Here is a 57,671-nt window from a genome sequence, read left to right on the forward strand (position 1 = left end):
TACGAAGATCATCCCGGCCGGGCCAAGTTCGGCGAGGAAGATTGCGTCGTGCCCTGCTCCGCTGACGATGTCCATGTGCGACAGGCCCAAGCCTTGGGCCGCGCCGCGTACCGCTTCGACGCAACCTTTGTCGAAGTACAGCGGCGGGAAGTCCGCAGTGGGTGTCAGTTCGAAGGTCAGGCCGTGTTCCTCGCAGGTGGTTTCGATGACTTCGCGGACTTCGGCAATCATTGAGTCCAGCCGTGCCGGTTCCAGATGACGGAAGTCCAGGGTCATGCGCACTTCGCCGGGGATGACGTTGCGTGAGCCGGGATAGGCTTGCAGGCAGCCGACGGTGCCGCAGGCGTGGGGTTGATGACTGAGGGCAGCGCGGTTGACCGCACCGACGATCACCGAGGCGCCGACCAGGGCGTCCTTGCGCAGGTGCATCGGCGTCGGGCCGGCGTGGGCTTCGACGCCGCGCAGTTTCAAGTCGAACCATTTCTGTCCGAGAGCGCCCATCACCACACCGATGGTTTTGCGTTCGTCTTCGAGGATCGGGCCTTGCTCGATATGGGCCTCGAAATAGGCGCCAACGGCGTGACCACTGACCTTGCGCTCGCCAGCATAGCCAATGGCGTTCAAGGCTTCACCAACGGTGACGCCCTCGGCATCGACCTTGGCCAGGGTTTCTTCGAGGGTGAATTTTTCTGCGAATACACCGGAGCCCATCATGCAGGGGGCGAAGCGTGAACCTTCCTCGTTGGTCCAGACGACAACTTCCAGCGGCGCTTCGGTTTCCACGCCCAGGTCATTGAGGGTGCGCAGCACTTCGACGCCGGCCAGTACGCCGAAGCAGCCGTCGAACTTGCCGCCGGTGGGTTGGGTGTCGATGTGGCTGCCGGTCATCACCGGTGGCAGGTTGGGGTTGCGGCCGGGGCGGCGGGCGAAGATGTTGCCGACGGCATCGATGCTGACGGTGCAACCGGCCTCCTCACACCAGTTGACGAAAATGTCCCGGGCCTGGCGGTCGAGATCGGTCAGGGCCAGGCGACAGACGCCGCCCTTGACCGTGGCGCCGAGCTTGGCCAGGTCCATGAGCGACTGCCACAAGCGGTCGCGATTGATGTGCTGATGGTTGGACTGCAGAACGTCTACGGCAGCGTTCATGATGATCTCCTCAGGCAGTTGTTGTAGGTTTCTTCAGGCATTTCTTGGGTGTCTTGGCGGCCGTCTTCGTCGGAACGCCGCCCGGAGCCGGCTCGCTCCCACATTTGGAATGCATTACCCCAGTGGGAGCGAGCCTGCTCGCGATGAGGCCATCCCTCACACTGGAGATTTCGCAACAGACGGGCTGGGGCGCATCGAGCACAACCCGTAATAAATCAGCCCGCCCAGTGCCGAGCCGGTGAACCAGCCATAGCTGTAGAACCAACTGAACGCATCGCTGCCGAGCGACAGCAGCGTCAGCATCACCGGCACACCAAATGCGATAAACCCAAACCAGTTCCACGCCGGGTAAACGTCGTCACGGTAAAGACCCGCCAGGTCCAGTTGCTGTTTCTTGATCAGGAAATAGTCCACCACCATGATCCCGGCGATCGGGCCCAACAGGCTCGAATAGCCCAGCAACCAGTTGGAATACACCGTCTCCAGGCTTAAATCCGAGACGATCAAACCGAGCTTCTTCAACAGCTCATGGGCCATCAGCGCCAAGCCGACCAGGCCGGTGAGCATCACCGCTGTGGTGCGGTTGATGTACTTGGGGGCGACGTTCTGGAAGTCGTTGGTCGGCGAAACGATATTGGCCGCGGTGTTGGTAGACAGCGTGGCGATGATGATCAGCGCCATGGCCAGTGCAACCCAGACCGGACTCTGGATATGGCCAATCAGGGTGACCGGATCGGAGACGGTGACGCCCACCAGTTTTACCGAGGCGGCCGTCATCACTACGCCAAGGGAAGCGAACAGGAACATGGTCAGGGGCAAGCCGATAATCTGCCCGACGATCTGATCCTTCTGGCTTTTCGCATAGCGGCTGAAATCCGGAATGTTCAGGGACAAGGTGGCCCAGAACCCGACCATGGCGGTCAGCCCGGCGGCAAAGTAACTGACCACGCTCGCGCCTTCCGGACGTTTGGCCGGGATCGCCAGCAACTCGGTCATCGACACGTTCGGCATCGCCCATGCCAACAGGCCCACACCCACCAATATCAACAACGGCGCCGAGAGGGTTTCCAGCCATTTGATCGAGTCCGCACCGCGAATCACCACCCACAGGTTCAAGGCCCAGAACACCATGAACCCGATCACTTCACCGGTACCGCCGAGGGATTTCCAACCGTCGAACACCGAGCCCAGAAACAGGTGAATGGCCAGTCCGCCGAACATCGTCTGAATGCCGAACCAGCCACACGCCACCAGCGCCCGGATCAGGCACGGAATGTTGGAGCCGAGGATGCCGAAGGACGAACGCAACAACACCGGAAACGGAATGCCGTACTTGGTGCCGGGAAAGGCGTTCAGGGTCAACGGGATCAGTACGATGATGTTGGCGAACAGAATCGCCAGTAGCGCTTCGCCGACGCTCAGGCCGAAATAAGCGGTGAGCACGCCGCCGAGGGTGTAGGTCGGCACGCAGATCGCCATGCCGACCCACAAGGCGGTGATGTGCCATTTGTTCCAGGTTCGTTCGTGCACCTTGGTCGGTGCCATGTCGTGGTTGTAACGGGGGCTGTCGAGGACGTCACTGCCGGCTTCGAGCTCAAACAAGCCGTCGCGCTCGGTCACTTGCGATCTGATCTGTTGCATGGCCGCTCCACTGTTCTTTGAATTATTTTTTTGCTCATCAGGGGCTGGCGGCATCAATAAGCGTGCCGGGCACCCGTCTGCGCATCGGGCAGTTCCACAAAAACATTGCAACTCACTGATGTTTATCAGTTTTTATATATCGCTCCGATCAGTCCCCGGTTACTTGCCTGTTCACTCAGGCCGAATGCCAGGCAAGTTGTCCGAACCGTCAGGACTCAATCTGGTGCATGGGTCTTTTTTTTCAAAGTTGCGCATCAACCATAGACCATCCTCAAGCAGCTGATTTCACATAAGAAATCTCGTTCATTTTGAGAACCTGTCAAGTGCGTCAAAATGGTTCGAGGCCACACCATTTTGGTGATTTTCAGTTTTAATCGTTATTTATCAATGTGTTAAAACAGTAATAAGCTTATAAAAAATATTCTTGCTCATTCCATAAACTCAGACTAGTTTCTATTCCTGACAGCGCTGACAGGAATACACCTGTTTGCGCCGGCTTCATATAAAACATTTAGAACCGGCACAAGTCGGTCATTGCCTGCGAGGAACTCGGAATGTCTCTGTTGATCCGTGGCGCCACCGTTATTACCCATGATGAAAGTTATCGCGCCGACGTCTATTGCGCCGACGGCGTGATCAAAGCCATCGGTGAAAATCTTGATGTTCCCGCCGATGCCGAAGTGCTCGACGGCAGCGGCCAATACCTGATGCCCGGCGGTATCGATCCGCACACGCACATGCAACTGCCCTTCATGGGCACGGTGGCCAGTGAAGACTTCTTCAGCGGCACCGCGGCGGGACTTGCCGGTGGCACGACGTCGATCATCGACTTTGTGATTCCCAATCCGCAGCAATCCTTGATGGAAGCCTTTCATCAGTGGCGCGGCTGGGCTGAGAAGTCGGCGTCGGATTACGGTTTCCATGTCGCGATCACCTGGTGGAGCGAACAGGTGCGCGAGGAAATGGCCGAGCTGGTCAGCCAGCACGGGGTCAACAGCTTCAAGCACTTCATGGCCTACAAGAACGCGATCATGGCCGCCGACGACACCCTGGTAGCGAGTTTCGAGCGTTGCCTGGAATTGGGCGCGGTGCCGACCGTGCATGCGGAAAACGGTGAGCTGGTCTATCACCTGCAACGCAAGTTGATGGCCCAGGGCATGACCGGCCCGGAAGCGCATCCGCTGTCGCGGCCGTCGCAAGTTGAAGGTGAAGCGGCCAGTCGGGCGATCCGCATCGCCGAAACCCTGGGCACGCCGCTGTACCTGGTGCATGTCTCGACCAAGGAAGCCCTCGACGAAATCACCTACGCCCGCAGCAAGGGTCAACAAGTCTACGGCGAAGTCCTGGCCGGGCATTTGCTGCTGGACGACAGCGTCTACCAACACCCGGACTGGCAGACCGCCGCCGGTTACGTGATGAGCCCGCCCTTCCGTCCGCGCGGCCATCAGGAGGCGCTTTGGCACGGTCTGCAATCGGGCAACCTGCACACCACCGCCACCGACCACTGCTGTTTCTGCGCCGAACAAAAAGCCGCCGGCCGTGACGATTTCAGCAAGATTCCCAATGGCACGGCCGGTATCGAAGACCGCATGGCGGTGCTCTGGGATGAAGGGGTGAACACCGGGCGTTTGTCGATGCAGCACTTCGTGGCACTCACCTCCACCAACACCGCGAAAATCTTCAACCTCTACCCGCGCAAAGGGGCGATTCGTGTGGGTGCGGACGCGGATCTGGTGCTGTGGGATCCGGAAGGTACTCGGACGATTTCGGCGAAGACTCACCATCAGCAAGTGGACTTCAACATCTTCGAAGGCAAGACCGTGCGCGGTGTTCCGAGCCACACCGTCAGCCAGGGCCGGGTGGTATGGGCCGATGGTGATTTGCGCGCCGAGCGTGGTGCCGGGCGGTATGTCGAACGGCCGGCGTATCCGGCGGTGTTTGATTTGCTGAGCAAGCGGGCTGAGTTGAACAAGCCGACAGCTGTGAAACGCTGAAAGCGGCCTTCGGCCTATCGCGAGCAGGCTCGCGAAGAGGCCGGCAGCGACAACACAAAACCAATGCCCATCAGAGGCAGTACCTCAATAACCGTGAGGCCAACACCGTGATCAAGACTCTGAACCACCTCCCGCATCCGCACGAGAATGCGGCCGCCCTCGCCGGCCATTTCACCGATCTGGCGCCACCGCTCAACGACCGCCAGGCCCATCTGGAAGCCTCGCGCTGTCTGTATTGCTACGACGCACCCTGCGTGAATGCCTGTCCGAGCGAGATCGACATTCCGTCATTCATCCGCAATATCCATCAGGAAAACGTACAGGGCGCCGCGCAGAAAATTCTCTCGGCAAACATCCTCGGCGGCAGTTGCGCCCGGGTGTGCCCGACGGAAGTGCTTTGCCAGCAAGCCTGCGTGCGCAACAACGACCATGAATGCGCACCGGTGCTGATCGGCCTGTTGCAGCGTTACGCCGTCGATAATGCACACTTCAGCGAACACCCCTTCACGCGTGCGGCATCAACCGGCAAGCGCATCGCCGTGGTTGGCGCCGGTCCGGCCGGTTTGTCCTGCGCTCACCGCAGTGCCATGCACGGTCATGATGTGGTGATTTTCGAGGCGCGGGAAAAGGCTGGTGGTCTCAACGAATACGGGATCGCCAAGTACAAACTGGTGGACGACTACGCGCAAAAGGAGCTGGATTTTCTGCTGCAGATTGGCGGCATCGAAATCCGCCACGGGCAGAAACTTGGAGAGAACCTGACCTTAAGCGAACTGCATCAGCAATTCGATGCGGTGTTCCTCGGCCTCGGTCTGGCCGCCAGCAAACAGCTGGGGCTTACTCATGAAGATGCACCCGGCCTGCTCGCCGCCACCGACTACATCCGCGAACTGCGCCAGGCCGATGACCTGACTCAACTGCCACTGGCTGATCATTGCATCGTGCTGGGCGCCGGCAACACCGCCATCGACATGGCCGTGCAAATGGCTCGCCTCGGGGCACGAGACGTCAATCTGGTGTACCGCCGCGGTGTCGAGGAAATGGGCGCGACAGGTCACGAACAGGACATCGCCAAGGCCAATCAGGTGCGACTGATGACCTGGGCACAACCTGAAGAAGTGCTACTCGATGATCAAGGCAACGTGCGCGGCATGCGCTTCGCCCGCACCCACTTGGTAGACGGTCGCCTGCAAACCACCGGCGAAACCTTCGAACTGGCCGCTGACGCGATCTTCAAAGCCATCGGCCAGGCCTTCGACGCCAGCGCCCTCGCCGATCCGCTGGCACGCGAGCTCAAGCGTCAGGGTGAGCGGATTCAAGTGGACGAAAACCTGCGCACCAGCATCCCCGGCGTGTACGCCGGCGGTGACTGCACCAGTCTCGATCAAGACCTCACCGTGCAGGCCGTGCAGCACGGCAAACGGGCCGCCGAGGCGATCAACGCCCAACTCATGCTCAACGTGGAGGCTGCGTAAATGGCCGATCTCTCGATTGTCTTCGCCGGCATCAAAGCCCCCAATCCGTTCTGGCTGGCCTCCGCGCCACCGACCGACAAGGCCTACAACGTGGTTCGCGCCTTCGAGGCCGGCTGGGGTGGCGTGGTCTGGAAAACCCTGGGTGAAGACCCGGCGGCGGTCAACGTGTCGTCGCGTTACTCGGCGCACTTTGGTGCCAACCGCGAAGTGGTGGGCTTCAACAACATCGAGCTGATCACTGATCGCTCACTGGAGATCAACCTGCGGGAAATCACCCAGGTCAAAAAGGACTGGCCGGATCGCGCGCTGATCGTGTCGCTGATGGTGCCCTGCGTTGAAGAATCCTGGAAATTCATCCTGCCGCTGGTGGAAGCCACCGGCGCCGACGGCATCGAGCTAAACTTCGGTTGCCCGCACGGGATGCCGGAGCGCGGCATGGGCGCGGCGGTCGGCCAAGTGCCGGAGTATGTCGAGCAGGTCACCCGTTGGTGCAAGACGTACTGCTCGCTGCCGGTGATCGTCAAACTCACGCCAAATATCACCGACATTCGCGTCGCCGCCCGTGCGGCCCATCGCGGCGGTGCCGATGCCGTGTCGCTGATCAACACGATCAACTCGATCACCAGCGTCAACCTGGAGCGCATGGTCGCCAATCCCGCCGTGGGCAGCCAAAGCACCCACGGTGGTTATTGCGGTTCGGCGGTCAAGCCGATTGCCCTGAACATGGTTGCCGAAATCGCCCGCGATCCACAGACCCAAGGCCTGCCGATCTCCGGCATTGGCGGCATTAGCAGCTGGCGCGACGCGGCGGAATTCATTGCCCTGGGCAGCGGCTCGGTGCAGGTGTGCACGGCGGCGATGCTGCATGGCTTCCGGATTGTCGAGGAAATGAAGGACGGTTTATCGCGCTGGATGGACAGTCAGGGCTACGCCAGCGTGTCAGAGTTTTCCGGGCGGGCGGTGGGCAACACCACGGACTGGAAGTACCTGGACATCAACTATCAAGTGATTGCCAGGATTGACCAGGAGGCCTGCATTGGTTGCGGTCGTTGCCACATTGCTTGCGAAGACACTTCGCACCAGGCGGTTGCCAGCCTTAAGCAGGCGGACGGCACGCATAAATATGAAGTGATTGACGATGAGTGCGTGGGGTGCAATCTGTGTCAGATCACGTGCCCGGTGCAGGATTGTATTGAGATGGTGCCGATGGAGAACGGGAAGCCGTTTCTGGATTGGAATCATGATCCGCGCAATCCCTACCATGTCGCTGTTTGATCGTTGAAGATCAAGGGATCGCAGCCTCGTTTCACTCGACAGTTCCTACGAGGGATTGTGTAACCCTGTAGGAGCTGTCGAGTGAAACGAGGCTGCGATCTTTTGACTCAAGGCTCCAACCCAATCCCCCGCAAGATCACACTCGTCACCGTCTGCACCGCCCGCTCAAACTGCATGTCCGACAACGGCTGATGATCATTCAGAATATTCACCTGATGATCAAAGTCGGCGTAGTGCTGGGTCGACGCCCAGATCATGTACAGCAGGCTCGAAGGTTCCACCGGCAGGATGCGTTTGTCATCCACCCACTGGCGAATTTTCGCTTCTTTCATCTTGGCCCAGTCGTACAGACTGACGTCCAGTTTCTCACCCAGCGTCGGCGCCCCATGGATGATTTCGTTGGCCCAGACTTTGGAGCCATAAGGCCGGCTGCGGGAGTGGTTCATCTTGGCGCGGATGTAGCTGCTGAGCACCACGCGCGGATCGTCGAACATCTCGAAGCACAGCGCGTCCTGTTTCCACACTTCCAGCAAACCCAACAGCACGGCGCTGTACAGCTCACTCTTGGTGCTGAAGTAGTAATGCAGGTTGGAGCGCGGCAGTTGCACCTCGGCGGCGATGTCGGCCATGGCGGTGCCGCCGAAACCTTTTTCGGCGAAAACCTTTTCGGCCCCCAACAGAATTTTCTCGACGTTACTGCGACGAATCTCGATCTTGTGATTGCCCATGAGGGCTCCCTGACAACAGCGTTGCTCAAGACTAGCATCCGCTCTACCTCGCGGCGACAAGGGAAAACGAAACTTCGTACACCCAGCTTCTCGCAGGTAAACTGACCGCCTTTTCGAACCCGCCTCAGAGGTATTCCACGATGCTGCTCAAGAAAACCCTGACCACCGTCGCCCTGCTCGGCTCGCTGTTCGCCGCTTCATCAGTGTTTGCCCATGCCCATCTAAAAGGCCAGACCCCGGCCGCCGACAGCACGGTGAGCGCGCCGTCGGTGCTGCGCCTGGTGTTTTCCGAAGGCGTTGAAGCGACCTTTTCCAAAGTCACGATCAGCAAGGACGGTAGCAACGTGCCGGTGAAGAGCCTCGCCACCGAAGGCAGCGACAAGAAAACCCTGATCGTCACCCCGGCCGCACCGTTGGCAGCGGGTGCCTACAAAGTCGAATGGCACGCGGTGTCGGTCGATACCCACAAAAGCGAAGGCGCCTATAGCTTCAAGGTTGGCCAGTAACTCATGACGAGCGCGATGGTGCTGTGCCGCTTTCTGCATTTCACTGTCGTGCTGATGCTGTTCGGGGCGTGGGTCTTCAAGCCTCTGCTGGTCAATGGCGACGCAGGAAATCTGGATCGGCGACTGATGAAAACAAGCCGCTGGCTGGCGGCGGTGGCGTTGGTCACTGGCGTTAGCTGGTTGCTGCTGATCACCGCCAGCATGGCCGGTTCGTGGGACGCGGCATTCGATCCTCCGACCTTGCGACTGGTGTTGGGCAATACATTTTTCGGCCAGGTCTGGCGCTGGCACTTGCTGCTCAATGCGTTGTTGGTCGCGCTGCTGATGACGCCCTTGCGTTCAAACCGGCCCCTGCGAATCGGCCTCGCCAGCCTGCTGCTGGCCACCCTCGCCCCGGTCGGCCACGGCGCCATGCTCGACGGCCTCAATGGCCAATTGCTGATCCTCAATCAAATCATTCACCTAACCTGCGTCGGCGCCTGGCTCGGCGGCTTGATGTTGTTGGTGATGATCCTGCGGCAGCCGACAGCGCATTCCATCAAAGCGACCTTGCAACGCTTCAGCGGCGTGGGTTACGTATTGGTGGCGGGGTTGGTGATGACCGGGCTGATCAACGTTCGTGTACTGACCGGGCAATTCTGGCCGACGCCGTTGCTGTCCGGGTTTGCGCTGATTCTGTTGATCAAGGTTGTGCTGGTCGCCGCGATGCTGGGTCTGGCGTTGTTCAATCGGCTGCGGATCAACGACTGCGAGCAGCGCCTGACTGCTCTGAAAAGCAGCGTCATCTTCGAATGGTTGCTGGGGATGGGAGCGGTGGCTGCCGTTTCACTTCTGGGCACCATGCCCCCGATGATCGTGAGCTAAAACACAAAACCCTGTGGGAGCGAGCTTGCTCGCGATGACGGTCTGACATTCACTGCAGTGGTGTCTGTTCTACCGTCATCGCGAGCAAGCTCGCTCCCACAGGGGTTCTTCGACATACTCCTGCCCCGTCAAGTCATCGTACAACTTCTGATTGACATTCCCCGTAACACTTGCAAATAATCCGCCCCGACGTTGTACGACGACGTATGACAAAAAACAAAAACAACAAGAAACACGGGAGCGTCACTGTGAGCAAGCTCGTCCGCAATTCCTCCGTCTGCACCCCTCGCCCAGCCTTCGCACTCCGTCACACCCTGAGCCTGATCGGTTGCAGCAGCCTGGCCCTCGCCCTGCCCATGACCAGTCATGCCGAAGGTTTCGTCGATGACGCCAAAGCCACGCTGAACCTGCGCAACTTCTACATCAACCGCAACTTCACGAACCCGGCCTACCCGCAGGGCAAGGCTGAAGAGTGGACCCAAAGCTTCATCCTCGATGCCAAATCCGGATTCACCCAGGGCCCCGTCGGTTTCGGCATGGATGTGCTGGGCCTGTACTCGGAAAAACTCGACGGTGGCAAAGGCACGGGTGGCACCTCGTTGCTGCCGATTCATGACGACGGCCGCCCGGCCGATAATTTCGGGCGCCTGGGTGTGGCGCTGAAAGGTAAAGTCTCGAAAACCGAATTGAAGGTCGGCGAATGGATGCCGGTGTTGCCGATCCTGCGCTCCGACGACGGCCGGTCCCTGCCGCAAACCTTCCGCGGTGGACAGGTGACGTCCACCGAGATCAGTGGCCTGACGCTCTACGGCGGCCAGTTCCGCGCCAACAGCCCGCGCAACGATGCGAGCATGGAAGACATGTTCATGAACGGCAAATCGGCGGCCTTCACCTCGGACCGTTTCAACTTTGGCGGCGGTGAATATGCGTTCAACGAGAAGCGCACCCTGGTCGGCGTCTGGTACGCGCAACTCAGCGACATTTATCAGCAGCAGTATTTCAACCTGAGCCACAGCCAGCCCATCGGCGACTGGACCCTCGGTGCCAACCTTGGCTACTTCATCGGCAAGGAAGACGGCAGCGCCCTCGCCGGCGACCTCGACAACAAAACCGCGTTCGCCATGCTCTCGGCCAAATACGGCGGCAGCACCTTCTTTGTCGGCCTGCAAAAACTCACCGGCGACGATGTCTGGATGCGGGTCAACGGCACCAGCGGCGGCACCCTGGCCAACGACAGCTACAACTCCAGCTACGACAACGCCAAGGAAAGATCCTGGCAGCTGCGCCACGACTACAATTTTGTGGCGCTCGGCATTCCCGGCCTGACAATGATGAACCGCTACATCAGCGGCGATAACGTGCACACCGGCACCATCACCGACGGCAAGGAATGGGGCCGCGAGTCAGAACTGGCTTACACCGTCCAGAGCGGCGCGCTGAAGAATCTCAACGTCAAATGGCGTAATGCGTCGATCCGCAAGGACTTCAGCACCAATGAATTCGACGAAAACCGCATTATCATCAACTACCCGATTTCGTTGTTGTAAGCCGAGGGCGGGGGGATCAACACGAGCCCTGTGGGAGCGAGCTTGCTCGCGATGGCGGCGTTACATTCAACATCAATGTATTTGACATAAAGCCATCGCGAGCAAGCTCGCTCCCACAAAGTGCTTCGCAGTGTCAGCTGATGCAGGAATGACCCTCCGTCAATTTCAACCGATGACGCGTTGACAACGACCTGAAACCCTAACGATACTTCGACCTAGTCGTACGACAACCTACAACAAATTCAATAACAATGACTGCTTGTTCAGGGACTCCCATGACCATCACTACTCAAGCCCGCGCTCCTTTCAATCGTCTCCTCCTGACCGGTGCCGCCGGTGGCCTCGGCAAAGTCCTGCGCGAAAGCCTGCGGCCCTACGCCAATGTGATTCGCCTGTCGGACATCGCTGACATCGCCCCGGCCATCGATGACCGTGAAGAAGTCGTGCCCTGCGACCTGGCAGACAAGCAAGCAGTCCATCAGTTGGTTGAAGGCGTGGACGCGATCCTGCACTTCGGTGGCGTCTCGACGGAGCACTCGTTCGAAGAGATCCTCGGCGCCAACATCTGTGGCGTATTCCACATCTACGAAGCCGCTCGCCGCCATGGTGTGAAGCGCGTGATTTTTGCCAGTTCCAACCACGTGATCGGCTTCTATAAGCAGGATGAAGTCATCGACGCCCACTCCCCTCGCCGCCCGGACAGCTACTACGGCTTGTCCAAGTCCTACGGCGAAGACATGGCCAGTTTCTACTTCGATCGCTACGGCATCGAGACCGTCAGCGTGCGCATCGGCTCCTCGTTCGCGGAGCCGCTGAACCGCCGAATGATGAGCACCTGGTTGAGCTTCGGCGACCTGACTCAATTGCTCGAATGCGCGCTGTACGCCCCTAATGTCGGCCACACCGTGGTCTACGGCATGTCCGACAACAAGAACGTCTGGTGGGACAACCGTTTCGCCACCTGCCTGGGTTATGAACCTCAGGACAGCTCCGAAGTGTTCCGCGAAAAAGTCGAAGCCCAACCGATGCCGGCCGCTGATGACCCGGCTCGGGTCTACCAGGGTGGTGCGTTTGTCGCGTCCGGCCCGTTCGGCGACTGAACCCGCGTACATCACTTGGTCCCAACAACAAAAACCCGAGGGGATGAGCTGTCATGCAAGCCGAATTGATTGTCGATGCCCGCAACGCAGTCGGTGAATGCCCGGTCTGGGTCCCCGAGGAAAACGCCCTGTATTGGGTTGATATTCCTGTCGGCGGACTTCAGCGCTGGAGCGCCGAAACCGGCCATGTCCATGCCTGGACAGCACCGGAGATGCTCGCCTGCATTGCACGTCACCGCGACGGCGGCTGGGTTGCCGGGATGGAAAGCGGTTTTTTTCATCTGCACCCGCACAACGACGGCAGCCTCGACAGCAACCTCCTGGCCCCGGTCGAACACGCCCGCACAGACATGCGCCTGAACGACGGTCGCTGCGATCGTCAGGGGCGTTTCTGGGCCGGCAGCATGGTGCTGAACATGGGCGCCAACGCTGCCGACGGCACGCTTTATCGCTACAGCGCCGGTCAACGCGGGCCACTCGAGGCGCAACTCAGCGGGTTTATCGTGCCCAACGGTTTGGGTTTCAGCCCCGACGGGCGAACGATGTACCTGTCTGATTCTCATCCTCTGGTCCAGCAAATCTGGGCCTTTGATTACGACATCGACAGCGGCACGCCGTCCAACCGACGGCTGTTTGTCGATATGAATCAGTTCCTTGGTCGTCCCGATGGCGCAGCGGTCGATGCCGAAGGCTGCTACTGGATTTGCGCCAATGACGCCGGGCTGATTCACCGTTTCACTCCCGACGGCCGACTGGACCGTTCACTCGCCGTACCGGTGAAAAAACCGAGCATGTGCGCCTTCGGCGGCAGTCGCCTGGACACCCTGTTCGTGACCTCGATCCGCCCCGGCGACGACCATGACGAACAGTCACTGGCCGGCGGTGTGTTCGCCCTCAATCCCGGTGTCAAAGGCTTGCCGGAGCCGTTGTTCAAGGGATGAACCCCGTGTAGCAGCTGCCGAAGGCTGCGTTCGGCTGCGAAGCAGTCGTCAATCCGGTGGATGCGATTTTCCTGATACACCGCGCCGTATGGTTTTACGACTGCTTCGCAGCCGAACGCAGGCTTCGCCAGCTGCTACATGGCTCAGCGGTGTTCTCACATCAGAGCTCAATTGAATGACGCCAATATTGCTGAACCTCGAAGACGAATTCACCCACCTCACCCTCGCCCCGCAACTCGGTGGCAGCATCGTCAACTGGAGCGTGCGCGACACGGGGCTGCCGCTGTTGCGCCACAGTGACGCACACGCGCTGAACACCGGTCTGCCCGGCAAGCTCGGCTGCTTTCCCTTGGCACCGTGGTCAAACCGAATTTCCGAAGGCGGCTTTGAATGCCCCGAGGGCTGGCTTGCCCTGACACCCAACAGCCTCACCGATCCCTTGCCGATTCACGGCAGCGCCTGGCAACAGCCGTGGCAGGTGGTTTCGCAGACGCACGATGAAGTCGTCCTGCAACTCGACAGCACCACGCCGTTCGCTTACCGCGCTCGGCAACGATTCCATCTGAGCGACGGCAAGCTGAGCATTGAATTAAAGGTCACCCATCTGGCCCAACGCCCTGCCTGGCACGGGCTCGGCTTGCATCCCTACTTTCCACGTACCACGGACACCCAGTTGCAGGCGCCAGCCCGGCACGTCTGGTTGTGTGACGGGACAAAACTGCCGACACAGCTCAGCGCGTTGCCGGCCGAATGGGATTTCCAGTCACTCAAGACGTTGCCCGACACATTGGTCGACAACGGCTTCTGCGAATGGGACGGCCACTGCCTGATCCGCCAGCCAGCGTTGGGCTATGAGCTGGAATGCCGGGCCACTGGCAGCGATTACTACCTGCTCTACTGCCCGGTGGGCCTGGATTTTTTCTGTATCGAACCGGTGAGCCACCCGGTCAACGCGCATCACCTGCCCGGTCGACCGGGGTTGCGACTGCTTGAGCAAGGCGAGTCAGCCGAGCTCGGTTTCAGCCTGCACTATCGCTACCCCAGCAACTGACTCAGCACCGCGCGCAACTTGCCGGGTTTCACCGGTTTGTTCAGCAGCGGTGCGTCGAGTCGCTGCAATGAGCGCCGACACTGGTCCGTGCGGTCGGCAGTGATGATGACCGCCGGAATTACCTGGTGGTAATGCTCACGCAAATGCCTGACCACATCACAGCCCACCACCCCGTGATCGAGGTGGTAGTCCGCCAGAATCAGTTCCGGCGGTCGCCCCTGCAAGGCGGCCAATGCGGAGAATTCATCAGTGGCCGTGACCACTTCGCAGCCCCACTGCCCGAGCAGCGCGCTCATGCTTTCGAGAATGCTCACTTCGTTGTCCAGCACCAGCAAACGCCGGCCCGGCAACGGGTTCCCCGTTCCTGGCTGTGGCGCCGCCAGACTGATCGGCAGCGGAACCTCATGGGAAATCGGCACGTCGATGCTGAACATCGAACCGCGCCCCGGCAACGAATGAACCCCGACTTTATAGCCGAGGATCTTGGCGATGCGCTCAACGATGGCCAGCCCCAAGCCCACACCCTTGCGGTCGGAGGCGCGGCCGACGTCCAGTTGATTGAACTCGAGGAAGATCGAATCCAGTCGGTCCGCCGCGATCCCGCGCCCGGTGTCCCAGACTTCCAGGCGCAGCATTTCACCCCGGCGTCTGGCCCCCAGCAGGATGCTGCCCTCGTCGGTGTAGCGGCAGGCGTTGCTGAGGAAGTTGCGCAAGATCCGCGTCATCAGGCGCAAGTCAGTGCTGATGGCGTAATCGCCCATGTGCACCCGCAGGTTCAACCCTTCGGCTTGGGCCACTGACTGGAATTCCGACACCAACGGCGCGAGCAATTCATCGAGACGGTACAGCGCAATGTCCGGTTTCACCGCCGCCTGATCAAGCCGGGAAATGTCCAGCAAGTCGGTGAGCAAATCCTCCGCCCCTTCCAGCGCTTGATGCGTACGCTCCACCAACACCTGTTCGACGTCGGGCAGTTTGCGCTCGCGCAGGGTCGAGATCAGCAAACGCGCGGCGTTGAGCGGTTGCAGCAGGTCATGGCTGGCGGCGGCGAGGTATTTGTCCTTGCTGCGATTGGCGGCCTCGGCGGCGTCCCGGGCGTCCCGCAAGGCTTGGGCGATCTGTTTACGCTGGGTGATCTGCTGTTGCAGGTTGCGGTTGGCTTCCAGCAACTCGTCGGTGCGCGCGGTGACGCGCTGCTCCAGTTCGTCGTTGAGTTGCTGCAGGCGCTGCTGGGCGAGTTTGCGTTCGGTGATGTCGGCGACAAAACCTTCCACCAGCCCTTCCTGATCGGGCTTGAGCAACAGGTTCATCAGCACATCGAGGCTGCTGCCGTCCTTGCGTCGCAACTGGGTTTCATAGCCGTGCAGGCTGCCCTGGTGCCTGAGGATTTCGCCGATATTCTCCAGCTCCTGTGCACCACCGATAAACAGGTTGCTCGCCAGATCCGCCAAGGAAAACAGCACCTCCTGGGGATTGTCGTAACCGAGCATCCGCGCCAGTGCCGGGTTGGCGGCACGCATGCCTTCCAGGAGGCTGGCCTGGAAGATCCCGTGGACCGCATTTTCGAACAGCCATTTGTAGCGATTGCGCTCGGCTTCCAGCTCGTCGAGGCGCGCAGCCAGTTCCGGGTAATGACTCTTGCGCGCCGAGTGGCTGCCTAATCCCAGTAACCCCGCCAGCGCCCGTTGCTGTTCGTCAGAGGGCTTCGCCATAGACGACCTCGACATCACGCTGACTGGACTCGCGCGGGTTGGTCAGGATGCACGGGTCGTGCATGGCGTGTTGCGACAGGAACGGAATGTCAGCCATGCTGACCCCGTGCAGTCCGAGGGTTTCGTGGAAGCCGATGGCGTGTTTCAACGCAATCAGATGTTCCACCAGACGCCCGCAAATCTGCCGGTGATTAAGGCCCCGGCAATCGATGCCAAAGGTCTCGGCGATCACCTTGAAGCGCTCAGGTGCGGAGCTGTAGTTGAACGCCACCACGTGCTCCACCAGCACCGCGTTGCACAGCCCATGAGGCAAGTCGAGAAAGCCACCGAGGCTGTGGGACATGGCGTGCACCGCGCCAAGGATCGCGTTGGAGAACGCCAGCCCGGCCTGCATGCTGCCGAGCATGATTTTCTCGCGCAGGGCAATGTCGTTCGGGTTGGCGATCATCTGCACCAGGTTGCCGTTGATCAGGCGCATCGCTTCGAGTGCGTGGGGATCGGTCAACGGCCCGTGCCCGGTGGAAACAAACGCTTCGATGGCATGCACCAACGCATCGATGCCGGTACAGGCCGACAGGAACGGGTCCATGCTCAACGTGGTTTCCGGGTCGATCAGCGACACGTCCGGCACCACCGCTTTACTGACGATGGAGAACTTCATGCGTTCTTGCTGGTTGGAGATGATCACGAATTGCGAGACATCGGCCGAGGTGCCGGCGGTGGTCGGAATCAGGATCAGCGGCGGGCTCGGGACGCGGATGGTGTCCACACCTTCGAATTCGAGGATGCTGCGCCCATGGGCGACAACAATGCCGATGCCTTTGCCGCAATCCATCGGGCTGCCGCCACCGACGGCCACGATCACATCGCAATGATTTTCCCGGTACAGATCGGCGCCGAGCATCACTTCTTCGACCCGCGGGTTGGGCGAGACTGCGCTGTACAGGAAATACTCAATGCCCTGGGCTTGAAGGCTGGCCTCGACATCGGCGACCCAGCCGGCAGCAATCACACCGGGATCGCTGACCAGCAGCACCTTACGGGCACCAAAGGTTTTGGCGCAATTGCCGACGTTGTGCCGGCAGCCCGCGCCAAAGATGATTTCAGGTGAAACGAATTTACGCAGCTGGCTGAGACTCTGGCTCATTGGAAAGCCTGTTTTTATTGTTTTGGAAGGTAACGTCCACACTAAAGCATCCGGCTGTGAATGCAATCAGACCAATGGGTAGCAGGCTGGTGTCCTCAAATCCTGTATCCACCGCAGATCCCCTGTGGGAGCGGGCTTGCTCGCGAAAGCGGTGGATCAGTCGACATCAATGTTGAATGTAATGCCGCCTTCGCGAGCAAGCCCGCTCCCACAGGGGATTTGTTCCGTTTGATTCATCCGCGGTAGATCAATCGCGAAGCCTTCTCGTTCCGCAGCGTCAGGTGTTCCATGCCCAGCCCCGGTGCGTCGGCTTCCTCGCGAGCCTTGAGAATCACACCGTGATGCGGTGACTTGCTGCACACCGGGTCAGCGTTGGCAGCGTCGCCGGTCAGCATGAATGCCTGGCAGCGGCAGCCGCCCAGATCGTTGTGCTTTTCATCGCAGGAGCGGCACGGTTCCTTCATCCAGTCATCGCCACGAAAGCGATTGAAACCGAAAGAATCAGTCCAGATGTGCTCGATACTGTGCTCGCGCACATTGGGAAACTGCACCGGCAACTGTCGGGCGCTGTGGCAAGGCAACGCTGTGCCGTCCGGGGTGATGTCGAGAAACAGATTGGCCCAGCCGTTCATGCAGGTCTTGGGGCGTTCTTCGTAGTAATCCGGGGTGACGAAGATCAGCTTGCACGGGTGGCCCTGCGCTTCAAGACGCTCGCGGTATTCGTTGGTGATGCGCTCGGCACGCTGCAATTGTTCGCGCGTGGGTAACAGGCCAACCCGGTTGAGCTCGGCCCAGCCGTAGAACTGGCACGTCGCCAATTCGACGAAATCCGCTTCCAGTTCCAGGCACAAGTCGATGATCTGCGCGATCTGGTCGATGTTGTGCCGATGGGTGACGAAGTTCAGCACCATCGGGTAGCCCTGGGCCTTTACCGCGCGGGCCATGGCGAGTTTCTGGGCGAAGGCCTTGCGCGAACCGGCGAGCATGTTGTTCACCGCTTCATCGGCAGCCTGGAAGCTGATCTGAATATGGTCCAGCCCCGCGACCTTGAAATCGCGTACTTTCCGCTCGGTCAGGCCGATGCCCGAGGTGATCAGGTTGGTGTAGTAACCCATGTCCCGGGCGGCTTTGATCAGTTCGGCCAGGTCTTGACGAACCAACGGTTCACCGCCGGAAAAACCCAGCTGCGCGGCGCCCATCTCCCGGGCTTCGCGGAACACCCGGATCCATTCTTCGGTGCTCAACTCTTCGCCTGATTGGGCAAAGTCCAGCGGGTTGGAGCAATACGGGCATTGCAGCGGGCAACGGTAGGTCAGCTCCGCCAACAGCCACAGCGGTGGCCCCGGACGCGAGTCATTCGATCCAGAATTGAGCATGGGCCACCTCCAGAAATGCCAGCACATCTTCGTCGATCCCCGGTACGCCGGGGAAATTCGCAGACAGTAAATCAATGATCGCCGCGACGCTGCGCTGGCCGTCCATCAGATCGAGGATCTGCCCGGCACTGGCATTGAGTTTGATCATGCCTTCGGGATACAGCAGCACGTGACAGTCTTGCCGAGGTTCCCATTGCAGGCGAAAACCCTGACGCAGCGACGGTGATTGCTCGCGGTTGATCAGGCTCACAGGGCAATCCCCCGGTGCCAGACGTTCGAGTGGGTGACGGTGTGATACGGCGGGCGCTCCAGCTCGTAGGCCATGCTCATGGCATCGAGCATGCTCCACAGCACGTCGAGCTTGAATTGCAGGATTTCCAGCATGCGTTGCTGGCCTTCGACCGTGACGTAGTGCGCCAGGGTGATGCGCAAGCCATGCTCGACATCCCGTCGCGCCTGACTCAGGCGAGTACGGAAATAGTCGTAACCGCCGACGTCGATCCACGGGTAATGGGCCGGCCAGGCATCGAGCCGGGATTGGTGGATCTGTGGCGCAAACAGCTCGGTCAGCGAACTGCTGGCGGCTTCCTGCCAACAGGCGCGACGGGCGAAATTGACGTAGGCGTCCACGGCGAAACGGACACCGGGCAGCACCAATTCCTGTGAAAGGATTTGCTCGCGATCCAGTCCCACCGCTTCGCCCAGACGCAGCCAGGCTTCGATCCCGCCTTCGCTGCCGGGTGCACCGTCGTGATCGAGAATTCGTTGCAACCATTCCCGGCGCACGTCGCGGTCCGGGCAGTTGGCGAGAATCGCCGCGTCTTTCAGGGGGATGTTCACCTGGTAATAGAAGCGATTGGCGACCCAGCCTTGAATCTGCTCGCGGGTTGATCGGCCGGCGTACATGGCTTGGTGGAATGGATGGTGGATGTGGTAATAGGCGCCTTTGGCGCGCAGGGCCGCTTCGAATTCGGTGGGGGTCATTGCTTTGTCAGTCATTGCGGTTCTCCGGGGAACAACCGTTGGATTCTGCGGTGTCTGGACTGGCCCCATCGCGAGCAGGCTCGCTCCCACATTGGGATTGTGGTGTACACAAAATCTGTGTTCACACCGATCAACTGTGGGAGCGAGCCTGCTCGCGATGAGGCCATCCGCTACAGCTCGATACTCATGCCGTCAAACGCCACTTCGATCCCGCGCCGCTCCAGCAGCGCCCGCTCGGCCGAGTCTTCATCGAGGATCGGGTTGGTGTTGTTAATGTGGATCAGCACCTTGCGCTGGCGGGTGAAGCCTTCAAGGATCTCGAGCATGCCGCCAGGGCCGCTTTGCGACAGGTGACCCATTTCACTGCCCAGGTTTTGGCCGACTTCGCAGACTCGCATCTCGTCGTCGCGCCACAAGGTGCCGTCCAGCAACAGGCAATCGGCGCGTTGCATCCAGCTCAAAACCTCGTCGTCGACCTGTCCCAGGCCAGGCGCGTAAAACAGCGAAGCACCGCTGCGCCGGTCTTCGATGAACAAACCGATGGTGTCGCCCGGCTGCGGATTGCCGCGATTGGGCGAATACGGTGGTGCGTTGCTGACCAAGGGGATCGCGCGAAATCGCAGATGTGCGCAAGCGGAGATGCTGAACGGCTCGCGATCGAGCCCGACCGGTTGCCACTGCAACCCACCGTTCCAGTGCTTGAGCATGGTGAACAACGGGAAGCCGCTGCTCAGGTCTTCATGGACCCGTTCGGTGCACCAGACCGAATGCGGGCAACCCTCGCGCAGACTCAGCAGGCCGGTGCAGTGGTCGATCTGGCTGTCCAGCAGGACGACGCCAGCGATCGCGGTATCACGCACCCGGCGCGCCGGTTGCAGCGGCGCGAAACTCTCGAGTTGCGCGCGAATGTCCGGTGAAGCATTGCACAGCACCCAATCCACACCGTTGTCGCTCAGGGCAATCGAGGACTGGGTGCGCCGTTGGGCCCGCAGGCTGCCATTGCGCATCGCGGCGCACTGGCGGCAGTTGCAATTCCATTGCGGAAAACCACCGCCAGCGGCGGATCCGAGAACGCGAATGTGCATGGGCAATGCTCCAGAAGGCAGGCCCGGCCAACGCAACAGCTGGCCGGGTGAACAATCAGCGGTTGGCGAAATACATCGTCACTTCGAAGCCAATGCGCAGATCGGTAAACGCGGGTTTAGTCCACATGGGTCAATCCTCTTCTTATGCCGGACGATTCCGGTAAAGCCATTAATGCACGGGGGGCCAGGCACCCGAATGCTACTTTCGAACGAGGTGGCGGCGTGCATTGGTAGGGGGTGTTGCGGGGTTTTTTAGTACACACAAAACCAATGTGGGAGCGAGCCTGCTCGCGAAGGCGGCCTGACAGTCAACATCAATGTTGAATGTGCTGGCCTCTTCGCGAGCAGGCTCGCTCCCACAGGGGGTGTGTGGTGCTTGCTAGATTAGAAGAACCCCATCGGATTGATGTCGTAGCTCACCAGCAGGTTTTTGGTCTGCTGATAATGGTCGAGCATCATCTTGTGGTTTTCACGGCCGACACCGGATTTCTTGTAGCCCCCGAACGCGGCGTGGGCCGGGTACAGGTGGTAGCAGTTGGTCCAGACACGCCCGGCCTTGATCGCCCGGCCCATGCGGTAGGCACGGTTGATGTCGCGGGTCCATAGACCGGCGCCGAGGCCGAACTCGCTGTCGTTGGCAATCGCCAGGGCTTCGGCTTCGTCCTTGAAGGTGGTGATACCCACCACCGGGCCGAAGATTTCTTCCTGGAACACGCGCATTTTGTTGTGTCCCTTGAGCAGGGTCGGCTGGATGTAATAACCCGTCGACAAATCGCCCTCAAGACGCTCGGCCGCGCCGCCGGTGAGCAGCTCGGCGCCCTCCTCCTGAGCAATTTTCAGGTACGAGAGAATCTTGTCGTATTGCTGCTCGGACGCCTGGGCGCCGACCATGGTTTCAGTGTCCAGCGGGTTGCCGCGCTTGATCTTGACGATCTTCTGCATCACCACTTTCATGAAGTCGTCGTAGATCGACTCCTGCACCAGCGCTCGCGATGGACAGGTGCAGACTTCGCCCTGGTTGAAGAACGCCAGCACCAAACCTTCGGCGGCCTTTTCGATGAACTGTGGCTCGGCTTGCATGATGTCTTCGAAGAAGATGTTCGGCGACTTGCCGCCCAGTTCGACCGTGCTCGGAATGATGTTCTCGGCCGCGCATTTCATGATGTGCGCGCCAATCGGGGTGGAACCGGTGAAGGCGATCTTGGCGATGCGCTTGCTGGTGGCCAGCGCCTCACCCGCTTCGCGACCGAAGCCCTGGACGATGTTCAGCACACCGGCCGGCAGCAAATCGGCGATCAGCTCGGCGAAGACCATGATCGACAGCGGCGTCTGCTCGGCGGGTTTAAGTACCACGCAGTTACCGGCGGCCAGGGCCGGGGCGAGTTTCCAGGCGGCCATCAGCAGCGGGAAGTTCCACGGAATGATCTGCCCGACCACGCCCAATGGCTCGTGGAAGTGATAGGCGGTGGTCAGCTCGTTGATCTCGGCGGCACCGCCCTCTTGAGCGCGGATGCAACCGGCGAAGTAACGGAAATGGTCGGCGGCCAGTGGCACGTCGGCATTCAGGGTTTCGCGCACGGCTTTGCCGTTGTCCCAGGTTTCGGTGACGGCGAGGATTTCCAGGTTCTGTTCGATACGGTCGGCAATTTTCAGCAGCACCAGCGAGCGGTCCTGCGCCGAGGTTTTGCCCCAGGCGTCAGCCGCGGCATGCGCTGCGTCGAGAGCTTTTTCGATGTCGGCGGCGCTGGAGCGCGGGAATTCGGCGATCACTTCACCGGTGACCGGCGAAGAATTGGTGAAGTACTCACCATTGACCGGCGGGACGAACTCGCCGCCGATGAAATTGCCGTAGCGCGGTTTAAACGTAACGACGGCGCCAGGTGTACCAGGTTGTGCGTAGATCATGGTGGGCCTCTGTCTGGGTCGATGCCTGTCGGGCAAACAGGCGATGAACCGATAGTAGAGAGCCCCACGCGTCAGACGAATGCGCCGTTGGCAGGAGGACTCTCGTTATTTGGTAGTAGATTCGCGCCAATCCCACTGTGGGAGCGAGCCTGCTCGCGATGGGGCCATTACATTCAACATAGATGTTGGCTGATGGACCGCTATCGCGAGCAGGCTCACTCCCACAGGGGTTATGCGGTGGATTTGAAGTTAGTGCTTGGCGACCAGGTCTTTCGGCAACTTGAAGGTCCAGAGCATGCCGCCCTGGTTGAAGTCCTTGATGCGCTTGGCCACTTCGCCGCCCCACAGCGGTACGGCGCCACCCCAACCGGAAAGGACCGAGACGTACTGTTCGCCGTCCATTTCCCAGGTCACAGGCGAGCCGAGTACGCCGGAGCCGGTCTGGAATTCCCAGACTTTCTCGCCGGTCTTGGCATTGAACGCCTGCAGGAAACCTTCCGGCGTACCGGTGAATACCAGGTTGCCCTTGGTGGTCAGCACCCCGCCCCACAGCGGCGCGTAGTTCTTGTGGCGCCACACTTCCTTGCCGGTTTTCGGGTCAATGGCGCGCAACACGCCGATGTAGTCTTCATTCAATGGCTTGATGGTGAAACCGGCACCCAGGAACGCCGCGCCTTTCTTGTAGGCGATGCCTTCGTTCCAGATGTCCATGCCCCATTCGTTGGACGGCACGTAGAACAGCCCGGTGTCCTTGTTGTAGGCCATCGGCATCCAGTTTTTCGCGCCGAGGAACGCTGGGGCTACGAATACCGAACTGCCTTTGGCTTCGGTGCCGGGCGCGCCTGGACGGCTGGCTTCGTTGTAGATCGGCCGACCGTCTTTATCCAGGCCGGTCGCCCAGGTGATCTTGTCCACGAACGGGAAGCCGCGAATGAATTTGCCGTTGGTGCGATCCAGCACGTAGAAGAAGCCGTTACGGTCAGCGGTCGCCGCGGCTTTGATCTCTTTGCCGCCTTCGGTGTAGTTGAACGAGACCAGCTCGTTTACGCCGTCATAGTCCCAGCCGTCGTGAGGCGTGCTCTGGAAGTGCCACTTGATGGTGCCGTCGTCCGGGTTGAGCGCCAGACGCGACGACGAGTAGAGGTTGTCGCCAGGACGCAGGTGCGAGTTCCACGGCGCCGGGTTGCCGGTGCCGAACAGCAGCAGATTGGTTTCCGGGTCGTAGTAACCGCCGAGCCAAGGGGCAGCGCCACCGGTTTTCCACAGATCGCCGGGCCAGGTCTTGCCGGCTTCACCGCCGGAGATGCCGTTCTCTACCGCTTTGCCGTCCTTGTAGACGTAGCCCATGTGGCCTTCAACGGTGGGACGGGTCCACAGCAGGTCGCCGTTTTTTGGGTCGTAGGCTTCGATTTTGCCAACCACCCCGAACTCGCCACCGGCGACACCGGTGATCAGTTTGCCGTTGATCACCAACGGCGCGGCGCTGATGGAATAGCCTTCCTTGTGGTCGGCGACTTTCTTGCTCCAGACGACTTTGCCGGTGTCCTTGTTCAAGGCCACAAGCTTGGCGTCGAGGGTGCCGAAGATCACCAAATCGCCGTACAGCGCGACACCACGGTTGATCACGTCGCAGCAAGGGCGGATGTCATCGGGCAGGCGCGCATCGTATTGCCAGAGCTTCTTGCCGGTGCGCGCGTCCACCGCAAACACCCGCGAGTAGGAGCCGGTCATGTACATCACGCCGTCCTTGATCATCGGCTGTGCTTGCTGACCGCGTTGTTTTTCACCGCCGAAGGAGAACGCCCAGACCGGACGCAAGTCCTTCACGTTGTTGACGTTGAGCGTATCCAGTGGGCTGTAGCGCTGACCCTGGACGCCCAGACCGTTGGTGACGATCTGCTCCGGGTTCTTGGGGTCCTGGAGAATGTCTTGATCGGTGACGCCGGCCAGTGCAGTGCCAGACAACAGCATGGCACTGAGCAGCACGCTCAAGACGAAGGGTTGGCGACGTGCGGGTTGGGTCATGACGGCTACCTCTGCAGTTTTTTGTTATACCCGGGAAATTTTCCCGGTCTGGTGCAGATTCTTGGGCGCCGCCGCCCTTGGGACAATTGCCCGCAGTGCTGAGATTGCTAGTTCCTTAGTACCGGGTCGGATGAGATGAACACCTATAGATCGACACTAGTCCCCTGTGGGAGCGAGCCTGCTCGCGACGAGGCCCTCACATTCAGCATTGATGTCGGCTGATACACCGCCATCGCGAGCAGGCTCGCTCCCACAGGGGTTTTGTGTTGATCATTTGTGCGCGGCGGAATCGACACGGGTCATCTGCCCGCGCTCGTAACGCGGATACAAATGGCTGACGCTACGGATCAGCTCGTAACGACTCAGGCTGATCCCGGCAAACCGTTCGGGAATGGGGCTGCGGATCATCTCGGCCATGTCGCTACCATTGGCGGCGCCATCGCGCATGAGCTGGTCGAGCCAGGTCAGGTAGTCGCGCATTTGCACGAAGGGCTGTTGATCGCTGGCCACCGGGCCGTGGCCGGGAACGATCAGCGTCCACGGCAAGCCTTGAAGGGTGGCGATGTCCGCCAGCCACACCACCAGCCCCGGACTGTTGGGCGTGGTCAGCGCCCGTTGGTAAAACACCAGGTCCCCGGCAAACAGCACGCCGGTTTTCTGGTCGAGAATAGCCAGATCCGCGCCCGTGTGCCCACCCAGGCCCAGCAGACGCAGATTGTGATTCCCAAAACTTCGCACACCGGGGGTCAGCGTCCGGGTCGGCAACACCACCTCGGTGCCGCGCATCCAGTCGCCCACCAGGCGATACATGTTCTCGGCCATGGCATCGCCCTGCTGGTGCAGCAGCTCAGTAGTGCCGGCCAGCGCACCAATCGGCACGTCACTGAAGGCCTGGTTGCCGAGCACATGATCAGGATGATGATGGGTCAGCAGCACCTCGATCACCGGTTTGTCGGTGGTCGCAGCAATCGCCTTGCGCATCGCTTCGCCGTAGCGTTTCGACGGCCCGGTGTCGATCACCACCACACCCTGCTCAGTAACGATGAACGCGGTGTTGACGATGTTGCCGCCATTGGCCTTGGCGAAATTGTCGGTGCTGCCTTCCAGCAGCCAGGTGTCTTCGGCGATCTGTCGGGGCTTGAGAGTGTATTCAAGATCGGCCAAGGCCGGCAGGCTCAAACCGATGAACAACAGCAGCATCCAGCGCATCGCGCGCTCCTTTGGGTCAGGGTATGGCCGCATCGAATTGGTTGCCGCTGTTGTCGCGCAGCATCAGGCGCGTCTGGCCCGCCCCTTCGATGTCGAAGGCCAGGTTGGGGTTTTCGCTGACAGCAGGAAACAGCTCAAGACGGGCCAGCAGTTGATCGTTCTGATCCCGCAGTTCGGCATGGTTGATGAAGAACTCCGGGATGCCGCTGACCATGCCGTTGTCCATCGGGTGCGCCACCTGCAAGCGCACACGGCTGAATTCACCACGGGGATAACGACCGCCCAGCACTTCGCCGATGTGGTCCTCCCAACCTGGCTGGGTACGCACCACACTCGGCGCCGTGCAGCCGCCGCCGGCCGCGTCGATCAGCGTCGAGCCGACATGCCACAACCCGTCACGGGTCAGCACCGCCGCGCGCAACGGCGTGGCCTGTTCGATACGGATGCGGATCGACAGCCAGGGCAGCACCCGGTCCAGCGGCTGGAAATCGACAATTTTCGGCAAAGGGTTGAGTTCTGCCCAGGCGAGGATTTTCACCACTTCGCCTTTGAACGCGCGCGCGTCGATTTCCAGTGGCACTTGCCGGGCGTCTTCGGCGAACGGAGGCGCCAGCAGCTTGACCCGCTCGTCGAACACGAACGGCGCATCGCCGAGCATTTGCTTGTGATAGAAGGCCCACATCACCGAGGGCACCGGGTCTTTGCCCGGGTCGATGTCCACGGCGTGCGCGGCGAGGGGTAACCAACAGGCCAACAGACAACCCACTCGCCAGTTCACTATTGATACATCTCGGGCACGTCATAGCGCAGACCGTAATGGCCATAAATGGTCTTGACCGAGCCCTCGCGGATCAAGGCTTCCAGTGCCTCTTCCACGGCATAGGCCAGTTGACGGTTGCTTTCATGCACCGCCATGCCGATCTCCCAAAGCTGCTTGCCCATGTTCGGGTAGGCGTTTTCCGCCAGCGCTACTTGCGGGTCCGCCGCTTCATGCACTTGCCAGTCGATCTCGCCGCGCATGGCCATGACCGCGTCGACTTCACCGGCCTTCATGGCCGCGAAAGCCTGGGGCACGCCGGGATAGTGGTGGGTTTTGCCGGCAAGCATGCCGTTGAACACCGAGGTCAGGTAGAACGACGGTACGCTGTCGACTTCGACGCCGATCGGGTGGTGCTCGAACACGGCGACGCTACCGACTTTGTCCAGCCGGCGGCGGTCATAGGCAACCTGCCATTGTTCGTTCTGGTACGGCCCGAACATCACCACATGGCCGTTTTCCAGTTCGCCCAGTTCATTGCGTTTCTGCGCGTAGTCGCGGTCGTACGGCACGCGCATCATCAGGTCGGCCAATTGCAGGTCGTGCAACTGACTGGCACGCCAGATGTAATCGCGCAGGTCGTCATCGAGCTTCTCGCCGGCCGGCGCCCAAATCAAAGTGAGCCGCACGCCGAGGGCCTTGGCCAATGCCTCGGCGAGTTCGACATCCACGCCACGAACCTGGCCGGCGTCTTCAAAACTGTAGGGGGCGAAGTCCTTGTAGACCGCCACTTTCAGCTCCCGGGCGGCGATCATTTCGTCATAGGTACGGACCTGCGCCTGCACTGCCTGGCAGCACAGCAACACAGCGCTGATCAACACAGCGAGCAGGCGCATGGGTTACTCCTCGACGTGAACGCTGTCCAGATAAGTACGCACCGCCCACAAGGCTTCCTGGCTCAGGTAGTCGGCCATCTTCGGCATGTACACCCGGCCGTCACGCACAGCGCCGTGGCGCACCCGTTCGACGAACCATTCATCACCGGCATCAGCGACATCGAGCAAGCGCAAATCGGGGGCGATGCCACCGGATTTGGCTTCCAGGCCATGACAGGCCGCACAGTTCTGGTTGTACGCCGAGGAGCCTATTTCCAGGGCCTTATCGTGTTCCGGGGAGGTGCGGTAAGGGTTCACCGATGCCCAACCATCGGCATCGACCGATACGCCGGCGTCCTTGATTGGGGTCAGGCCCGGAGTTTCCACCGCTTGCGGCACCACGTTGCCGTGAGCCCAGACGGAACCTGCGCTGATAAAGCCGGCCAGCAGACCGGCAACGAGTAAGGCGTTGCGTTTTGTTGTCATTGTTATGCCCTCTTGGTTGCACGCAAAACCTCTTCGAAGAGGCTATGGCCCCCATCTTAGGAAGGGCTTCGCGCAAGCCCCATGCTGCTTTGGTGGGCGCGGTCTAGTTCCTTGGTAGTAGGGCTTGTGGTGCATACCCGAATCAGGTGCCTGAGTGAATTCTTCCCGGCCGAAAGAAGCAGACAGATCAAAAGATCGCAGCCTTCGGCAGCTCCTACAGTTGATCGGTGTACACCCACCACTCAACAGGCCGAGCGTTAGCTCGCCTGCAGCTTTTGATGTTGACGCACCGCCCCCCTCGAGAGGCCGAGCGCAGGTTCTGCGCAGTGGCTGATTGACGACAGTCCCGCCACTGCAACAACCCAGAGCTTGATCCGCCACAGGGCTGACACGCCTAGCGCCCCGGTGTCATGGGCAAGACCAGCAACGGCGCGGGACGCGGGCCGTGAAGTTTGTCGACGCCGATCAGGGTCAGGATCAACAGCAACGGCAGGAGCAGCGCTTTGAGAATTCGCATGATCGATCGCCTCCAGAGTGATGGCCGTTGTTGTCCATGCTAAAACCGCGCCACCCCGGGCGAGTTACTACCTTGGTACTGGCTCACTGGTACTTTCTGCATATTTCCTTCTGCCTCACAGCGTTCCTATGCTGGCGCTACCTGTAATGGAGTGCCTTATGCGCCAGCTTGCCCCTTACGCCCTGATCTATCTGTTGGCGATTGCCTGCGCCGCCGGGTTGGCGACCCAGAGCCAGGCCGCCGACGCGCCGTTGCAGGTGCAGATCGGCTACCTGGGCTATCGCCCTGATCCGGGCCCGTTGCTGTCGAACGTCATTCCCGAGCCGACCGATGCCGGGTTGCATGGCGCCGAACTGGCGATCACTGACAGCAACAGCACCGGGCGTTTCCTGAACCAGAGTTACAACCTGGTCAGCGCCAACGTCGACAATCCGGATGCCTTGGTCGAAGCGGCCAAGGCTCAACATGAACAAGGTCTGCGCCTGTTTGTCGTCAACGCACCGGCCGCCAGCCTGCGCCAACTCAGCGCCGTGCTGCCCGACAGCTTGCTGTTCAACGCCGGCAGCCCAGACGACAGCCTGCGCACCACCGACTGCCTGCCGAACGTGCTGCACAGCCTGCCGAGCCGGGCGATGCTCGCCGATGCGCTGGCGCAATTTCTGGTGGTGCGCAAATGGCAACGGGCGCTGCTGATCGTCGGCCCGACCCCGGACGATCAAGCCTATGCGGCCGCCCTGCGCCGCGCCGCCAAACGCTTCGGCCTGAAACTGGTCGCGGAAAAAGCCTGGAGTTTCGACAACGATCAGCGCCGCAGCGCCCAGGCCGACATGCCGCTGTTCACCCAGACCGCCGAGTACGACGTGGTGCTGGTGGCGGATGAACGGGGCGATTTCGGCGAATACGTGCCCTACCAGACCTGGTACCCACGGCCGGTCGCCGGCACTCAGGGTCTGACCCCGGTGGGCTGGCATAAAACCGTGGAGACCTACGGCGCCGCCCAGTTGCAGAAACGTTTCGAAGCCCTGACCGGACGCTGGATGAATGACCGCGATTTTGCGGCCTGGATCGCCGTGCGCAGCATCGCCAGTGCCGTGAGCAAACTGCGTCAGGTCGATCCGGTGGCGATCCGTACGCTTGAGATCAGCTATCAATTGCCGCTGGACGGTTTCAAGGGTCGCAAGCTCAGCTATCGGCCGTGGAACGGCCAGTTGCGCCAACCCATTCCCATCGTGCAGCCCCGGGCGTTGGTCAGCACGTCGCCGCAAGACGGCTTCCTGCACCCCTTCAACGAAATGGACAGCCTCGGTTACGACAAGGCCGAAGTCACCTGCCGTTTTCCCTGACCCGATAATTAAAACAACAAGGAATCTGCCATGCGCCGCACCCTGCTTTCCTGCGCCCTGCTGCTCGCCGCCGGGCACGCCGCTGCCAGCACCGCCTGGGTCTCCAACGAAAAGGACAACAGCCTGAGCCTGATCGACCTGCAGACCCTGCAAGTCACCGACACCCTGCCCGTCGGCCAGCGCCCCCGCGGTCTGCTGTTGTCCCATGACAACAAGCTGTTGTACATCTGCGCCAGCGACTCGGACCGGGTCCAGGTGATGGACGTGGCCACACGCAAGATCATCAAGGAACTGCCCTCGGGCAAAGACCCGGAGCAGTTCGCCCTGCACCCCAACAATCGCTGGCTGTACGTTTCCAACGAAGACGATGCGCTGGTGACGGTGATCGACACCGAAACCTCCAAGGTGCTGAGCCAGATCAACGTCGGCGTCGAACCCGAAGGCATGGCCGTCAGCCCCGACGGCAAGTGGGCGGTGAACACCAGCGAAACCACGAACATGCTGCACTGGATCGACACCAGCACCCAGACCCTGGCCGATAGCACCCTGGTGGATCAGCGCCCGCGCTTCGTCGAGTTCACACCCGATGGCTCGAAGCTCTGGGCTTCGGCGGAAATCGGCGGCACGGTGACGATTCTCGACGTCGCCACCCGCAAGATCCTCAAGACCCTGACCTTCCAGATCAAGGGCGTGCACCCGGATAAGGTTCAACCGGTGGGCATCAAACTCAGCGCCGACGGCAAGTACGGTTTCGTCGCGCTCGGCCCGGCCAATCATGTGGCGGTGATCGACGCCAAGACCTTCGAAATTCTTGATTACCTGCTGGTCGGCCGGAGGGTCTGGCAGATGTCGTTTACCCCGGATCAAAAACAATTGCTGGCCACCAACGGCGTCAGCGGCGATGTGTCGGTGATCGACGTCGACAGCCTCAAGGTGACCAAGTCGATCAAGGTCGGGCGTTATCCGTGGGGCGTGGTGGTGACGCCATGAACGCACTGGAAGTCAGCGAGCTGAGTTTCGCTTATGGTGCGAAAGAGGCGTTGCGTCAGGTGAGTTTCAGCTTGGCGCCCGGCCGTTTCGCTGCATTGCTGGGGCCAAACGGCGCGGGCAAATCGACGCTGATTGCCCTGCTCACAAGGCTCTACGATGTGCAGCGCGGTGACATCCGCATCGGTGGTTGTTCACTGCGCAACGCAGCGCGCCCGGCGCTCAAGCAATTGGGCGTGGTGTTTCAACAAAGCACGCTGGACCTGGACCTCAGCGTCGAGCAAAACCTGCGTTATCACGCCGCGCTGCATGGAATATCCCGCCGCCAGACCGGCCTGCGGGTCGACGCCGAACTGGCCCGCCAAGCCTTGACCGAACGCCGTCGCGAGCGGGTCCGCGAACTCAATGGCGGCCACCGTCGCCGAGTGGAAATCGCCCGCGCCTTGTTGCATGAGCCACGCCTGCTGCTGCTCGACGAGGCCAGCGTCGGCCTCGACCCGGCCAGTCGGCTGGCGCTCAATCAACACATTCGCAGTTTGTGCCGCGAGCAAGGCATCAGCGTGCTTTGGACCACTCACTTACTCGATGAAGTACAGCCGAGCGACGACTTGTTGATCCTGCATCAGGGCCGACTGGTCGCCAGCGGACAAGCCGACGCCCTGAGCCAGGAGCACGGTGGTGACCTGGGTTCAGCCTTCACTCGACTGACGACCTCAGGAGCCGCGCAATGAATGCCTACTGGCAATGTTTCAGCGGCATCGTGCTGCGTGAATGGCTGCGCTTTGTGTTGCAGCGCACGCGGTTTCTCAGTGCGCTGGTGCGGCCGTTGCTGTGGCTGCTGGTGTTCGCCGCCGGTTTTCGTGCGGCCCTCGGGATCGCGATCATCGAGCCCTACGACACCTACATTCCCTATGAGGTCTACATCATTCCCGGGCTGGCCTGCATGATCCTGCTGTTCAACGGCATGCAAGGTTCGCTGTCGATGGTCTACGACCGGGAAATGGGCAGCATGCGCGTGCTGCTGACCAGCCCCCTGCCCCGAACCTTCTTGCTGTGCAGCAAGTTGTTGGCCACTTCGCTGATCTCGCTGTTGCAGGTGTATGCCTTTCTGGCAATTGCCTGGGTGTACGGCGTGCAGCCTCCGGCCATGGGGCTGTTGATCGCCTTGCCGGCGTTGCTGCTGGTGGCGTTGATGCTCAGCGCACTGGGCCTGTTGCTGTCCAACGCGATCCGTCAGCTGGAGAACTTTGCCGGGGTGATGAATTTCGTGATCTTCCCGCTGTTTTTCCTGTCGTCGGCGCTGTATCCGCTGTGGAAGATGCGCGAGTCCAGCGAGTGGTTGTACTGGTTGTGCGCCCTGAACCCGTTCACCCATGCGGTGGAACTGGTACGGTTTGCCTTGTATGAACACTTCAATCCGTTGGCGCTGGCGGTGTGCGTCGGGCTGACGCTGGTGTTCACGCTGCTCGCCGTACTCACCTTCAACCCGCAACACGCCGCCCTACGAAAATCCAACTGACAACACAGTTCCAATGTGGGAGCGAGCCTGCTCGCGAAAGCGGAGTGTCAGTCGACATCAATGCTGGATGTGATGGCCTCTTCGCGAGCAGGCTCGCTCCCACAGGGATTTGTGTTGAACAGTTCGAAATTACTACTTTAGTACTGGTTTCCCTGTCTATCGTCGCATTCCAATCGCACCGAGACTGGCATGTAATAGGTTCATAACTATAAGGATTGAACCCCATGCCGCGTGCCCGACGTCGTCTGCTACGCCCTTCTCTCGTTGCGCTGTCGCTGAGCCTGTTACTGGGCGCCGCGCAGGCCGAAACTCCGCTGTTCTCCACCGACGGCTATCGCATCGGCCTGTACCGCAGCCCGACCCCGAATCAAGTCCAGGGCGCCGGCATCATCGATACCGCGGCCCTGCAGGCCCTGCTGACCCAGACACCGCGTCCGGTGCTGATCGACGTCTACCGCCGCCAGTGGTTGCAAGGACGTTTCATCGAGGACCAGCCCCACGAAAACCTCCCCGGCAGCCATTGGCTGGCCAATACCGGCGACGGTGACCTGACGCCCGACTGGCAGGACTATTTTGCGCGTAAGCTGAACACATTGACCGCAGGCGATCTCGCGCAACCGCTGGTCTTCTACTGCCGCTCCGATTGCTGGCTGAGCTGGAACGCCGTGAAGCGCGCCGCCGCCATGGGCTATAAGACTCTGTATTGGTATCGCGACGGCCTGGACGCCTGGCAGGCCGCCAACCTGCCCGTATCGCCCGCCCAGCCTGAGCCCTTCCCCTGACCTTTATGCGTGCGAGTTGTTGCCACACCCTAATCAAAATAATGAGGTGAAAGGCTATGTACAAAATTCTGATTGCCGACGATCACCCGCTGTTTCGCGAAGCCATTCATAACGTCATCAGCGATGGCTTTCCGGGCAGCGAGGTGATGGAAACCGCCGACCTCGACAGCGCCCTGGTGCTGACACAGGAACACGACGACCTGGACCTGATCCTGCTCGACCTGAACATGCCCGGCATGCACGGCCTCAACGGCCTGATCAACCTGCGCAACGAGGCGCCGACCATTCCGGTGGTGATCGTCTCGGCCGAACAGGACAAACAAGTCGTGCTGCAAGCCATCACTTACGGCGCGGTGGGTTTCATCACCAAATCCTCGCCACGGGTGCAGATGACCGAAGCCATCCAGCAGATCCTCAACGGCAATGTCTACTTGCCGCCGGACATCATCCGCACGCAAAAATGCGGCTCAAGGCGCATGAACGATGCCCCGAGCTTCCCACCTGAACTGCTCCAGGCCTTGACCCGCAAGCAGTTGCTGGTGCTCGAACGCATGACCAAGGGCGAGTCGAACAAACAGATCGCCTACACCCTGGAAATCGCCGAAACCACGGTCAAGGCCCACGTCTCGGCGATCCTGCGCAAACTCAATGTGCACAACCGGGTGCAGGCGATCTTGAGTGCGGGCGACATTGATTTCGGGTCTTACTTACGCCGCTGAAACCGAGTCGCCCCTTTCGCGAGCAGGCTCGCTCCCACAATTGACCGAGTTCACTCAGATCCAATGTGGGAGCGAGCCTGCTCGCGAAGAGGCCAGCACAGACACGAGAAACCTCAAGGCCTGCCGAGCAAGTGACTCATTGCCGTCTTGAGCTTCATCGGCCGCACCGGTTTGTGCATCAGGGTGTGGCCCAGTTCGCGGATCTGCTGTTTGAGTTCGTTGCTGTAGTTGGCGGTGATCATCATTGCCGGAATGGCTGAGCCGCGTCGGGCGTTAATCCGGGCCACGGCATCGACGCCGTTCTGATCGTCATTCAGGTGATAGTCGGCGATCAGCAAATCGGCTTCTTCGTGATAGTTGTCCACTTGCCGCGCCAGGTCCTGCTCCGACAGTGCCGTGACCACCAGACACCCCCACCCTTCGAGCAACGTGCGCATGCCGGCGCAAATGGCCGCGTCGTTATCCAGCACCCACACCCGCGCCCCACGCAGACGCTCAAGCATCGGTTCACTCATCAGCAAACTCGGCAGCGCCTTGGGTGCGGTGGCGCTGAGCGGCACTTCAACCGAGAACATCGAGCCTTTGCCCGGCCATGAACGCACATGAATGCGGTGACCGAGAATCCCGGCAATCTTTTCCACGATCGCCAGGCCCAGACCTAACCCGCGATCCTGATCCGGACGCTGCACGTCACCGCGCTTGAACTCCTGAAAAATCTCTTCCAGACGGTTTTCCGCAATGCCCATGCCGCTGTCCCAGACCTCAATCGACAGGCGCTGGTGATGACGCCGGCAACCGAGCACCACACGACCGCTGTAGGTGTAGCGAATGGCGTTGCTCAACAGATTTCGAAGAATCCGCGCCAGCAACTGAATGTCGCTGCGCACCAGTGCCGAACAGGGGATGAAATGCAGCTCCAGGCCTTCGCTGCGAGCCACCTGGGTGTACTCGGCCGCGAGGTTTTCCAGCAGTTCGCTCAGGGCAAACGGCGCAATGTCGGCCTTGATCACCCCGGCATCCAGTTTGGAAATGTCCACCAGCGTACCCAGCAGGTTCTCCACGTCTTCCAGGGAGTTGCTGACATTGCGCACCAAAATGGCATTGGCCACCGGCTCCCGCCGTTCGAGCAACGCGCTGGTAAACAGCCGCGCAGCGTTGAGCGGTTGCAGCAGGTCATGACTGACGGCAGCGAGAAACTTGGTCTTCGACAGGTTGGCCTGTTCGGCTTCGAGTTTGGCTTCACGCAGGCGAGATTCCGCCCGCCGACGCTCATCGATCTCACGCAGCAACTGGTCATTGAGCGTGGTCAGTTCCGCCGTGCGTTCGCGCACCCGCAACTCAAGATTCTGATAGGCCTGGTGCAGCGCTTCGGCGGTGCGGCGGCGTTCGGTGATGTCGCGGATCAGCACGAAAATCCCCACCACTTCCCCGGTGGCCAGGCGATTGGGTACGTAGGAGCGCAGCATGTAGCGCTCCTGGTTGTTGATGTTGGTTTCAGCGACCTCGAACGTCACGCTCTCACCGGCCAGGGCCCGGGCCACGTAGGCTTCCAGGCGCTGGTAATGCTGTTCGCTGTGGACTTCGCGCAGGCTCTGCCCAAGCATCACGCCCCGAGGCCAGCAATACCATTCTTCATACACCTTGTTGGTGAACTCATAGACCAGATCGGCATTCAGGTAGGCAATCAGCGCCGGCACATGGTCGGTGATCAGGCGAATCCAGCGCTCGCTTTCGCTCAGCGCTTCGGCGTGTTGGTAGCGTTCGGTGATGTCGGTGAAAGTGTTGACGAAACCACCGGTGGGCAACGGATGGGTGCGGATTTCCAGCACCCGGCCATCGTAGAGGCGCTGCTCGCGTTCCTGCACAGGCCGCCCGTTTGCATCGCGACTGGCCGGGGTCAGCAGGTTCAACTCGCTGTCGGCGATCACTTCGGCAAACGGACGATGGGCCGCCACCGGGGCCAGGCCGCTGAGTTCGAGGAAACGCCGGTTCCACAACTCCAGAATGCCTTCGGCGTTGACCATGGCCACGCCTTGGGACAGGTTGTCGACCGCCCGTTGCAACAAATGGGATTTCTGCGCCACCGCCTGCTCGCGGCGCACGGTTTCGCTGAGTTTGACGTCGGTAATGTCGGTGAACAGGATCACCCGCCCGCCCTCTTGGGTCGGTCGTTCGCTGACTTGCAACCATCGGCCGTTCTGCAAGCGATAGAACAGGTTTTCGTCGGCGTGCCCGCGCGGCTCTTCAGTGAACAGCCCGGTGGCGGACATCAATCGCTTGACCTCGGCCAGGCGCATGCCGGCGTTGATCCGCACCCGGCTGTTGCCCCAGAACGCCTTGAAACGGCTGTTGAACAGCACGATCCGCTGGTCCGCATCGAACAGCACAAACGCATCGGAAATACTCTCGATGGCATCGATCAAGTGTTGGTGCGCAGTTTCCGCCCGCAGCCGCGCTTCGCTGAGCAAGTGGTTGCCTGACTTGAGTTCGGCCATGGCCTGGTTCAGGGCGTCGGTGCGTTCGCGCACCTGTTCGGCCAGCACCACCGAATGCTGGAACGCCGCGTACGGGTCATTGCCGCGGGTGATGCCGGACTCGATCCGCTCGATCAGCGCGCCATTGATGCGCTGCAATTTGTGGTTGTCGTGGCTCAGGCTGGCGATTTGTGCCTGAAGCTCAGCGATGTCCAGGGGACCGGCCTCGGGCAATGGCAACCCCGGTGAAGGTCTGGTTGATGTGCATGCCATTGAACTGTTCTCCGTAGGTGTTGAAACCCATCACCCGTTGGTCACGCAAAAACGTTCCGATCTGCTCCAGACTGCCGCCGTCTTCCAGTTCCAGACGCCTGAGAAAGCAGTCGCAGCCGATGGTCAGCAATAGATCGCCGAGGCGCTCCTGCAAGCCTTCGAACAGGGTTTGCAGATTCGGCAGCATCGGGCCTGGCGTCATGACGGTGAGGACGATGCCGTTTTCCACCGCGCAGTAAAAACTCAGGCTCAGGTCGGGATGAACCTGCTGGATCGCCCGCACGTAATACTGATCGTTGATCCGCACGGCCAAGGGGTGCGCGGCGAAGATCCGATGATCGAGCTCGGCCACCGGCACACCGATGTGCCGGGCGTACTCCTCGGCGGCCGGCTCGGCATTGAGTTCAAAGACTCGGCGCGAGGCGCTGTCGGCCCCGGTGACCACCAGTTTTTCCGCCCGAGGCAGGATGTGGTGAGTGGTGAAGACTTCGAAGTCGAGCCAGGTGTTGACCAGCACCACCACCGCCGCGCCGCTGTGGAACTCGCCATTAAAATAGACGTGGGTGTGGGTCAGCCGGTTGTCGTCACCAGCCGAGCCGCCGAAATGCGGGATATCGCCCAGTGCCGCGCTCAGGGCGGCAAGGACCATTTCTTCGCGACTGGAAAGGCCATCGAGCAAGGTCAGGGCAAAGCTGTTGCCCTTGATCGGCGCCAGGGTGTTGCTGCGACAGCCACTGACCAGGCGCTCGACCATTTGCTGGGCGTCGATCAGGCTGAAACGCTCCATCTCGCAGATCAGTTCGGCGTCGATGGAAAAATGCCGGTGGTCGAAGCCCACCGCAGTCACGCAATTGCGACCGTAGCCGAGGGGTGTGATTTCCCCGGCGCTGGTGCAGCCGACCAAACGAATACCGCCGAAGCTTTGTTGCAAGGCCTGACCCAGCGCCTGCAAGTCGTACTCGGCGGAACAGAAAAACAGCACGAAGCCCAAGTGCGGATGCAACAGTTGTCGCGCCAGCTCCTGAGCCACTTGCTGGGCATCGGTGGCCAGGGACATTGCACTGACCACACCTTCACTCTGGACCTGCTGCATTATCGCCTCCCGCAGGTGCGCCTGTATGAGGTTCGAGTGTACGAAGCCTGTGAGCTGCGACGTATGCTACTTGGGTAGCGGGTAGCCGCTTCGATGGGATGAGAGTCGGATAACCATTCAGGCGCGATCCACACTCCGTAGCAGCTGTCGAGCCTGCGAGGCTGCGTTCGGCTGCGCAGCAGTCGTGAAATCAGACAATGCGGTGTTTCAGGAAAACCTCGCACTCAGGTTTTGCGACTGCTGCGCAGCCGAACGCAGCCTCGCAGGCTCGACAGCTGCTACGGAGCCGAGCTTAGGCTTCAAAAGCGGCTACGAGCTCACTCAGCACGATGGGCTTACCAGGTCAGCACCGCCCCCACCGCAAAGGTGTCGGTGTCTTCGTCCTGGGCATTGGTGTCGTGGCCGTTGATTGCGAACTGGTTGTACTCGGCCACCAGCTTGAGGTTGTCGTTGACGTCATGGAACAGCGCAATGCCGCGGGTCTCGTAGTCCGCGCCGCTGCCGACCACGCCGTTGCCGTCGTCGTTGGTCTTGCCGTAAGACAACGCCAGGCGGTTCTTGCCCAGTTTGTAGGAGCCCTGCAGCAGGTAACCGTCACTGTCGACATTGCGCAGGACCGGCTCGCCGGCGTTGTTGGTAAAGAACGGGTTGATGCCCTTGGCCTGGAAGCCGGAGCCGGTCAGCGACAGCCCACCCATCTTCGCCTGCACGCCATAGCCGACGCCTTTGGAGGTGACGGACTGGACGGTGGAATCGGTATTGTCCGACGTCTGGTAGCTGCCGTTGACCCAGCTATAGATCTTTGCCCCGGCGAGGTCGAACTGATAGGTGATCTCGCTCTCGGTACGCGGGTTTTCCTGGTAAGCCTTGCCTGTCGGGCTGCTGTCGTTGGTGTCCACCGGGTCCATGATCCCCACGGCCACCCGCAATCCCTCCATCACCGGCGTGCGGTAGGTGATCTGTGAAGTCGGGAACGGATACGGATAGCCCGTGCCGATGTTGCCGAACGACACCCCGCCACCGTCCACCAGCCCCAGGGTATCGCTGACCTGGCCGTAACCGGCGAGCATTTCATCCAGCAGAATGTTGGAGCGGGCGAACAGGCCGAAGTCCTTGCCAATCAGCACCTCGCCCCACTCCGGGTTGGCCACGGTGCCGTAGAACTGCCGCACGTCGATGGCGGTGTCGGTGCCGTTGGTTTCGCTGTCGTTGATGGTCACCCAGAAGGAGGACCGGGCGCCGAGCTTGAGGTCATCGACCTGCTTGCTCATGTTGAAGCCCAGATAGTTGGGCAGAAAGCCCATCTTCACCCGCGCCTGTCGCCGGTCGAACTGGTCGCCGGCACGGTCCACTTTGCTGTTCACATAGAAGGCGTTGATGTAGCCGTCGGTGGAAAACGTGGTCTGATCCTTGTCGTACAGCACGATCTCGGCTTCGGCCATCGTGCTCAAACCGAGGGTCGAGAGGCTGGCGATGAAGGCAGGCAAGAAACGATGCTTGAAGTTCTTATTGTTGTGCATGACGCGCTCCGCAGCGGGGGACTGGATGTCGGAGGCGATTATCGAAAGCTGACCGGCGGCGTCATACGCTGCCTTGGAGGCGGATGTCAGGTGCTTTGGAGTGGCCGGTGATACGCGGCAAGTTGGGTGTAAGACCGTCCGTCGACGAGGCCCGGAACTTAGGGTGTACGCCTGTGGAACGGACTGGCGTCCACAGGAACCGGTACTCGTTAGACGCCCGCTCTAAACAGCATGTAAGCGGCGACCACAACACAGATGCTGGCGAAGCTGATTTGCAATCCTCGGGCCGGGACTCGCGCGCAAAGCTTTCTGCCAATGATCATGCCGACGATGCTCGCGACGATAAACGCCAGGCCCAAACCGTCGATTCGCACCCCGGCCTGAAACGCGCCGATCACACCGATGGCAGAAATCAGGCTGATCACCATCAAGGAAGTGGCGACGATTCCGCGCATCTGCACATCGGTCAGTTGCTTGAACGCGGGGACGATCAGGAAGCCGCCACCGACCCCGAGCAGCCCGGAGACCACACCGGTCACAGCGCCCAGAGCCGCGAGGGTCGCGGTGCACTTGGCGGTCCAGGAAAAGCGTCCGGTCTGCTGATCGAGCATGCAGTTCTTCTGGCCCCAGTTGGCGTGGCCGTGGTCGCTTGGACCTTCGTCCTGGCGCTCACGACGCAACATTCGCCAGGCCACCATGACCATCAGCAGGCTGAACAGGATCATCAGGATTTTTTCTGGCAACTGGTGGGCAACGTAGATGCCGACCGGTGAAAACACTGCGCCCAGCAACGCGATTAAAAGCGCCGCGCGGTAGCGCACCAGGCCATGGCGCAACCCGTCAATGGCGCCGACAGCCGCCGCACTGCCCACCGCGAACAGTGCGACCGGCGCGGCTTGCGTCATGGTCCAGCCCAACCCCAACACCAACGCCGGCACCGCAAGAATGCCGCCACCGGCTCCGGTCAAACCGAGTACCAACCCCATCACCACGCCAAAAAAACTCGCCAGCAACATAAAACACTCGTGATCTGCGAAAAAAGCCGGGAACGCCCGGTATCGATGACTGACAGGATAGAGCTCGCGCAGCTTTTTTCCTTCTTTGAATTGAATCGGGCTGGTCAGCGCAGGGAAAATGAAACTACCCTCATGACTTGTCCAGAAAGAAACGGCCACCATGTCCGCCTTGATTGAAGCTTTTTTAGACCCTGCCTCGTCGACCTTCAGCTATGTCATCTACGAGCACGATGGCGGGCACTGCGCCATCGTCGACCCGGTGCTCGACTACGACCCCGCTGCCGGGCGAACCGCCACCACCCAGGCCGACAAGATCATCGCCTTCGTTCGCCAACATCAGCTGCAGGTGCAATGGCTGCTGGAAACCCACGCCCATGCCGATCACCTGTCCGCCGCACCGTATCTGCGTCGGGAACTGGGCGGGAAGATTGCGATTGGTCAGTCGATCAGCAAGGTTCAGGGCGTGTTCAAGACCCTGTTCAACCTTGAGCCGGAATTTCGCAGTGACGGTTCGCAGTTCGACCATCTGTTCGCGCCGGACGAATCGTTCATGATCGGCAACCTCAAGGCCACGGCCCTGCATGTTCCCGGCCACACGCCAGCGGACATGGCCTATCTGATCGACAGCGATGTGATTCTGGTGGGCGATACGCTGTTCATGCCGGACGTGGGCACCGCGCGCTGCGACTTTCCCGGCGGCAACGCCAACCAGATGTTTGCTTCGATCCGCAAACTGCTGGCCTTCCCTGCCAGCGTTCGACTTTATGTCTGCCACGATTACCCGCCCGCAGACCGCAAACATCAGTGCATGAGCACGGTGGGTGAACAGCGCAAAAGCAACATTCACATCCATGACGGTATCGACGAAGCCGCATTCGTCGCCATGCGCACCGGGCGCGATGCGGGGTTGGGTATGCCGACGCTGTTGCTGCCGGCGATTCAAGTGAATGTGCGGGCGGGGAATTTGCCGCCGGCCGAGGGCAATGGCGTCAGCTATCTGAAGATCCCGCTAAACAAACTTTAAGATCAAAAGATCGCAGCCTGCGGCAGCTCCTACATTGACCGGGTACGACCGTGATCTTGCGGATGGTCTAAACCCTGTAGGAGCTGGCGAAGCCTGCGATCTTTTGATATTGCCGTCAGGCGAGGGTCAGGCCGTTGGCCGGCAACGGCAGCGCCGTTTTATAGCGCACCTGCTTGAGCGCAAAGCTCGAGCGGATGTTGGCGACGCCGGGGACTTTGGTGAGGAAGTCCATCATGAAGCGCTCCAGCGATTGAATGGTCGGCACCAACACCCGGATCAAATAGTCCGGATCGCCGGCCATCAAATAACATTCCATCACTTCCGGGCGATCCGAGATCGCTTCCTCGAAATGCTGCAACGCCTCCTCCACCTGTTTTTCCAGGCTGACGTGAATGAACACATTCACATGCAGCCCCAGCAGCTCGGCATCCAGCAGCGTCACTTGCTCACGAATCAGGCCCAATTCTTCCATCGCCTTGACCCGGTTGAAGCACGGGGTTGGCGACAGGTTGACCGAGCGTGCGAGGTCGGCGTTGGTGATGCGCGCGTTCTCCTGAAGGCTGTTCAAAATGCCGATATCGGTACGGTCCAGTTTGCGCATGAGACAAAACCACCTGTTTTTTATGTTTATGCAGATTTTTTATCCTCAAATGATCGCCAACGCAACGAAACAGAGAGAAATATTCTTCTTGGCGCGGCCTATGATTGTTGTAGGACAAGATTTCTTTCATCGAAGAATGACCGTCAGCTCACTACAAGAAATTCACAAGATCGAGCGTAGAAGCCATGAACCAAGCGTACGAACCGCTGCAACTGCACGTTCCCGAACCATCGGGCCGTCCTGGCTGCAAAACCGACTTCTCCTACCTGCGTCTGACCGACGCCGGCACGGTGCGCAAACCCCCAATTGACGTTGAACCGGCCGACACCGCTGATCTGGCCAAGGGCCTGATTCGCGTGCTCGATGACGAGGGCAATGCCCTCGGTCCATGGGCGGAAGGCGTGCCGGCCGAGATCCTGCGTAAAGGCATGCGCGCCATGCTCAAGACGCGGATCTATGACAACCGCATGGTGGTCGCCCAGCGTCAGAAAAAAATGTCGTTCTACATGCAGAGCCTTGGCGAAGAAGCCATCGGCAGCGGCCAGGCCCTGGCGCTGAACGTCGATGACATGTGCTTCCCGACGTACCGCCAGCAAAGCATCCTGATGGCGCGGGAAGTGCCGCTGGTGGACCTGATCTGCCAGCTGCTGTCCAACGAGCGTGATCCGCTCAAGGGACGTCAGCTGCCAATCATGTATTCGGTCAAAGACTTCGGCTTCTTCACTATTTCCGGCAACCTCGCCACCCAATTTGTACAAGGCGTGGGCTGGGGCATGGCCTCGGCGATCAAGGGCGACACCAAAATCGCCTCGGCCTGGATCGGCGACGGCGCTACCGCTGAATCCGACTTCCATACCGCCCTCACCTTCGCCCACGTTTACCGTGCGCCAGTGATCCTCAACGTGGTCAACAACCAGTGGGCAATCTCCACGTTCCAGGCGATTGCCGGTGGTGAAGCGACTACCTTTGCCGGTCGTGGCGTCGGTTGCGGCATTGCCTCCCTGCGGGTCGATGGCAACGATTTCGTCGCGGTCTATGCCGCCTCTGCCTGGGCCGCCGAACGCGCCCGCCGCAACCTCGGCCCGACCATGATCGAATGGGTCACCTACCGCGCCGGTCCGCACTCAACTTCTGATGATCCGTCCAAATACCGTCCTGCCGACGACTGGAGCTACTTCCCGTTGGGCGACCCGATTGCGCGCCTGAAGCAGCACCTGGTGAAAATCGGTCAGTGGTCCGAAGAGGAACACGTCGCCGTCAGCGCCGAACTGGAAGCCGAAGTGATTGCCGCGCAGAAAGAAGCCGAGCAGTACGGCACCCTCGCCGGCGGCCAGATTCCAAGCGCCGCGACCATGTTCGAAGACGTCTACAAAGAGATGCCGGAGCACTTGAAGCGCCAGCGTCAAGAGTTGGGGATCTGACATGAACGATCACAACAACAAAATCGAGTTGGAAACCGCCATGACCACGACCACCATGACCATGATCCAGGCCCTGCGCTCGGCCATGGATGTGATGCTTGAGCGTGACGACAACGTCGTGGTGTTCGGCCAGGACGTCGGCTACTTCGGTGGCGTGTTCCGTTGCACCGAAGGCCTGCAGACCAAGTACGGCACCTCCCGGGTGTTCGATGCGCCGATCTCCGAAAGCGGCATCGTCGGCGTCGCCGTCGGTATGGGCGCCTACGGTCTGCGCCCGGTGGCCGAGATCCAGTTCGCCGACTACGTTTACCCGGCGTCGGACCAGATCATTTCCGAAGCCGCCCGCCTGCGTTATCGCTCGGCCGGCGAGTTCACCGCGCCGATGACCTTACGCATGCCTTGCGGCGGCGGCATCTACGGCGGCCAGACCCATAGTCAAAGTATCGAGGCGATGTTTACCCAGGTATGCGGCTTGCGCACGGTTATGCCGTCCAACCCTTACGACGCCAAAGGCCTGCTGATCGCCTCCATCGAAAACGATGACCCGGTGATCTTCCTCGAGCCAAAACGCCTGTACAACGGCCCGTTCGACGGCCACCACGACCGCCCTGTAACGCCGTGGTCGAAACACCCGGCTGCGCAAGTGCCGGATGGTTACTACACCGTGCCGCTGGACGTCGCCGCCATTGCCCGTCCGGGCAAGGACGTGACCATCCTGACCTACGGCACCACCGTTTACGTGTCGCAAGTCGCTGCTGAAGAAACCGGTATCGACGCTGAAGTGATCGACCTGCGCAGCCTGTGGCCGCTGGATCTGGAGACCATCGTCAAGTCGGTGAAAAAAACCGGCCGTTGCGTGATTGTTCACGAAGCGACCCGTACCTGCGGCTTCGGCGCCGAACTGGTCGCCCTGGTGCAAGAGCACTGCTTCCATTACCTGGAAGCGCCTATCGAACGCGTCACCGGTTGGGACACTCCCTACCCGCACGCACAAGAGTGGGCGTATTTCCCTGGTCCGTCCCGAGTGGGCGCGGCTTTGCATCGGGTTATGGAGGTCTGAATGGGCACGCACGTTATTAAAATGCCGGACATTGGTGAAGGCATTGCAGAAGTTGAATTGTCGGTTTGGCACGTCAAAGTCGGCGACATGGTCGTCGAAGATCAGGTACTCGCCGATGTCATGACCGACAAGGCGATGGTCGACATTCCTTCGCCGGTGAACGGCAAAGTGATTGCGCTGGGCGGTGTGCCCGGCGAAGTCATGGCGGTTGGCAGCATCCTGATCAGCATTGAAGTCGAAGGCGCGGGCAACGTTAAAGAGTCGGCTCAGCCTGCACCTGTTAAAGAAGCACCGGTTGCGGCACCGAAAGTTGTACCCGCAGTTGAAAGCAAACCGGTTGCCGCTGCAGCGCCGCGAGCTGCCGTATGCCAGGGCCCAATGGTCGCTCGCGAAGCTGATGAACGTCCGCTGGCCTCACCGGCCGTGCGCAAACATGCGCTGGACCTCGGTATCCAGTTGCGCCTGGTGCGTGGCACCGGCCCTGCCGGTCGGGTGCTGCACGAAGACCTCGATGTCTATCTGGCCCAGGGTCAGCAGCCGCAATCCACCGCTGCCGCCGCTTACGCCCAGCGCAACGACGAAGAACAAATCCCGGTCATCGGCATGCGCCGCAAGATTGCCCAGCGCATGCAGGACGCCACTCAGCGCGCCGCTCACTTCAGTTACGTCGAAGAAATCGACGTCACCGCCGTGGAAGAACTGCGCGCTCATCTGAACGAAAAACACGGCGCGACCCGCGGCAAGCTGACCTTGCTGCCGTTCCTGGTCCGCGCGTTGGTCGTTGCCCTGCGCGACTTCCCGCAAATCAACGCCCGTTACGACGACGAAGCCCAGGTCATCACCCGCCTCGGCGCGGTGCACGTGGGCATCGCCACCCAAGCCGACATCGGTTTGATGGTGCCAGTGGTCCGTCACGCCGAAACCCGCAGCCTGTGGGACAGCGCTCAGGAAATTTCTCGCCTCGCTACCGCTGCCCGCAATGGCAAGGCCAGCCGCGATGAATTGTCCGGTTCGACCATCACCCTGACCAGCCTCGGCGCCTTGGGCGGTATCGTCAGCACCCCGGTGCTGAACTTGCCGGAAGTGGCGATCGTGGGCGTCAACAAAATCGTCGAACGCCCGATGGTCGTCAAAGGCCAGATCGTGATTCGCAAGATGATGAACCTCTCCAGCTCCTTCGATCACCGCGTGGTCGATGGCATGGACGCGGCGCAATTCATCCAGGCCATTCGCGGCTTGCTCGAACAACCCGCAACCTTGTTTGTGGACTAATTTTTAGTGGAGCAGGCATGCAAACTTTAAACACCACGCTGCTGATCATCGGTGGCGGCCCTGGCGGTTATGTGACGGCGATTCGTGCCGGTCAGCTGGGCATCTCGACCATTCTGGTCGAAGGCGAATCCCTGGGCGGTACGTGCCTGAACATCGGCTGCATTCCGTCCAAGGCGTTGATCCACGTCGCCGAACAGTTTCACCAGACGCAGCACCACAGCCAGCACTCGGCGCTGGGCATCAGCGTGTCGGCGCCGACGCTCGATATCAGCAAGAGTGTCGAGTGGAAGGACGGCATCGTTGATCGCCTGACCACGGGCGTTTCGGCGCTGCTGAAAAAGAACAAAATTCAGGTTATTCAAGGTTTTGCGAAAGTCATTGATGGTAAAACCGTAGAAGTCGGCGACACGCGCATTCAGTGCGAGCACCTGGTGCTGGCCACCGGTTCGAAAAGCGTGAATCTGCCGATGCTGCCGATTGGCGGCCCGATCATCTCTTCTACCGAAGCCCTGGTGCCGACGTCCGTGCCGAAACGGCTGATCGTGGTCGGTGGCGGTTACATCGGTCTGGAGCTGGGGATTGCCTATCGCAAGCTCGGCGCCGAGGTCAGCGTGGTCGAGGCTCAGGATCGCATCCTGCCGGCCTATGACGCCGAACTCACACAGCCTGTGCATGACGAACTGAAAAAGCTCGGCATAAAGCTTTACTTGAAGCACAGCGTCCAAGGCTTTGATTCTGCTAGTAATACACTGCAAGTTCTTGACCCGGATGGCGACACCCTGAACCTGGAAACCGATCAGGTACTGGTGGCCGTCGGCCGCAAACCGAACACCCAGGGCTGGAATCTCGAAGGTTTGAACCTGGACATGAACGGCTCGGCGATCAAGATCGACAACCGCTGCCAGACCAGCATGCGCAACGTGTATGCCATTGGCGACGTGAGCGGCGAACCGATGCTCGCGCACCGGGCCATGGCTCAGGGCGAGATGGTTGCCGAACTGATCAGCGGTAAATCCCGTGAGTTCAACCCGACTGCCATCGCCGCCGTGTGCTTTACCGACCCGGAACTGGTGGTGGTCGGCAAGACCCCGGACGACGTCAAGGCGGCGGGTCTGGACTGCATCGTTTCCAGCTTCCCGTTTGCGGCCAATGGTCGGGCGATGACGCTGGAATCGAAAAGCGGCTTCGTACGGGTCGTGGCGCGGCGTGACAATCATGTAATTGTTGGCTGGCAAGCAGTCGGTGTGGGTGTTTCGGAGTTGTCGACTGCTTTTGGCCAGAGCCTGGAAATGGGCGCCCGACTGGAAGACATTGCCGGCACCATCCACGCGCATCCGACGCTCGGCGAAGCGGTACAGGAAGCGGCGTTGCGGGCCTTGGGCCACGCGTTGCATCTGTAACGACGAACGCAAAACCCTGTAGCAGCTGTCGAGCACCGCGAGGCAGCGTTCGGCGACGAAGTCGTCGTAATTCGCCCCACGCGGTCTACATAAAAGAACGCGATGGCTGGTTTTGCGACGACTTCGTCGCCGAACGCTGCCTCGCGGTGCTCGACAGCTGCTACATCGGGTGCATCGATGGTCGCAGAGATCGAATTGCGGGCTGCGTAACAGGCCCGGAATGAAGTATTGTTGTCCCCATCCAGAAAAACGTCAGAAGCCTTGAACCGTTTCGGCGGTTGTTAAGTGATAGAGGGTGTCATGGGTAACGAAAGCATCAATTGGGACAAGTTGGGTTTTGACTACATCAAGACAGACAAGCGCTATCTGTCGCACTGGCGTAATGGCGAGTGGGACAAAGGCACCCTGACCGAAGACAATGTGCTGCACATCAGCGAAGGTTCCACTGCCCTTCACTATGGCCAGCAATGCTTCGAAGGGCTGAAGGCCTATCGTTGCAAGGACGGTTCGATCAACCTGTTCCGCCCGGACCAGAATGCCGCACGCATGCAACGCAGCTGCGCGCGCCTGCTGATGCCACAGGTGTCCACCGAACAGTTCGTCGAAGCCTGCAAGGAAGTGGTCCGCGCCAACGAGCGTTTCATCCCGCCTTACGGCACCGGCGGCGCGCTGTACCTGCGTCCGTTCGTCATCGGTGTGGGTGACAACATCGGCGTGCGTACCGCCCCCGAGTTCATCTTCTCGATCTTCGCCATCCCGGTCGGTGCCTACTTCAAGGGCGGCCTGACCCCGCACAACTTCCTGATCTCCAGCTACGACCGCGCCGCCCCACAAGGCACCGGTGCAGCCAAGGTCGGTGGTAACTACGCGGCCAGCCTGATGCCAGGTTCCCAGGCCAAGAAAGCCCACTTCGCCGACTGCATCTACCTGGACCCGATGACCCACACGAAAATCGAAGAAGTCGGCTCGGCCAACTTCTTCGGGATCACCCACGACAACAAGTTCGTGACCCCGAACTCGCCGTCGGTCCTGCCAGGCATCACCCGTCTGTCGTTGATCGAGCTGGCAAAATCGCGTCTGGGCCTGGAAGTGGTCGAAGGCGACGTGTTCATCGACAAGCTGTCCGACTTCAAGGAAGCCGGTGCTTGCGGTACTGCCGCAGTGATCACACCGATCGGCGGCATCAGCTACAACGACAAACTGCACGTGTTCCACAGCGAAACTGACGTCGGCCCGGTCACCCAGAGGCTCTACAAAGAGCTGACGGGCGTACAGACTGGCGACATCGAAGCGCCAGCGGGCTGGATCGTCAAGGTTTGATCTGACACCCCCGCTGCATCGAAGCCCTCCATTGCCCTGGCGATGGGGGGTTTTTTTAGGCTCTTCACGCAATCCCGGAAAATACAGAAACAAAAATGCCGATTGGACGGATGATTGCCAGGGCCTCGTAAGCCGGGTTCGCTGGCCGCTGCACACCGGTCAACTGGAAGAGATAAACAGATCGTTTGCTACAGTGAAATCAAACCCTGCGCTAACGCCACGCCTACCGCTTGCCGACGGCTGAAAGAGCCCAGTTTTCGACTGGCATTGGCGATATGAAAGTTGATGGTGCGTTCCGAACAGCCCAGGATGCAGCTCATTTCCCAAGTCGTTTTACCCACTCCAGACCATTTCAGCACTTCACACTCTCGCAGGGTCAGGCTGCAGAATTGCTCGCCTGGTTCTTTCAAGTGTTTCTGTGAGCCTTCCAAAAGGAACGGAATCAGCATGAATAGCCTCCCCAGGGCGGCATTCAGGTCATCGTCGAACTCGTCATTAGAATTCATACATTGAGCGACATTGAGTGACCCGAACTTTTCATTACACCGCAAAGGAATGCTAACCCCTTGTAAAAGGCCGTACCCCTCGCGTGCCTTCCAGAACTCATTAGACCTGCCCCGCGCCTGCCCCCGTGCTGCCCCCCAAAAGAGCGGCACAAAGTGGTGACGACAATGCCTGATTATCGGGTCCACTTGAATAAAGTTCTCATCCTTGTATTGCCTGAGCCAATCAGAAGGGTAAGACGTTATGATCCTATTAAAGGGGTCATTCGTTGTAGAGGAGCCCAGGCTCAGCAAGTAGCGGTCATAACCGATTCGACGCAGCACCTTGCGTAAATGGCTTTCCCAGTCACGCCGGTGCAAATCCTTGGCCAGAACGGAGAAATCATCCAATACCTCTTCGAAGTTAATCCTCAGGGGTTCTTTATTTCTATATCTATATAAGTCATCCACGATGAATCCCTGCACTCATAGAAGCTTTTTTTTCGATACTGCAACATTGAAAACACGGGTTGCGGTAGAAGCAACCCGTTCCCGCCGCTTATACCTCTGCTTTGCGACAGTGCTGTTCTATAAAACTTTTAAATATTCCAAGGCCATCCTCCGTCAAAATGCTCTCGGGATGAAACTGGACACCCTCTATCCGATGCTCAACATGCCGCACCCCCATGATGTATCCGTCATCACTTGAGTTGGATGTCACGGCCAACTCCTCGGGCAGGTCTTTGTTATCGATAATCAGCGAATGGTAGCGTGTCGCCTTGATCGACTTGCCGCTGGTATGGGCGTACACACCTTGGCCGTCGTTTTCTATCATGCTGACCTTTCCATGCATGACATGGGCAGCCCGAATGACCGAGCCACCGAAGGCCAGGCCGATTGCCTGATGCCCAAGGCATACACCCAATATAGGCAGACGCCCTTTAAAGTGCTGGATCACCTCGATATATCCGGCGTCCCGTGGATGACCGGGTCCAGGTCCCAGTACACAAAAGTCCGGGCCATACGCTTCAATCCTTTTAATCAGATCCGGAACATCATTGCGCTCTACGTGGGTTTCCAGACCTAACTGCTCAAGGTACTGACTGATAATAAATACAAAGCTGTCATACGCATCAATCAGAAAAACTTTCATTGCAGCATCTCCTTTCCGGTAACGGCGCGATAAACAGAACCCATTTTGTAGAATGTTTCAGTCCACTCTTTATCCGGAACCGAGTCTGCGACGACCCCTGCGGAAGCCCGCAAGTAATAAGTGCCGTCTTTATGAACTGCCGAACGAATACACAACGCCGTATTGACGCTGCCATCAAACCCGATAAGGCCGACTGCTCCGGCATATATTCCACGGCGGTTGTTTTCCATGCTTTCGATAATCTGCATCGCCCGAATCTTCGGCGCGCCTGTCATGGTTCCTGCCGGAAAAGACGCCTTGATAACATCAAAGGCATCAAACCCTTTTCGCAATAAACCGCGAACGTTTGACACCATGTGATAGAGATGAGAGTACTCCTCTACCAACATCAACTCGTCGACCTCAAGTGATCCTGGCTGGCAGACGCGACCGATATCGTTCCTGCACAAATCCACCAGCATCAAATGCTCCGCCCGCTCTTTTTCAGAGCGCGTCATGCTCAAGATCAACTCGCTGGAGGGTACACCGGGGGTTTTTCCGACGGTTCCGGCGATCGGTCTCATCTCGATCAGCTCATCCTTGATGCGGACAAACAATTCGGGACTGGCGCCGATCAAGTCGACCCCGCCCAAATTAGCCAGGTACATGTAAGGTGACGGGTTGTTTTTGCGCAATGCCCGATATACGTCAAAAGGCTTGATCGGCGTATCAACCTGAACTTCGTGGCCCAATTGAATTTGATAGATATCACCTTGGCGAATGTGCTCCAGCGCCGTGTCGACCCAACCAAGGAACTGCTCTTTTTCCACGGTATCGCGAGCAACCGTAACGGAAGGGTAAACAATCGGCGCGTCAGAAGCCGCCATGCCCCCAGCATCGGCCAACAGCGCGACATAGTCATCGGTGCTGCGGGACTTCCATAGAGAACAATTGTTAACCATGACGTCCACGGTTCCGTTGGCGTGGAAATACACCAGCGTCTGAAACACGGTCAAGGCAATAATCGGATAGTTATTGGTTCGCTCGGTCAGGTCCGGAATATTTTCGACAAACCTGACACTGTCATAGGAGAGGTAACCAAAAAAAGCGAGGCTGGGATTAGACTGGCGTGGTACATCAAAAGGTGTTTGTAACGTACGTAATAAATCCCATACGGCATCGTTCGAATCAATGCCAATATTTCCACTGCCGTCCAGAATAATTCCCCGCTCCGACAGTGAACTTCTTAAATGAGCTATGAGCCGCTCATTACCCTCAAGTGTCGCGTACCCCTCATAAATCTTAACTTCCAGTAATGGCTCCATCCCGATGATAGTCGCCTTACGATCGCGGCTGGGGCCAGACAGCGATTCGAGAATAAAGGTCTTATCGGGCCCTAACGCTTTTGCAGCCGCTTCATATACAGCAAGCGGATCGCACTTCAAGCGTTCAGTGTGTAACTGAACACTGATGGGGGTGGGTATCGTACTCATAAATCACTCCTTTATTATTGCCAAACGCTTACACAGATGAGAGTCGAACGCACAGGCCGACGCCTCAAACTGCCAAGCAGTTCAATCAGCTTAATTATTGATTTAGAGGATCCGTCAAACAGGCGGACGCACAGGGTCATGCAAAGAGGTGCCTCGGAAAAGAGACAGAACTTTACCGCACCCTTCGTGCAGTACGACTTTCGAAAGTACAACCACGAAAGATCGAACCACAGCGCTCGGCTATTTAATTAATCACTGTTTTTGGGTGTTTGACTGAAACAGACAGCAAGACACCGGCGGATGCTGAATTAGCGACGCCAGATATTGCTTTTGAAAACCGAAAGATGGGCAGTGTTGGACTCGGATGAGGATCCGAGGGAATTTTTCAGCACTGATAGTCGGTAATACATTTAAGACTTCCTGTGTCTTGAAAGGCATTGCAGGAGTTATCCCTGAATGCCCATCGGATACTACTCATAGGTTCAATACCGGTCAACCTACAATTACCCAGGCTTTACCAGGTGTTCCAAAAATCGCCGTCAGTCAAGAAACCGCTGGATAGCGTCCAGGGTCTGGTCGGCATATTCCAGATACGGAACATGCCCGGCACCCTCGATGATGCAGACACTTGCCTGCGGCAAGAGGCTGTTGACCTCGTCCAGACAGGAAACATCAAACACCCGATCATTGCTCCCCCACACAATCAAGGTCCGGGCCTGAACGTCAGCTAGCCGCCTTTGAAGCGGGTAGAGGCCTGCGCCCTTGAAGTCCCCCAATATTTTCCCGACCTTCGCATAGCGAAGCGCGCCCTTGATAGCCAGAGCCTTTGCCAGAAAGGCCGGGACCTTGGGGGCTCGAGTAAATACGATCGCCCAAAGCCCCTGCATTTCACTGACAGACCGATAACCAAACGGATGCTTGCCAGACTCAAAAAACTGGCTCATCGCTGGACTTGGCCTTACCGCCGGCAAGCCGGCGGGCGCCATTGCGATTAAACCGGACACCGCAGCCGGATAGGCGGCGGCATAAAGGCAGGCGATGCAGCCGCCAATGGAACTGCCGATCAATACGACGTCGTTGAGGGATTGCGCATCAAAAAACGCCTTCAGCCGCTCCACTTGAGCCGCGGGACCGTAGCTTTGCGTGCCGTCGAACGAGGACTCGCCTTCACCGGGAAGATCCAGAAAAATGCAATTGTAAGCCTGCACCAACGAATAAATCCGCGGCCCCCACTGATCCTTACTGGCCCCTAATCCATGAAGGAACACCAAGGTGGGCCCGGCCTCGCGGCCGCTCGAGTGCAAATAGGCGATATCGTAACCCTTTGCCTTCCAGCGGCGGATTTTGAGTCCGTAGCGAAACCGGTTTTGCCAACGCAAGGCGAACAACGCCAACTGTCCTGGCCACTTCATGAAAAATCACCTCCCAACGGGTTCGCCGATTAATCGGCCGGGTTGTTGCCTGCGCAAACCTGCCTGGGTTGCAGGCGAACCTGGCAAAGCCCGACACCGGCCAAAACCGCCACACCGCCGACGACGAGGCTCAGCGACAGGCCTTCTTTCAGGAGAAGCTGGCTGACTGCGACGGCAAACACCGGCACCAATAACAGAAACGGCGTCAACCGCTGGACAGGGTGTCTGCCCAACAGCCAATACCACAGGCCAAATCCGATCAGCCCACCACTGACCGCGGTATACAACACAGCGGCCCAGGCCGTCGGGCTGGCCGTGAGGACTGAACCCCACGCGTGCCCCTCAACCGCAGCCGAAACAATCAGCAACTCCGGCGCAGCGATCAATGCTGTCCACGCGCTGATCGCCACCGGGTTGAAAGGTCCCCATCGCTTGGTAAGCAGCGTTCCTACGGCGAAGACAAAAGCCGCAGCAATCACCAGCAATATGCCCGACAGCGCACCGCCCTTGCCGACGCCGCCCAGCACCGTCAGCACGCCTAGCAGCGCGATGACAATTCCCCCTACGACGGGCAATGCGATACGCTCCCCCAATACCGCAAAGGCCAGCAACAGAGTGAAAGGTGTCGCCAGTTGGTAAGCGATGGCAGACGTCGACGCATCCACTCGCGAGATGCCGCAGTACAGCAATCCGAAATGGAGCGCCCCTACCAGAGAAGCAATCCAGAACACTGGAAGCCATTCGCTGCGTTTGGGGATTCCGCAAAAAGGCATCAACACAGCGGCCATCAAGGCGAAGCGCATCGCGACCATCAGAATAGGCGGAAGCTCTTGCCCGCCAATTTTAACCGCCGTCACTTGTGCCCCCCACAAGAACGCCACCAGCACGGCTATCAAAGAATCTCGAATAGGCATTTATCCATCATCCCGTTTGAAATTGTACTTGTTTGAGTAGGCGCAAACGCTCGGCGCCGCGACGGGGTCGTTCGTTCAACTTGTGATAGTGCTCGACGAGGCGATCCAGGGTTTCGCGCAGTGCCTGCTCCGCTTCCGGGTCCTGAACGAGTTGCGTGTTGAACGTGGCCGGAAACCCCGAACCGACCAACACCATTTTGTTCAACAGTACGTTGAGTACCACCTGGCCAAATACCGCCGTGTGACCGTATCGACGCCCCACCACCGCCACCGCTGCAAGCTTGTCGCTTAACGGGCGCTCCCGGGGACGCATGAAGCCATAGCCCACGCGCTCCAGAAACGCCTGGAAACGGCTGTTGGTTCCATAGGCATGCATCACCGGCAGGTACAGGATGGCGTCCGCTTTGACCATTTCATCAACGATCTTGGCGACATCGTCCTGCAGGGAACAATCGATGAGTGAACAGGCGTTATCGGCATCGCAGTAGTCGATACGGTAATCGCGAAGCCAGAGATCTTCGACCGAGGCGCGTCCTTCCAGGTGGCGTCGAATCAACGACACCACCCGACTGCTGACCCCGTGTGCCCGGTTTGACCCGACAATGACGATCAGCTTCATCAGGTCAGGACGCCTTGGCCAATGTGGCGTGGGCGAGACGTTCATATTCCAGCAGCGACTCTTCCAGCAACTGGCCAGTGAGGTACAACGTCACCCTCGCCACTTCTTTGATCAGCGCGCGCTCTTCATCCGTCTTCACCGCGCGCTGCATCGCCAGGCGCACTTCTTCGGAATGCTTTTCATCGATAGTCGAATGAGCGACAAAGAACGTCATCTGCTCGTCTTTAAGCCCCAGGTCTACGCGGAACTTATTCAGGATGGGCTGGATGTGGTCATACACTTCTTCCGCCCAATAGCTGTACCCCAAACGGGCAATCGGCCCCAGGCGGATGGCCACATCGTTCAGATAAGCGATCAGTGCCTGAGTGGGAGGAAGCGGTGCAGGCATCGACGCAGGCAAGGCACCGATGGATTCCAAGTCACGAATGACCATTTTCTCGTGGCCCAGCTCTTCAAGCGCGTGCTTGTAAACGAACCGCAGCAGCGTTGTCTGGGACGGATCCGCGCTGAACGCACAAGCCGCCTGATTGATCGAGTTGAACCGGGTGTAATGATAAACCTGAAGCATTACCTGCTGATAAAGCTCGACCGTAATGGTCTGCTCAAGACTGTGATTCCAATAGCGACCTTTTTTGATTTTGGCCCATCCACTGTCGACAATGGCATCCAGTTCTTTAAAAAATTTATCCATGAGCTACTTTCCCTTTAATGGTGTTAAAGACGGTTTCCAGTTCCAGGTAAACCAAACTGTAATCACGTGATGATTGACGGTTCGTCCAAGTAATGTCGTCGGCCAGAACATGCCCTCCAATATCGACATACAAGGCAGCCAGGCGCCCCCGACACAATGCCGAGATGTATCGAAATTGCGTATTGGCCTTCAACCAAATGGCTGTTTGTAAAAGAAAGAACCTTAAGTGCAAACCGCCTCGGTACTTTTCATCCAGCACCAGCCGATTGGCATCAAAAGAATCCATTGGATGAGCAAAGTAATGCCCCACATTAACGACCCGCTCGACAAAGCTTATGCCATGCCCTAACGGGGTAATTCGAATGGCGCCGACAATCTCGTTTCCATCCAGATAAGCCATGTGGTACGAGTCGGTATCGCGTATTGCCTCGGTATCGGAAAAGCTTTCCTCGCTGGCGGGGTTGTCACCAATGTAGCGCGATCTTAAAGCGCGGACTTTCTGGAACAGTTCACTTTTCGCCGACACGATTTGCACGGACATGCTCATACAGGGCCCTCGACTATCGGCTGCGCTGGTCAACAATTCGCGCTTCTTTCCAGCTGAACCAACTGCCCAGATTCACGTGATCATCAAGGTCATCGACCATCATGATGGTCGCCTCCACCCCTAGGCGCTCACGCACACGCTCTCGAATCAGCAGCGTCAATTGGCTGCGATCACCTTGGTAAAACCTGGACATTTCCATTTTGGCGATCACCGTATCCCTGCTGTTCACGCAGTTGATAACGATTTGATACCCCAGGCATTGCTCGACACCTTCAAGTAGCGCCTGCTCGATCTGGCCCGCCGTGAAGGCTTTGCCGTTCAGGGTCATGGCGTCTTTGACACGCCCGACCACTTTCATCACTTGCGCGAGGGCGATCGGTTGTTTCGGGGCTTTTTGAATGGAGACCAGGTCGCCCGTACGGTAGCGAATCAAAGGTTTCACGCCGTCGATCAGCATGGTGACACACAGCTCACCCTCGCCGCTGTCACCCAGACTTTCGCCCGTTTGCGGGTTCAACACCTCAAAGATGTAATTGAGCCGATGAGGCATCAATTGGTCGCTGGTATTGGCAGCGGCAATGATCATTGCTTCCTGGGAGCCATATAGACTGTTGTACGCTTCACAGCCCCAGAGGCTGTACAAGTTGTTCTTCAGGGCTGGCGTACACAGTTCACCGCTCATCATGAACGCCCGCAAATGAAAGTCCTCGCGCGGGTTGAGGCCCAGCCGCTCGGCTTCCTTGGCCAGTGCCAGCAGCAGACCCGGGGCCGAAGCGACTACGCCGATACGCAAGTCTTTCATCAACTGGAGCGTCTTGGGATAGCCAATGACCGGGGAATGTGGCCAGATTTTGGCGTTACAAACACCCAGCTGATGACAGACATCACCCAAGGTGTCACCGAACGAATGCACCTCAGTCGGCCCCATGACGCCTACAACGGTTTTCTCCGTAGGGAAATGTTTCTCCAACACCGCCTGATAGGCCATCGCGAGTTGTTTGTTACTCGCGTAACTTTCTTTTTTATCTCGCGGGCAAGGCGTCGCCGGGCCGGTCGTGCCGGTGGTTTCATAATAATAAATGCTGCCTTCCAGCGTGCCAGACAAAATGTCCAGCATGGACCCTCTCAAATCGTCCTTGGTGGTAAAAGGCAGTGAAGAAAGATTTGCCAGCGTGACGCCTTCGACATCGATATCTTTAAAGTGCTTGCCGTAGAAAACGGATTTGCTCTTGACGTGTCGGAGCACAGTGTTAAGCCGTTCTTCGTGCCAATGCTTAAGGTCGTCTTCACTTAATGTATTGGTCCAGTACGCCCGATGAATATCGTCATACTTTATGGTGAATTCATCAAACCCCTTTCTTGCACCCATCACTTGCTCCCTCATCGACATTTATGTTCTTCGCCATTAAGGCTGCCCTCTCTGGGTGCAGACATTAACAAGCCACGAAAAACCATATACCTGTCTACTGAAGCAGTTGTTGGCGCGAAAACTATATGCTAGTGCCGACCTCTCAAGTGGGGAGGCTTGTCTGAGTACATGAGAATTATTGGATTCCATGGCCATATGGCCCTGCGCCGATGACCTGTTAGGAAGGTGGCCGAGGAGTATCCATAGATAGCGGATTTACCCTTAGACCGATAAGAGTAAGTCGTTTAGAGCCCTGGGTTCGTCAGATGCCTTGAAGCCCATCCTGAGCAATCCGGGCAAACAACCACTCCACAAACACCCGGGTCTGCGCCGTCACATCCGGCGCGACACCGTAGTAATAACGCGGCAACGGCATTCGCAACTCGGGCAACGGGCAGATCAGGCGACCGCTCGAGAGGTGGGAGCCCAGCAAAGAGGTCGGGCACAAGGCAATGCCCTGTCCTTCTACGGCGGCCTCAAGCACCAGGTGCATGTGGTCAAACTGCCGGGTGACCTGAGTGGCGGACTGGCCTTGACCAAAATGCAGGGCCCAGTTGTGCCAATCTTCGCGACGCGCCTTGGCGGTCAGTAACGTGTGCCGGCTAAGGGACGCGAGGTCTTCAAGGGCCAGGCGCTGGATCAGCGAAGGCGCCGCGACCAACAACAATTCGTCTTCGAAGAGGGCTCGCGCCTCAATCGCCGGCGCCCAGTCGTCACGACCACGGCGAATGACGATGTCGAACCCGTCGCGTGCATGATCGGGCGCCTGGGTCTGGGTGATTACCTGCGGTTTGATGTCC

Annotated in this window: 53 protein-coding genes (2 of these 53 cut by a window edge); 21 read left to right on the forward strand and 32 right to left on the reverse strand. The window is 59.3% G+C overall.

The window, feature by feature from the left end; genetic code table 11:
* Both EAH74_RS13750 and EAH74_RS13755 read right to left on the reverse strand, forming a co-directional pair.
* Positions 1–1,149, reverse strand: the 5' portion of a protein-coding gene (locus EAH74_RS13750; protein ID WP_140679147.1) for a Zn-dependent hydrolase. The gene continues 135 nt to the left of window position 1, outside the view; the window shows 1,149 of its 1,284 coding nt (coding positions 1–1,149); the start codon lies at positions 1,147–1,149; its stop codon lies off the left edge, out of view.
* Between the two features lie 156 nt (positions 1,150–1,305).
* Complete coding sequence (locus EAH74_RS13755) at positions 1,306–2,790, reverse strand: NCS1 family nucleobase:cation symporter-1 (protein WP_140679149.1); 1,485 nt, start codon at positions 2,788–2,790, stop codon at positions 1,306–1,308.
* A 554-nt stretch (positions 2,791–3,344) separates the two neighbouring features.
* On the opposite strand from EAH74_RS13755, the gene hydA reads away from it, so the two are divergent.
* From hydA to preA, 3 genes are all read left to right on the forward strand, one after another.
* A complete protein-coding gene (gene hydA / locus EAH74_RS13760) occupies positions 3,345–4,784 on the forward strand; it encodes a dihydropyrimidinase (RefSeq protein WP_140679151.1) in 1,440 nt (479 codons plus the stop codon).
* Between the two features lie 107 nt (positions 4,785–4,891).
* The gene (locus EAH74_RS13765; protein WP_140679153.1) at positions 4,892–6,259 is read left to right on the forward strand and encodes an NAD(P)-dependent oxidoreductase; all 1,368 of its coding nucleotides are present in this window, start codon (positions 4,892–4,894) and stop codon (positions 6,257–6,259) included.
* Complete coding sequence (preA, locus tag EAH74_RS13770) at positions 6,260–7,534, forward strand: NAD-dependent dihydropyrimidine dehydrogenase subunit PreA (RefSeq protein WP_140679155.1); 1,275 nt, start codon at positions 6,260–6,262, stop codon at positions 7,532–7,534.
* A gap of 107 nt (positions 7,535–7,641) precedes the next feature.
* Here the strand turns inward: preA and EAH74_RS13775 are convergent, their stop codons facing one another.
* Positions 7,642–8,262, reverse strand: a complete 621-nt coding sequence (locus EAH74_RS13775) for a TetR/AcrR family transcriptional regulator (RefSeq protein ID WP_008149783.1) — start codon at positions 8,260–8,262, stop codon at positions 7,642–7,644.
* A 140-nt stretch (positions 8,263–8,402) separates the two neighbouring features.
* On the opposite strand from EAH74_RS13775, the gene copC reads away from it, so the two are divergent.
* From copC to EAH74_RS13805, 6 genes are all read left to right on the forward strand, one after another.
* Entirely contained in the window at positions 8,403–8,768 is a 366-nt protein-coding gene (gene copC / locus EAH74_RS13780) for a copper homeostasis periplasmic binding protein CopC (protein ID WP_140679157.1), read from the forward strand.
* Between the two features lie 3 nt (positions 8,769–8,771).
* Positions 8,772–9,632: a copper homeostasis membrane protein CopD gene (copD, locus tag EAH74_RS13785; protein WP_140679159.1), complete on the forward strand. Its 861-nt coding sequence runs from the start codon at positions 8,772–8,774 to the stop codon at positions 9,630–9,632.
* A 248-nt stretch (positions 9,633–9,880) separates the two neighbouring features.
* On the forward strand, positions 9,881–11,179 hold the full coding sequence (locus EAH74_RS13790; protein WP_140679161.1) for an OprD family porin: 1,299 nt from the start codon (positions 9,881–9,883) through the stop codon (positions 11,177–11,179).
* 275 nt (positions 11,180–11,454) lie between these two features.
* Positions 11,455–12,279 carry an NAD-dependent epimerase/dehydratase family protein gene (locus EAH74_RS13795; RefSeq protein ID WP_140679162.1) on the forward strand — a complete coding sequence of 275 codons (825 nt, stop codon included), beginning with the start codon at positions 11,455–11,457 and terminating at the stop codon, positions 12,277–12,279.
* Positions 12,280–12,332: 53 nt separating this feature from the next.
* Positions 12,333–13,220 (forward strand): SMP-30/gluconolactonase/LRE family protein, encoded by an 888-nt coding sequence (locus tag EAH74_RS13800; RefSeq protein WP_140679164.1) that lies wholly within the window; start codon positions 12,333–12,335, stop codon positions 13,218–13,220.
* Between the two features lie 175 nt (positions 13,221–13,395).
* Positions 13,396–14,271, forward strand: a complete 876-nt coding sequence (locus tag EAH74_RS13805; RefSeq protein ID WP_140679165.1) for an aldose 1-epimerase — start codon at positions 13,396–13,398, stop codon at positions 14,269–14,271.
* On the opposite strand, the gene EAH74_RS13810 is transcribed toward EAH74_RS13805, so the two are convergent.
* The 14 genes from EAH74_RS13810 to EAH74_RS33610 form a co-directional block, all read right to left on the reverse strand.
* The gene (locus EAH74_RS13810) at positions 14,256–15,983 is read right to left on the reverse strand and encodes a hybrid sensor histidine kinase/response regulator (RefSeq protein ID WP_140679167.1); all 1,728 of its coding nucleotides are present in this window, start codon (positions 15,981–15,983) and stop codon (positions 14,256–14,258) included. The two genes, EAH74_RS13805 and EAH74_RS13810, sit on opposite strands and share 16 nt — an antisense overlap.
* Positions 15,967–17,130 (reverse strand): alcohol dehydrogenase-like regulatory protein ErcA, encoded by a 1,164-nt coding sequence (ercA, locus tag EAH74_RS13815; RefSeq protein ID WP_140679169.1) that lies wholly within the window; start codon positions 17,128–17,130, stop codon positions 15,967–15,969. Before ercA ends, EAH74_RS13810 begins: the two co-directional genes overlap by 17 nt.
* A 233-nt stretch (positions 17,131–17,363) precedes the next feature.
* Positions 17,364–18,506, reverse strand: coding sequence for a pyrroloquinoline quinone biosynthesis protein PqqE (gene pqqE / locus EAH74_RS13820; protein ID WP_140679171.1), 1,143 nt, complete (start codon positions 18,504–18,506; stop codon positions 17,364–17,366).
* Positions 18,484–18,756: a pyrroloquinoline quinone biosynthesis peptide chaperone PqqD gene (pqqD, locus tag EAH74_RS13825; protein WP_140679173.1), complete on the reverse strand. Its 273-nt coding sequence runs from the start codon at positions 18,754–18,756 to the stop codon at positions 18,484–18,486. The genes pqqE and pqqD overlap by 23 nt, the downstream gene beginning before the upstream one ends.
* Positions 18,753–19,505 (reverse strand): pyrroloquinoline-quinone synthase PqqC, encoded by a 753-nt coding sequence (gene pqqC / locus EAH74_RS13830; protein WP_140679175.1) that lies wholly within the window; start codon positions 19,503–19,505, stop codon positions 18,753–18,755. The genes pqqD and pqqC overlap by 4 nt, the downstream gene beginning before the upstream one ends.
* Positions 19,506–19,660: 155 nt before the next feature.
* The gene (pqqB, locus tag EAH74_RS13835; RefSeq protein WP_140679177.1) at positions 19,661–20,575 is read right to left on the reverse strand and encodes a pyrroloquinoline quinone biosynthesis protein PqqB; all 915 of its coding nucleotides are present in this window, start codon (positions 20,573–20,575) and stop codon (positions 19,661–19,663) included.
* A 55-nt stretch (positions 20,576–20,630) separates the two neighbouring features.
* Complete coding sequence (gene pqqA, locus EAH74_RS13840; RefSeq protein ID WP_003253598.1) at positions 20,631–20,702, reverse strand: pyrroloquinoline quinone precursor peptide PqqA; 72 nt, start codon at positions 20,700–20,702, stop codon at positions 20,631–20,633.
* 257 nt (positions 20,703–20,959) lie between these two features.
* Positions 20,960–22,480 carry an acetaldehyde dehydrogenase ExaC gene (gene exaC, locus EAH74_RS13845; protein ID WP_140679179.1) on the reverse strand — a complete coding sequence of 507 codons (1,521 nt, stop codon included), beginning with the start codon at positions 22,478–22,480 and terminating at the stop codon, positions 20,960–20,962.
* 249 nt (positions 22,481–22,729) lie between these two features.
* On the reverse strand, positions 22,730–24,505 hold the full coding sequence (locus EAH74_RS13850) for a PQQ-dependent methanol/ethanol family dehydrogenase (protein ID WP_140679181.1): 1,776 nt from the start codon (positions 24,503–24,505) through the stop codon (positions 22,730–22,732).
* Positions 24,506–24,775: 270 nt separating this feature from the next.
* On the reverse strand, positions 24,776–25,714 hold the full coding sequence (locus EAH74_RS13855) for a quinoprotein relay system zinc metallohydrolase 1 (protein ID WP_140679183.1): 939 nt from the start codon (positions 25,712–25,714) through the stop codon (positions 24,776–24,778).
* 16 nt (positions 25,715–25,730) lie between these two features.
* Complete coding sequence (locus tag EAH74_RS13860; RefSeq protein WP_140679185.1) at positions 25,731–26,492, reverse strand: quinoprotein dehydrogenase-associated SoxYZ-like carrier; 762 nt, start codon at positions 26,490–26,492, stop codon at positions 25,731–25,733.
* Positions 26,492–27,367 (reverse strand): substrate-binding periplasmic protein, encoded by an 876-nt coding sequence (locus EAH74_RS13865; RefSeq protein ID WP_140679187.1) that lies wholly within the window; start codon positions 27,365–27,367, stop codon positions 26,492–26,494. The genes EAH74_RS13860 and EAH74_RS13865 overlap by 1 nt, the downstream gene beginning before the upstream one ends.
* 3 nt (positions 27,368–27,370) lie before the next feature.
* Positions 27,371–27,832: a cytochrome c-550 PedF gene (pedF, locus tag EAH74_RS13870; RefSeq protein ID WP_123364413.1), complete on the reverse strand. Its 462-nt coding sequence runs from the start codon at positions 27,830–27,832 to the stop codon at positions 27,371–27,373.
* Between the two features lie 394 nt (positions 27,833–28,226).
* Complete coding sequence (locus tag EAH74_RS33610) at positions 28,227–28,349, reverse strand: hypothetical protein (RefSeq protein WP_008149743.1); 123 nt, start codon at positions 28,347–28,349, stop codon at positions 28,227–28,229.
* Between the two features lie 158 nt (positions 28,350–28,507).
* On the opposite strand from EAH74_RS33610, the gene EAH74_RS13875 reads away from it, so the two are divergent.
* The 6 genes from EAH74_RS13875 (at position 28,508) to EAH74_RS13900 (ending at position 33,699) form a co-directional block, all read left to right on the forward strand.
* Complete coding sequence (locus EAH74_RS13875; RefSeq protein ID WP_140679189.1) at positions 28,508–29,692, forward strand: ABC transporter substrate-binding protein; 1,185 nt, start codon at positions 28,508–28,510, stop codon at positions 29,690–29,692.
* A gap of 30 nt (positions 29,693–29,722) precedes the next feature.
* Positions 29,723–30,682 carry a YVTN family beta-propeller repeat protein gene (locus tag EAH74_RS13880; protein WP_140679191.1) on the forward strand — a complete coding sequence of 320 codons (960 nt, stop codon included), beginning with the start codon at positions 29,723–29,725 and terminating at the stop codon, positions 30,680–30,682.
* Positions 30,679–31,410 (forward strand): ABC transporter ATP-binding protein, encoded by a 732-nt coding sequence (locus EAH74_RS13885; protein WP_140679192.1) that lies wholly within the window; start codon positions 30,679–30,681, stop codon positions 31,408–31,410. The genes EAH74_RS13880 and EAH74_RS13885 overlap by 4 nt, the downstream gene beginning before the upstream one ends.
* On the forward strand, positions 31,407–32,198 hold the full coding sequence (locus EAH74_RS13890; protein ID WP_140679194.1) for an ABC transporter permease: 792 nt from the start codon (positions 31,407–31,409) through the stop codon (positions 32,196–32,198). Before EAH74_RS13885 ends, EAH74_RS13890 begins: the two co-directional genes overlap by 4 nt.
* Positions 32,199–32,422: 224 nt before the next feature.
* Positions 32,423–32,980 (forward strand): PQQ-dependent catabolism-associated CXXCW motif protein, encoded by a 558-nt coding sequence (locus EAH74_RS13895; RefSeq protein WP_140679196.1) that lies wholly within the window; start codon positions 32,423–32,425, stop codon positions 32,978–32,980.
* A gap of 56 nt (positions 32,981–33,036) precedes the next feature.
* A complete protein-coding gene (locus EAH74_RS13900) occupies positions 33,037–33,699 on the forward strand; it encodes a response regulator transcription factor (protein ID WP_140679198.1) in 663 nt (220 codons plus the stop codon).
* Between the two features lie 113 nt (positions 33,700–33,812).
* On the opposite strand, the gene nahK is transcribed toward EAH74_RS13900, so the two are convergent.
* From nahK to EAH74_RS13925, 4 genes are all read right to left on the reverse strand, one after another.
* Complete coding sequence (nahK, locus tag EAH74_RS13905) at positions 33,813–36,407, reverse strand: hybrid sensor histidine kinase/response regulator NahK/ErcS' (RefSeq protein WP_140679441.1); 2,595 nt, start codon at positions 36,405–36,407, stop codon at positions 33,813–33,815.
* The gene (nosP, locus tag EAH74_RS13910; RefSeq protein WP_140679200.1) at positions 36,376–37,539 is read right to left on the reverse strand and encodes a nitric oxide-sensing protein NosP; all 1,164 of its coding nucleotides are present in this window, start codon (positions 37,537–37,539) and stop codon (positions 36,376–36,378) included. Before nosP ends, nahK begins: the two co-directional genes overlap by 32 nt.
* A gap of 335 nt (positions 37,540–37,874) precedes the next feature.
* Positions 37,875–39,059 carry a porin gene (locus EAH74_RS13920; protein WP_140679202.1) on the reverse strand — a complete coding sequence of 395 codons (1,185 nt, stop codon included), beginning with the start codon at positions 39,057–39,059 and terminating at the stop codon, positions 37,875–37,877.
* 209 nt (positions 39,060–39,268) lie between these two features.
* Positions 39,269–40,075: a sulfite exporter TauE/SafE family protein gene (locus tag EAH74_RS13925; protein WP_140679204.1), complete on the reverse strand. Its 807-nt coding sequence runs from the start codon at positions 40,073–40,075 to the stop codon at positions 39,269–39,271.
* A gap of 160 nt (positions 40,076–40,235) precedes the next feature.
* On the opposite strand from EAH74_RS13925, the gene EAH74_RS13930 reads away from it, so the two are divergent.
* Positions 40,236–41,099: an MBL fold metallo-hydrolase gene (locus EAH74_RS13930; RefSeq protein ID WP_140679205.1), complete on the forward strand. Its 864-nt coding sequence runs from the start codon at positions 40,236–40,238 to the stop codon at positions 41,097–41,099.
* 115 nt (positions 41,100–41,214) lie between these two features.
* Here EAH74_RS13930 and bkdR read toward each other — a convergent pair whose 3' ends face one another.
* On the reverse strand, positions 41,215–41,700 hold the full coding sequence (bkdR, locus tag EAH74_RS13935; protein WP_046048920.1) for a Bkd operon transcriptional regulator BkdR: 486 nt from the start codon (positions 41,698–41,700) through the stop codon (positions 41,215–41,217).
* Between the two features lie 185 nt (positions 41,701–41,885).
* On the opposite strand from bkdR, the gene EAH74_RS13940 reads away from it, so the two are divergent.
* The 5 genes from EAH74_RS13940 to EAH74_RS13960 all read left to right on the forward strand — a co-directional run bounded on the left by EAH74_RS13940 (position 41,886) and on the right by EAH74_RS13960 (position 48,173).
* Positions 41,886–43,121, forward strand: a complete 1,236-nt coding sequence (locus EAH74_RS13940) for a 3-methyl-2-oxobutanoate dehydrogenase (2-methylpropanoyl-transferring) subunit alpha (protein ID WP_102615395.1) — start codon at positions 41,886–41,888, stop codon at positions 43,119–43,121.
* Between the two features lies 1 nt (position 43,122).
* Entirely contained in the window at positions 43,123–44,181 is a 1,059-nt protein-coding gene (locus tag EAH74_RS13945) for an alpha-ketoacid dehydrogenase subunit beta (protein WP_140679207.1), read from the forward strand.
* Entirely contained in the window at positions 44,182–45,453 is a 1,272-nt protein-coding gene (locus EAH74_RS13950; RefSeq protein ID WP_140679209.1) for a dihydrolipoamide acetyltransferase family protein, read from the forward strand.
* A 17-nt stretch (positions 45,454–45,470) separates the two neighbouring features.
* Positions 45,471–46,853 (forward strand): dihydrolipoyl dehydrogenase, encoded by a 1,383-nt coding sequence (gene lpdA / locus EAH74_RS13955; RefSeq protein ID WP_140679211.1) that lies wholly within the window; start codon positions 45,471–45,473, stop codon positions 46,851–46,853.
* 300 nt (positions 46,854–47,153) lie between these two features.
* On the forward strand, positions 47,154–48,173 hold the full coding sequence (locus EAH74_RS13960; protein ID WP_140679213.1) for a branched-chain amino acid aminotransferase: 1,020 nt from the start codon (positions 47,154–47,156) through the stop codon (positions 48,171–48,173).
* A gap of 188 nt (positions 48,174–48,361) precedes the next feature.
* Here EAH74_RS13960 and EAH74_RS13965 read toward each other — a convergent pair whose 3' ends face one another.
* The 10 genes from EAH74_RS13965 to EAH74_RS14010 form a co-directional block, all read right to left on the reverse strand.
* Positions 48,362–49,126 (reverse strand): LuxR family transcriptional regulator, encoded by a 765-nt coding sequence (locus EAH74_RS13965; RefSeq protein ID WP_140679215.1) that lies wholly within the window; start codon positions 49,124–49,126, stop codon positions 48,362–48,364.
* An 88-nt stretch (positions 49,127–49,214) separates the two neighbouring features.
* The gene (locus tag EAH74_RS13970) at positions 49,215–49,808 is read right to left on the reverse strand and encodes an anthranilate synthase component II (protein WP_140679217.1); all 594 of its coding nucleotides are present in this window, start codon (positions 49,806–49,808) and stop codon (positions 49,215–49,217) included.
* Positions 49,805–51,280: an anthranilate synthase component I family protein gene (locus EAH74_RS13975; RefSeq protein ID WP_140679219.1), complete on the reverse strand. Its 1,476-nt coding sequence runs from the start codon at positions 51,278–51,280 to the stop codon at positions 49,805–49,807. Before EAH74_RS13975 ends, EAH74_RS13970 begins: the two co-directional genes overlap by 4 nt.
* Before the next feature lie 539 nt (positions 51,281–51,819).
* Positions 51,820–52,692 (reverse strand): alpha/beta fold hydrolase, encoded by an 873-nt coding sequence (locus tag EAH74_RS13980; protein ID WP_140679220.1) that lies wholly within the window; start codon positions 52,690–52,692, stop codon positions 51,820–51,822.
* A 29-nt stretch (positions 52,693–52,721) separates the two neighbouring features.
* Positions 52,722–53,579, reverse strand: coding sequence for a DMT family transporter (locus tag EAH74_RS13985; RefSeq protein WP_240050514.1), 858 nt, complete (start codon positions 53,577–53,579; stop codon positions 52,722–52,724).
* Positions 53,580–53,613: 34 nt separating this feature from the next.
* Positions 53,614–54,225, reverse strand: coding sequence for a flavodoxin family protein (locus EAH74_RS13990; RefSeq protein WP_140679224.1), 612 nt, complete (start codon positions 54,223–54,225; stop codon positions 53,614–53,616).
* A gap of 4 nt (positions 54,226–54,229) precedes the next feature.
* Positions 54,230–54,916, reverse strand: coding sequence for an iron-containing redox enzyme family protein (locus EAH74_RS13995; RefSeq protein WP_140679226.1), 687 nt, complete (start codon positions 54,914–54,916; stop codon positions 54,230–54,232).
* Complete coding sequence (locus EAH74_RS14000) at positions 54,909–55,463, reverse strand: acetyltransferase (RefSeq protein ID WP_140679238.1); 555 nt, start codon at positions 55,461–55,463, stop codon at positions 54,909–54,911. The genes EAH74_RS13995 and EAH74_RS14000 overlap by 8 nt, the downstream gene beginning before the upstream one ends.
* A gap of 13 nt (positions 55,464–55,476) precedes the next feature.
* Entirely contained in the window at positions 55,477–56,832 is a 1,356-nt protein-coding gene (locus EAH74_RS14005; protein WP_140679240.1) for a phenylacetate--CoA ligase family protein, read from the reverse strand.
* A 301-nt stretch (positions 56,833–57,133) separates the two neighbouring features.
* Positions 57,134–57,671, reverse strand: the 3' portion of a protein-coding gene (locus EAH74_RS14010) for a LysR substrate-binding domain-containing protein (RefSeq protein WP_140679242.1). 362 nt of this gene lie beyond the right edge of the window; only the last 538 of its 900 coding nucleotides appear in the window; its start codon lies beyond the right edge, outside the window — the gene reads right to left on this strand; its stop codon occupies positions 57,134–57,136.

It is taken from the genome of Pseudomonas mandelii (assembly GCF_006438925.1).
Taxonomy (GTDB): domain Bacteria; phylum Pseudomonadota; class Gammaproteobacteria; order Pseudomonadales; family Pseudomonadaceae; genus Aquipseudomonas; species Aquipseudomonas mandelii_C.

Coding starts and splice junctions, on each gene's coding strand:
- EAH74_RS13755 (WP_140679149.1), bottom strand. CDS start 2,790: ATGCAACAGATCAGATCGCAAGTGACCGAGCGCGACGGCTTGTTTGAG.
- hydA (WP_140679151.1), top strand. CDS start 3,345: ATGTCTCTGTTGATCCGTGGCGCCACCGTTATTACCCATGATGAAAGT.
- preA (WP_140679155.1), top strand. CDS start 6,260: ATGGCCGATCTCTCGATTGTCTTCGCCGGCATCAAAGCCCCCAATCCG.
- EAH74_RS13775 (WP_008149783.1), bottom strand. CDS start 8,262: ATGGGCAATCACAAGATCGAGATTCGTCGCAGTAACGTCGAGAAAATT.
- copC (WP_140679157.1), top strand. CDS start 8,403: ATGCTGCTCAAGAAAACCCTGACCACCGTCGCCCTGCTCGGCTCGCTG.
- copD (WP_140679159.1), top strand. CDS start 8,772: ATGACGAGCGCGATGGTGCTGTGCCGCTTTCTGCATTTCACTGTCGTG.
- EAH74_RS13795 (WP_140679162.1), top strand. CDS start 11,455: ATGACCATCACTACTCAAGCCCGCGCTCCTTTCAATCGTCTCCTCCTG.
- EAH74_RS13800 (WP_140679164.1), top strand. CDS start 12,333: ATGCAAGCCGAATTGATTGTCGATGCCCGCAACGCAGTCGGTGAATGC.
- EAH74_RS13805 (WP_140679165.1), top strand. CDS start 13,396: ATGACGCCAATATTGCTGAACCTCGAAGACGAATTCACCCACCTCACC.
- EAH74_RS13810 (WP_140679167.1), bottom strand. CDS start 15,983: ATGGCGAAGCCCTCTGACGAACAGCAACGGGCGCTGGCGGGGTTACTG.
- ercA (WP_140679169.1), bottom strand. CDS start 17,130: ATGAGCCAGAGTCTCAGCCAGCTGCGTAAATTCGTTTCACCTGAAATC.
- pqqE (WP_140679171.1), bottom strand. CDS start 18,506: ATGCTCAATTCTGGATCGAATGACTCGCGTCCGGGGCCACCGCTGTGG.
- pqqC (WP_140679175.1), bottom strand. CDS start 19,505: ATGACTGACAAAGCAATGACCCCCACCGAATTCGAAGCGGCCCTGCGC.
- pqqB (WP_140679177.1), bottom strand. CDS start 20,575: ATGCACATTCGCGTTCTCGGATCCGCCGCTGGCGGTGGTTTTCCGCAA.
- exaC (WP_140679179.1), bottom strand. CDS start 22,480: ATGATCTACGCACAACCTGGTACACCTGGCGCCGTCGTTACGTTTAAA.
- EAH74_RS13850 (WP_140679181.1), bottom strand. CDS start 24,505: ATGACCCAACCCGCACGTCGCCAACCCTTCGTCTTGAGCGTGCTGCTC.
- EAH74_RS13855 (WP_140679183.1), bottom strand. CDS start 25,714: ATGCGCTGGATGCTGCTGTTGTTCATCGGTTTGAGCCTGCCGGCCTTG.
- EAH74_RS13865 (WP_140679187.1), bottom strand. CDS start 27,367: ATGCGCCTGCTCGCTGTGTTGATCAGCGCTGTGTTGCTGTGCTGCCAG.
- pedF (WP_123364413.1), bottom strand. CDS start 27,832: ATGACAACAAAACGCAACGCCTTACTCGTTGCCGGTCTGCTGGCCGGC.
- EAH74_RS33610 (WP_008149743.1), bottom strand. CDS start 28,349: ATGCGAATTCTCAAAGCGCTGCTCCTGCCGTTGCTGTTGATCCTGACC.
- EAH74_RS13875 (WP_140679189.1), top strand. CDS start 28,508: ATGCGCCAGCTTGCCCCTTACGCCCTGATCTATCTGTTGGCGATTGCC.
- EAH74_RS13880 (WP_140679191.1), top strand. CDS start 29,723: ATGCGCCGCACCCTGCTTTCCTGCGCCCTGCTGCTCGCCGCCGGGCAC.
- EAH74_RS13885 (WP_140679192.1), top strand. CDS start 30,679: ATGAACGCACTGGAAGTCAGCGAGCTGAGTTTCGCTTATGGTGCGAAA.
- EAH74_RS13890 (WP_140679194.1), top strand. CDS start 31,407: ATGAATGCCTACTGGCAATGTTTCAGCGGCATCGTGCTGCGTGAATGG.
- EAH74_RS13895 (WP_140679196.1), top strand. CDS start 32,423: ATGCCGCGTGCCCGACGTCGTCTGCTACGCCCTTCTCTCGTTGCGCTG.
- EAH74_RS13900 (WP_140679198.1), top strand. CDS start 33,037: ATGTACAAAATTCTGATTGCCGACGATCACCCGCTGTTTCGCGAAGCC.
- nosP (WP_140679200.1), bottom strand. CDS start 37,539: ATGCAGCAGGTCCAGAGTGAAGGTGTGGTCAGTGCAATGTCCCTGGCC.
- EAH74_RS13920 (WP_140679202.1), bottom strand. CDS start 39,059: ATGCACAACAATAAGAACTTCAAGCATCGTTTCTTGCCTGCCTTCATC.
- EAH74_RS13925 (WP_140679204.1), bottom strand. CDS start 40,075: ATGTTGCTGGCGAGTTTTTTTGGCGTGGTGATGGGGTTGGTACTCGGT.
- EAH74_RS13930 (WP_140679205.1), top strand. CDS start 40,236: ATGTCCGCCTTGATTGAAGCTTTTTTAGACCCTGCCTCGTCGACCTTC.
- bkdR (WP_046048920.1), bottom strand. CDS start 41,700: ATGCGCAAACTGGACCGTACCGATATCGGCATTTTGAACAGCCTTCAG.
- EAH74_RS13940 (WP_102615395.1), top strand. CDS start 41,886: ATGAACCAAGCGTACGAACCGCTGCAACTGCACGTTCCCGAACCATCG.
- EAH74_RS13945 (WP_140679207.1), top strand. CDS start 43,123: ATGAACGATCACAACAACAAAATCGAGTTGGAAACCGCCATGACCACG.
- EAH74_RS13950 (WP_140679209.1), top strand. CDS start 44,182: ATGGGCACGCACGTTATTAAAATGCCGGACATTGGTGAAGGCATTGCA.
- lpdA (WP_140679211.1), top strand. CDS start 45,471: ATGCAAACTTTAAACACCACGCTGCTGATCATCGGTGGCGGCCCTGGC.
- EAH74_RS13960 (WP_140679213.1), top strand. CDS start 47,154: ATGGGTAACGAAAGCATCAATTGGGACAAGTTGGGTTTTGACTACATC.
- EAH74_RS13970 (WP_140679217.1), bottom strand. CDS start 49,808: ATGAAAGTTTTTCTGATTGATGCGTATGACAGCTTTGTATTTATTATC.
- EAH74_RS13975 (WP_140679219.1), bottom strand. CDS start 51,280: ATGAGTACGATACCCACCCCCATCAGTGTTCAGTTACACACTGAACGC.
- EAH74_RS13980 (WP_140679220.1), bottom strand. CDS start 52,692: ATGAAGTGGCCAGGACAGTTGGCGTTGTTCGCCTTGCGTTGGCAAAAC.
- EAH74_RS13990 (WP_140679224.1), bottom strand. CDS start 54,225: ATGAAGCTGATCGTCATTGTCGGGTCAAACCGGGCACACGGGGTCAGC.
- EAH74_RS13995 (WP_140679226.1), bottom strand. CDS start 54,916: ATGGATAAATTTTTTAAAGAACTGGATGCCATTGTCGACAGTGGATGG.
- EAH74_RS14000 (WP_140679238.1), bottom strand. CDS start 55,463: ATGAGCATGTCCGTGCAAATCGTGTCGGCGAAAAGTGAACTGTTCCAG.
- EAH74_RS14005 (WP_140679240.1), bottom strand. CDS start 56,832: ATGGGTGCAAGAAAGGGGTTTGATGAATTCACCATAAAGTATGACGAT.